At 71.6% G+C, this 57,671-nt stretch carries 40 protein-coding genes (2 of these 40 cut by a window edge); 20 read left to right on the top strand and 20 right to left on the bottom strand.

All coding sequences use genetic code 11. The features are described 5' to 3' along the window. Nucleotides 1-139, bottom strand: partial view of a protoporphyrinogen oxidase gene (gene hemG / locus IE326_RS02575; protein ID WP_150235842.1) — the 5' end (the start) only. Its footprint begins 1,337 nt before the window's first position; 139 of the gene's 1,476 nt are visible here — the first part of the coding sequence; its start codon is at nucleotides 137-139; the stop codon falls past the left edge of the window. Nucleotides 140-298: 159 nt separating this feature from the next. Here hemG and IE326_RS02580 point away from each other — a divergent pair, with 159 nt between their 5' ends. Then, complete coding sequence (locus IE326_RS02580) at nucleotides 299-1,378, top strand: DUF4349 domain-containing protein (RefSeq protein ID WP_229915177.1); 1,080 nt, start codon at nucleotides 299-301, stop codon at nucleotides 1,376-1,378. Nucleotides 1,379-1,387: 9 nt separating this feature from the next. Beyond that, nucleotides 1,388-2,761, top strand: a complete 1,374-nt coding sequence (locus IE326_RS02585; RefSeq protein ID WP_190040711.1) for an FAD-dependent oxidoreductase — start codon at nucleotides 1,388-1,390, stop codon at nucleotides 2,759-2,761. Nucleotides 2,762-2,792: 31 nt separating this feature from the next. Here IE326_RS02585 and hemE read toward each other — a convergent pair whose 3' ends face one another. Next, nucleotides 2,793-3,869 carry a uroporphyrinogen decarboxylase gene (gene hemE, locus IE326_RS02590; protein ID WP_150235847.1) on the bottom strand — a complete coding sequence of 359 codons (1,077 nt, stop codon included), beginning with the start codon at nucleotides 3,867-3,869 and terminating at the stop codon, nucleotides 2,793-2,795. 90 nt (nucleotides 3,870-3,959) lie between these two features. On the opposite strand from hemE, the gene IE326_RS02595 reads away from it, so the two are divergent. The 5 genes from IE326_RS02595 (at nucleotide 3,960) to IE326_RS02615 (ending at nucleotide 10,562) form a co-directional block, all read left to right on the top strand. Further along, nucleotides 3,960-4,685 (top strand): DUF3000 domain-containing protein, encoded by a 726-nt coding sequence (locus IE326_RS02595; RefSeq protein WP_150235849.1) that lies wholly within the window; start codon nucleotides 3,960-3,962, stop codon nucleotides 4,683-4,685. Between the two features lie 296 nt (nucleotides 4,686-4,981). Beyond that, complete coding sequence (locus IE326_RS02600; protein ID WP_015037008.1) at nucleotides 4,982-5,647, top strand: response regulator transcription factor; 666 nt, start codon at nucleotides 4,982-4,984, stop codon at nucleotides 5,645-5,647. Nucleotides 5,648-5,728: 81 nt separating this feature from the next. Beyond that, a complete protein-coding gene (locus IE326_RS02605) occupies nucleotides 5,729-7,012 on the top strand; it encodes a ribonuclease D (protein WP_150235851.1) in 1,284 nt (427 codons plus the stop codon). Nucleotides 7,013-7,212: 200 nt separating this feature from the next. After that, entirely contained in the window at nucleotides 7,213-8,427 is a 1,215-nt protein-coding gene (locus IE326_RS02610) for a thiolase family protein (RefSeq protein WP_190040712.1), read from the top strand. Continuing rightward, entirely contained in the window at nucleotides 8,424-10,562 is a 2,139-nt protein-coding gene (locus tag IE326_RS02615) for a 3-hydroxyacyl-CoA dehydrogenase NAD-binding domain-containing protein (protein ID WP_190040713.1), read from the top strand. The genes IE326_RS02610 and IE326_RS02615 overlap by 4 nt, the downstream gene beginning before the upstream one ends. 94 nt (nucleotides 10,563-10,656) lie before the next feature. On the opposite strand, the gene IE326_RS02620 is transcribed toward IE326_RS02615, so the two are convergent. From IE326_RS02620 to ngcE, 10 genes are all read right to left on the bottom strand, one after another. Beyond that, a complete protein-coding gene (locus IE326_RS02620; RefSeq protein WP_150235857.1) occupies nucleotides 10,657-11,742 on the bottom strand; it encodes a PLL family lectin in 1,086 nt (361 codons plus the stop codon). Between the two features lie 116 nt (nucleotides 11,743-11,858). Then, a complete protein-coding gene (locus IE326_RS02625; RefSeq protein WP_190042132.1) occupies nucleotides 11,859-13,337 on the bottom strand; it encodes an amino acid permease in 1,479 nt (492 codons plus the stop codon). A 247-nt stretch (nucleotides 13,338-13,584) separates the two neighbouring features. Further along, nucleotides 13,585-15,504, bottom strand: coding sequence for a 1-deoxy-D-xylulose-5-phosphate synthase (gene dxs / locus IE326_RS02630; RefSeq protein ID WP_150235859.1), 1,920 nt, complete (start codon nucleotides 15,502-15,504; stop codon nucleotides 13,585-13,587). 204 nt (nucleotides 15,505-15,708) lie between these two features. Further along, the gene (locus IE326_RS02635) at nucleotides 15,709-16,995 is read right to left on the bottom strand and encodes a sugar ABC transporter permease (protein ID WP_150235861.1); all 1,287 of its coding nucleotides are present in this window, start codon (nucleotides 16,993-16,995) and stop codon (nucleotides 15,709-15,711) included. Next, nucleotides 16,992-17,771: an ATP-binding cassette domain-containing protein gene (locus tag IE326_RS02640; protein WP_030758559.1), complete on the bottom strand. Its 780-nt coding sequence runs from the start codon at nucleotides 17,769-17,771 to the stop codon at nucleotides 16,992-16,994. Before IE326_RS02640 ends, IE326_RS02635 begins: the two co-directional genes overlap by 4 nt. A 232-nt stretch (nucleotides 17,772-18,003) precedes the next feature. After that, the gene (locus tag IE326_RS02645) at nucleotides 18,004-19,068 is read right to left on the bottom strand and encodes a sugar ABC transporter substrate-binding protein (RefSeq protein WP_190040714.1); all 1,065 of its coding nucleotides are present in this window, start codon (nucleotides 19,066-19,068) and stop codon (nucleotides 18,004-18,006) included. A 122-nt stretch (nucleotides 19,069-19,190) separates the two neighbouring features. Further along, nucleotides 19,191-20,402 carry an ROK family transcriptional regulator gene (locus IE326_RS02650; RefSeq protein ID WP_150235863.1) on the bottom strand — a complete coding sequence of 404 codons (1,212 nt, stop codon included), beginning with the start codon at nucleotides 20,400-20,402 and terminating at the stop codon, nucleotides 19,191-19,193. A gap of 141 nt (nucleotides 20,403-20,543) precedes the next feature. Next, nucleotides 20,544-21,482 (bottom strand): carbohydrate ABC transporter permease, encoded by a 939-nt coding sequence (locus IE326_RS02655; protein ID WP_150235865.1) that lies wholly within the window; start codon nucleotides 21,480-21,482, stop codon nucleotides 20,544-20,546. After that, nucleotides 21,482-22,411, bottom strand: coding sequence for a carbohydrate ABC transporter permease (locus IE326_RS02660; RefSeq protein WP_150235867.1), 930 nt, complete (start codon nucleotides 22,409-22,411; stop codon nucleotides 21,482-21,484). The genes IE326_RS02655 and IE326_RS02660 overlap by 1 nt, the downstream gene beginning before the upstream one ends. 100 nt (nucleotides 22,412-22,511) lie before the next feature. Continuing rightward, nucleotides 22,512-23,960 (bottom strand): N-acetylglucosamine/diacetylchitobiose ABC transporter substrate-binding protein, encoded by a 1,449-nt coding sequence (ngcE, locus tag IE326_RS02665; RefSeq protein ID WP_190040715.1) that lies wholly within the window; start codon nucleotides 23,958-23,960, stop codon nucleotides 22,512-22,514. A 514-nt stretch (nucleotides 23,961-24,474) separates the two neighbouring features. Between ngcE and IE326_RS02670 the strand changes: the two genes are divergently transcribed. Further along, entirely contained in the window at nucleotides 24,475-25,383 is a 909-nt protein-coding gene (locus IE326_RS02670; protein ID WP_190040716.1) for an FG-GAP repeat domain-containing protein, read from the top strand. A 73-nt stretch (nucleotides 25,384-25,456) separates the two neighbouring features. On the opposite strand, the gene acnA is transcribed toward IE326_RS02670, so the two are convergent. Further along, nucleotides 25,457-28,171 (bottom strand): aconitate hydratase AcnA, encoded by a 2,715-nt coding sequence (acnA, locus tag IE326_RS02675; protein WP_150235873.1) that lies wholly within the window; start codon nucleotides 28,169-28,171, stop codon nucleotides 25,457-25,459. A gap of 414 nt (nucleotides 28,172-28,585) precedes the next feature. Between acnA and IE326_RS02680 the strand changes: the two genes are divergently transcribed. From IE326_RS02680 to IE326_RS02690, 3 genes are all read left to right on the top strand, one after another. Next, a complete protein-coding gene (locus IE326_RS02680) occupies nucleotides 28,586-29,776 on the top strand; it encodes a hypothetical protein (protein WP_190040718.1) in 1,191 nt (396 codons plus the stop codon). A gap of 208 nt (nucleotides 29,777-29,984) precedes the next feature. Further along, a complete protein-coding gene (locus IE326_RS02685; RefSeq protein WP_150235876.1) occupies nucleotides 29,985-30,347 on the top strand; it encodes a VOC family protein in 363 nt (120 codons plus the stop codon). Between the two features lie 96 nt (nucleotides 30,348-30,443). Then, nucleotides 30,444-31,973, top strand: coding sequence for a helix-turn-helix domain-containing protein (locus tag IE326_RS02690; protein ID WP_150235878.1), 1,530 nt, complete (start codon nucleotides 30,444-30,446; stop codon nucleotides 31,971-31,973). A gap of 228 nt (nucleotides 31,974-32,201) precedes the next feature. Here the strand turns inward: IE326_RS02690 and IE326_RS02695 are convergent, their stop codons facing one another. Together IE326_RS02695 and IE326_RS02700 are read right to left on the bottom strand one after the other, a co-directional pair. Next, nucleotides 32,202-35,456 (bottom strand): GH32 C-terminal domain-containing protein, encoded by a 3,255-nt coding sequence (locus tag IE326_RS02695; protein ID WP_190040719.1) that lies wholly within the window; start codon nucleotides 35,454-35,456, stop codon nucleotides 32,202-32,204. A 194-nt stretch (nucleotides 35,457-35,650) separates the two neighbouring features. Continuing rightward, nucleotides 35,651-38,587, bottom strand: coding sequence for a GH32 C-terminal domain-containing protein (locus IE326_RS02700; protein WP_190040720.1), 2,937 nt, complete (start codon nucleotides 38,585-38,587; stop codon nucleotides 35,651-35,653). Nucleotides 38,588-38,856: 269 nt separating this feature from the next. On the opposite strand from IE326_RS02700, the gene IE326_RS02705 reads away from it, so the two are divergent. The 6 genes from IE326_RS02705 (at nucleotide 38,857) to IE326_RS02730 (ending at nucleotide 45,940) form a co-directional block, all read left to right on the top strand. Then, a complete protein-coding gene (locus tag IE326_RS02705) occupies nucleotides 38,857-39,891 on the top strand; it encodes a LacI family DNA-binding transcriptional regulator (RefSeq protein WP_190040721.1) in 1,035 nt (344 codons plus the stop codon). Between the two features lie 146 nt (nucleotides 39,892-40,037). Beyond that, nucleotides 40,038-41,339, top strand: coding sequence for an ABC transporter substrate-binding protein (locus IE326_RS02710; protein WP_229915178.1), 1,302 nt, complete (start codon nucleotides 40,038-40,040; stop codon nucleotides 41,337-41,339). A 76-nt stretch (nucleotides 41,340-41,415) separates the two neighbouring features. Next, nucleotides 41,416-42,351, top strand: a complete 936-nt coding sequence (locus IE326_RS02715) for a carbohydrate ABC transporter permease (RefSeq protein WP_187743063.1) — start codon at nucleotides 41,416-41,418, stop codon at nucleotides 42,349-42,351. 1 nt (nucleotide 42,352) lies between these two features. Further along, nucleotides 42,353-43,225 (top strand): carbohydrate ABC transporter permease, encoded by an 873-nt coding sequence (locus IE326_RS02720; protein ID WP_187743062.1) that lies wholly within the window; start codon nucleotides 42,353-42,355, stop codon nucleotides 43,223-43,225. Nucleotides 43,226-43,301: 76 nt separating this feature from the next. After that, the gene (locus IE326_RS02725; RefSeq protein ID WP_190040723.1) at nucleotides 43,302-44,768 is read left to right on the top strand and encodes a glycoside hydrolase family 32 protein; all 1,467 of its coding nucleotides are present in this window, start codon (nucleotides 43,302-43,304) and stop codon (nucleotides 44,766-44,768) included. A 176-nt stretch (nucleotides 44,769-44,944) separates the two neighbouring features. Beyond that, nucleotides 44,945-45,940 carry a carbohydrate kinase family protein gene (locus tag IE326_RS02730; RefSeq protein WP_190040724.1) on the top strand — a complete coding sequence of 332 codons (996 nt, stop codon included), beginning with the start codon at nucleotides 44,945-44,947 and terminating at the stop codon, nucleotides 45,938-45,940. Between the two features lie 231 nt (nucleotides 45,941-46,171). Here the strand turns inward: IE326_RS02730 and IE326_RS02735 are convergent, their stop codons facing one another. Continuing rightward, on the bottom strand, nucleotides 46,172-47,728 hold the full coding sequence (locus IE326_RS02735) for an MFS transporter (RefSeq protein WP_190040725.1): 1,557 nt from the start codon (nucleotides 47,726-47,728) through the stop codon (nucleotides 46,172-46,174). A 347-nt stretch (nucleotides 47,729-48,075) separates the two neighbouring features. On the opposite strand from IE326_RS02735, the gene IE326_RS02740 reads away from it, so the two are divergent. The 3 genes from IE326_RS02740 (at nucleotide 48,076) to IE326_RS02750 (ending at nucleotide 51,470) form a co-directional block, all read left to right on the top strand. Further along, a complete protein-coding gene (locus IE326_RS02740; RefSeq protein WP_190042133.1) occupies nucleotides 48,076-49,833 on the top strand; it encodes an AMP-binding protein in 1,758 nt (585 codons plus the stop codon). A 9-nt stretch (nucleotides 49,834-49,842) separates the two neighbouring features. After that, the gene (locus tag IE326_RS02745; RefSeq protein WP_150235882.1) at nucleotides 49,843-50,664 is read left to right on the top strand and encodes a PaaX family transcriptional regulator; all 822 of its coding nucleotides are present in this window, start codon (nucleotides 49,843-49,845) and stop codon (nucleotides 50,662-50,664) included. Between the two features lie 299 nt (nucleotides 50,665-50,963). After that, nucleotides 50,964-51,470, top strand: coding sequence for an ATP-binding protein (locus IE326_RS02750; RefSeq protein ID WP_150235884.1), 507 nt, complete (start codon nucleotides 50,964-50,966; stop codon nucleotides 51,468-51,470). On the opposite strand, the gene IE326_RS02755 is transcribed toward IE326_RS02750, so the two are convergent. The 4 genes from IE326_RS02755 to IE326_RS02770 all read right to left on the bottom strand — a co-directional run. Next, complete coding sequence (locus IE326_RS02755) at nucleotides 51,424-52,863, bottom strand: amino acid permease (protein ID WP_190040726.1); 1,440 nt, start codon at nucleotides 52,861-52,863, stop codon at nucleotides 51,424-51,426. The two genes, IE326_RS02750 and IE326_RS02755, sit on opposite strands and share 47 nt — an antisense overlap. Before the next feature lie 238 nt (nucleotides 52,864-53,101). Then, nucleotides 53,102-54,127, bottom strand: a complete 1,026-nt coding sequence (gene argF / locus IE326_RS02760; protein WP_190040727.1) for an ornithine carbamoyltransferase — start codon at nucleotides 54,125-54,127, stop codon at nucleotides 53,102-53,104. A 170-nt stretch (nucleotides 54,128-54,297) separates the two neighbouring features. Beyond that, nucleotides 54,298-55,530 (bottom strand): arginine deiminase, encoded by a 1,233-nt coding sequence (locus IE326_RS02765; RefSeq protein ID WP_190040728.1) that lies wholly within the window; start codon nucleotides 55,528-55,530, stop codon nucleotides 54,298-54,300. A gap of 183 nt (nucleotides 55,531-55,713) precedes the next feature. Then, nucleotides 55,714-57,671 carry the 3' portion of a polynucleotide kinase-phosphatase gene (locus tag IE326_RS02770; protein WP_150235892.1) on the bottom strand. It continues 655 nt past the right edge of the window, so the window shows 1,958 of its 2,613 coding nt (coding positions 656-2,613); its start codon lies off the right edge, out of view; the stop codon is at nucleotides 55,714-55,716.

Raw genomic sequence — 57,671 nt, forward strand, 5'->3', positions numbered from 1 at the left:
CGAGCCGGCCGCCGGCCTCCAGGAGGGTGACGCGCGCGCCGGCTGCGAGGAGCCGGAGGGCGGCGGCGAGGCCGGTGATGCCGCCGCCGACGACGACGGCGTGGGGGGCCGCCTGGGGTCCCGTGGTGTCCGCGTTCATGGGACCACTCTCTCAAATCGCCCGCGCCGTCCCGTTCCGAGGCCGGACCGTGACCGCATCGCCACCTCCGGACGCAAACCTCCGGCCGGGCCCGCACGTCATAAGGGCACCGGTTCCCGGATGGGGACATCGGTTTCCAGCGACCCCCGGGGGGCGGCAGTGCGGACGGCGGACGGTACGGGCGGACGGAAGAGGGCGGGGGCGGCGCTGCTGCTCGCCGCCGTGCTGGCGCTGACGGCGGGCTGCGGCGGGGGCGGCGCGGAGTCGTCGGCCGACGGCCCGGGCGGAGACAGGGCCGTGGCGGCGGGCACCGAGCGGAAGGACGCCGCGGAGGGCGGCCCGGCGAGCGCCGCGGAGGCCGCGGAGGACGCGAAGGACGGCGCCGCCGCGTCCGGAGCGGCGGGGGCGAAGGCCCCGGCCGGGCAGCACGTGATCCGGACGGCCTCGCTCTCGGTGGAGGTCGACCGGGTGGCGGAGACCGCCGCCGAGGTGCGGACCGTGGTGGCGGACGCGGGCGGCCGGGCCGAGTCGGAGACGACCGAACTCGTGGGCGAGGGGTACGCGCACTCCACGATGGTGCTGCGGGTGCCGCAGGACCGGTACGACGAGGTCCTCGTCCGTCTCGCCGGCACAGGCCGGCTGCTGGCCCGCACGGCGGAGGCGCAGGACGTCACCGACCAGGTGGTCGACGTGGAGAGCCGGATCGCCACCCAGCGGGCGAGCGTGGCGCGGGTGCGGGCGCTGATGGACCGGGCCGGGCGGCTGGCGGACGTGGTGACCCTGGAGGGGGAGCTGAGCCGGCGGCAGGCGGACCTGGAGGCGCTGCTGGCCAAGCAGGCGTCCCTGAAGGACCGGACCTCGCTGGCGACGGTCACCCTGGAGCTCAAGGAGAAGGAACGGGTCACCGTCGGGGACGAGGTGACCGACGACAGCCGCCCGGCCGTCGACGAGGCCCTGTCGGGCGGCTGGAACGCCCTGGTCGCCGTGGTGGCGTGGACCCTGGTCGTCCTCGCGGCGCTCGCGCCGTGGCTGGCGGTGGCGCTGGCGGCGTACGCGGTGTGGCGGTGGGTCGTCCGGCCGCGCCGCCGGGCCCGCGCGGCCGTCGCGGTGCCCCGCCCGACGCCCGCCCCCGACACCGCGCCGGAGCGGCCGGAGCAGTCGGAGCGGCCTGTGCGGACGAACGCGGCGGGGCTGCCGCTGCCGGGACCGGGGCCGGACGAGGAGGCCCCGGCCCCGTAGCGTGGGCGCATGAGCGAACGACTGGTGGTCATCGGGGGCGACGCGGCGGGCATGGCCGCCGCGTCGCAGGCGCGCAGGCTCAAGGGGCCCGGGGAGCTGGAGATCACGGCCTTCGAACGGGGCCGGTTCTCCTCGTACTCGGCCTGCGGCATCCCCTACTGGGTCGGCGGGGACGTGTCCGGGCGGGACGAGCTGATCGCCCGCTCCCCCGAGGAGCACCGGGCGCGCGGGATCGGCCTGCGCACCCGGACCGAGGTCACGGAGATCGACCTCGCCGGGCAGCGGGTCAGGTCCCGGGACCTCGCGGTGGGCACGGAGGAGTGGACCGGCTTCGACAAGCTGGTGATCGCGACCGGGGCCCGCCCGCGCCGGCCGGCGGTGCCGGGGATCGACGCGGCGGGGGTGCACGGGGTGCAGACCCTGGAGGACGGGCAGGCGCTGCTCGACTCGCTGGCCACGTCGGCGGGACGGCGGGCGGTGGTGGTCGGCGCCGGGTACATCGGCGTGGAGATGGCCGAGGCGCTGCTGAACCGGGGCTACGAGGTGACGGTCCTCAACCGGGGCGAGCAGCCGATGGCCACCCTCGACCCGGACATGGGGCGCCTGGTGCACGCGGCGATGGACGGCCTGGGGATCCGCACGGTCGGCTCGGCGGCGGTGACGAAGATCCTCACCGACGACGCGGGACGGGTCCGGGCGGTGGCCACGGACACCGGCGAGCACCCGGCGGACGTGGTGGTCCTCGGCACGGGCGTGGTGCCGGAGACCTCGCTGGCCGGGGCGGCGGGGCTGCCGCTCGGGACGCACGGCGGGCTGCTCACGGACCTGGCGATGCGGGTGCGGGGGCAGGAGAACGTGTGGGCGGGCGGGGACTGCGTGGAGGTCCTGGACCTGGTGTCGGGCCGGGAGCGGCACGTGCCGCTCGGCACCCACGCCAACAAGCAGGGCCAGGTCATCGGGTCGAACGTGGGCGGCGACTACGCGACCTTCCCCGGGGTGGTGGGGACGGCGGTGTCGAAGGTGTGCGACCTGGAGATCGCCAGGACCGGGCTGCGGGAGAAGGACGCGCGGGAGGCCGGGCTGCGGTACGTGACGGTGACCGTCGAGTCGACGAGCCGGGCGGGCTACTACCCGGGGGCGGCGCCGATGACGGTGAAGATGCTGGCCGAGCGGCGGACCGGGCGGCTGCTCGGCGTGCAGATCGTGGGCCGGGAGGGCGCGGCGAAGCGGGTGGACGTCGCGGCGGTGGCGCTGACGGCCGGGATGACGGTGGAGCGGATGACGGCGCTGGACCTGGGCTACGCGCCGCCGTTCTCCCCGGTGTGGGACCCGGTGCTGATCGCGGCCCGGAAGGCGGTGGCGGCGGTACGGGCGGCGGGCTGACCCCGCCGCCCGTACCGCCGCCGGGCGGGGGTCAGACCGCCGTGCGCTCGTGGACGTACGCGACCAGGCGGGTCAGGGCGTCGGGGTCCATGGACGGCATGACGCCGTGGCCCAGGTTGAAGACGTGCCCCTCCAGGTCCTTCGCGGCGGCCAGGACTTCGTCGGCCTTGGCCTCGACGACCTCGGTGGAGGCGAAGAGGACGGCGGGGTCCAGGTTGCCCTGGAGGGCCTTGCCGGGGCCGACGCGGCGGGCGGCCTCGTCGAGCGGGACGCGCCAGTCGACGCCGACGACGTCCGCGCCCGCCTCGCCCATGAGGCCGAGGAGCTCGCCGGTGCCGACGCCGAAGTGGATGCGCGGGACGCCGTAGCCGGCGACCGCGTCGAAGACCTTGGCGGAGGCCGGGAGGATCGAGCGGCGGTAGTCGGCGGGCGCGAGGGCGCCGACCCAGGAGTCGAAGAGCTGGACCGCGGAGGCGCCGGCCTCGATCTGCACCTTGAGGAAGGCGGAGGTGATCTCGGCGAGGCGGTCGAGCAGGTCGGCCCACAGCTGCGGGTCGCCGTACATGAGCGCCTTGGTGTGCTCGTGGTTGCGGGACGGGCCGCCCTCGACGAGGTAGCTCGCGAGGGTGAAGGGCGCGCCGGCGAAGCCGATCAGCGGGGTCTCGCCGAGCTCCTCGGTGAGCATGCCGATGGCCTCGGTGACGTAGTGCACGTCGTCCGGGGTGAGGTCGCGCAGCCGGTCGAGGTCGGCGCGGGTGCGGATCGGCTCGGCGACGACGGGGCCCACGCCGGGCTTGATGTCGAGGTCGACGCCGATGGCCTTGAGCGGGACGACGATGTCGCTGAAGTAGATCGCGGCGTCGACCCGGTGGCGGCGGACGGGCTGGAGGGTGATCTCCTTGACCAGCTCGGGCCGCATGCAGGACTCCAGCATGGGGATGCCCTCGCGGACCTTCAGGTACTCGGGGAGGGAGCGCCCGGCCTGGCGCATGAACCAGACGGGGGTGTGGGGCACGGGCTCGCGCCGGCACGCCTTGAGGAACGCGGAGTCGTACGTCCGCGACTGCTGCTTCGTCTGCTGGCCCGTCGGGCTGTTCATGGCGCTCACGCCCAAATCTTCGCATGTGGCCGGAAGCCGCTCGTCCCGGGCGGGTGTCCCTCCCCGCATGGCGGCCCCGTTCCGCCTACTCTTCCCCGCATGGCTGCGGCTCAGGGACATTTTTCCGATCATTCCGACGGCATTCGAGGGACGGGCGACGAGGCGGACAGTACGGCGGGGACCCCGGTGCCGCCGGCGTTCCGGCGGGCGGTGGACGCCCTGCGGACGGCACGGCTGCGCCCCGAGATGGAGGTCGAGCCGACCCGCCCGCCGCAGCGGCTCGCGCCGTACGCGTACGCGGTGGAGGCGGCGGTCGTCGACGACGGGGAGGACCTCGCGGACGGGCGGCTCGTGCTGCTGCACGACCCGGCGGGCCACGAGGCGTGGAAGGGCACCTTCCGGCTCGTGACGCTGGTGCGGGCGGAGCTGGAGCCCGAGATGGCGGCGGACCCGCTGCTGCCGGAGGTGTGCTGGTCCTGGCTGACCGGGGCGCTGGACGCGCGCGGGCTCGCGTACGGGGAGGCGGGCGGGACGGTGACGATGGCGGGCTCGCACTACTTCGGCGGGCTCGCGGAGCGCCGGCCGGCCACCCAGATCGAGATCCGGGCCTCGTGGACGCCCCGGGAGGGCCTCGGCGGGGTGCCGGACACGGCGGCGCACCTGGCGGCCTGGTCGGACCTGCTCTGCCAGATCGCGGGGCTGCCGCCGGCCCCGGCCGACCCGCCGGGCCCCACCGGACCCACGGGCCCCTCGGGGGCGACGGGGACGGTGTCGGGGGCGGGGGTCGTCTCGCTGCCCCAGCGGCGGGGGCCGCAGGGGGCCTGAGCGGCCCGGACGGGTGTGCGGCGGGACGGATGTCCAAGGGGCCCTTCGGGGCCCCTTCGGCGTTCTCAGGGGGGTTCCGCGCGGGTCCCCCGTGGGGGTGAGGAGGCGGGGGCCGCTCGTAGGATGATCGATCGCGCGTCCGAATTGCCCTAATTGTTACTCACTAAATCGTGATCTTTCCCTAAAGGCGGGCGGCCACTCTGCCGAAGGAGTCATTGACCCCTTCGGCAGCAGGGGTTCGCCCCGGCTTCTTCCCCGAGCCGACTCCGTCCCCCCTTTCACTCTCAGGAGGCCGAGTGTCCGTTCTGCTCGAGCAGCCCGCCAGCCTGGTCGCCTACCGCCCGAACAAGCCGACGGCCATGGTCGTCGTGGCCGACCCGCGCGTCCGCTCCACCGTCACCCGCCACCTGTGGGCGCTCGGCGTGCGGGACGTGATCGAGGCGTCGTCCATCGCGGAGGCCCGTCCCCGCGTCGGCAACCCGCGCGACATCTGCGTGGCCGACGTCCACCTTCCCGACGGCAGCGGTCTCACCCTGCTGTCCGAGACCCGCGCCGCGGGCTGGCCCAACGGCCTCGCCCTCTCGGCCGCCGACGACATCGGCGCGGTGCGCAACGCCCTCGCCGGCGGCGTGAAGGGCTACGTCGTCACCGGCACACGGACCAATATCGGCCACCCGACGCGCCCCGGCGCCGCGCCCATCGGCGCCGCGGCCGCCCGGCTCGGCCACCGCCGCCCCCCGGGCGCCCCGAGCCACCCGGGCGGCTACCGCGAGCTCTCCGGCCGTGAGGTCGAGGTGCTCCGGCTGGTCGCGGAGGGCCAGTCCAACAAGGCCATCGGCGTCTCCATGGGCCTCTCCGCCCTCACCGTGAAGAGCCACCTCGCCCGCATCGCCCGCAAGCTGGGCACCGGCGACCGGGCCGGCATGGTCGCCGTGGCGCTGCGGACCGGGATCATCCACTGAGACGGCCTTGACGAAAACGCGGCGCCTGTCGACGGAACGTTCCGTCGGCGGGCGCTTGCCGTCGGCGGATACCCTTGACAGGTGACCGACGCCCAAGAGACCGCAGCAGACACCGCACTGCGCACCACCGGGGGCGGCCCCCCGGACGAAAACGTCCCTGCGAATGGGCTTCCGACCCCGTTGCTGGAGCCCCGGGAGGGCATCCCGCCGGTCGTCGCGAGCGACGACGCCCTCGCCGACGTGATCGCCGCCTTCGCCGCCGGGCGCGGGCCCGTCGCCGTCGACGCCGAGCGCGCCTCCGGCTACCGCTACGGCCAGCGCGCCTACCTCGTCCAGCTCCGCCGCGAGGGCGCGGGCACCGCGCTCATCGACCCGGTCGGCTGCCCCGACCTCTCCGGCCTCGGCCAGGCCCTCGGCGGCACCGAGTGGATCCTGCACGCGGCCACCCAGGACCTGCCCTGCCTGCGCGACATAGGCATGCGCCCCTCCTCGCTCTTCGACACCGAGCTGGCCGGCCGGCTCGCCGGCTTCCCCCGGGTCGGCCTCGGCGCCATGGTCGAGTCCGTCCTCGGCTACGCCCTGGAGAAGGGGCACTCGGCGGTCGACTGGTCCACCCGCCCGCTCCCCGACCCCTGGCTGCGCTACGCGGCCCTGGACGTCGAACTGCTGGTCGACCTGCGCGACGCGCTGGAGAAGGAGCTGGACCGGCAGGGGAAGCTGGAGTGGGCCCACGAGGAGTTCGAGGCCATCGCTGCCGCCCCGCCCGCCCCGCCGCGCAAGGACCCCTGGCGCCGCACCTCCGGCATGCACAAGGTGCGCCGCCGCCGCCAGATGGCGGTCGTACGGGAGCTGTGGACGGCCCGCGACCGGGTCGCCCAGCGGCGCGACGTCTCCCCCGGCAAGGTGCTGAGCGACGCGGCGATCGTCGAGGCGGCGCTCGCCGTCCCGGTGAACGTCGGCGCCCTCACCGCCCTGCCCGGTTTCGGCCACCGCATGGGCCGCCGCCAGCTGGAGCAGTGGCAGGCGGCCGTCGACCGGGCCCGCGCCCTCCCCGAGAACGAGCTGCCGCAGCCCGGTGCCCAGGTCGCCGGCCCTCCCCCGCCGCGCGCCTGGGCGGACAAGGACCCGGCCGCCGCCGCCCGCCTCGCCGCGGCCCGCACCTCCGTCTCCGCCCTCGCCGAGCAGCTGCACCTCCCCCAGGAGAACCTGATCACCCCGGACACGGTCCGCCGGATCTGCTGGGAGCCCCCGTCCCCCCTGGACCCCGACACCGTCGCCGCCGCCCTCACCGCCCACGGCGCCCGCCGCTGGCAGGTCGCTCTGGTGACCCCGCTCCTCCTGAAGGCCCTGGCCACGGGCGCCTGAGCCCGTGTCCCGGCCCGTGCCGAAGCCCCCGCGCCCCTCCCGGTGCCGGGGGCTTCGGCGCGTCCGGCGCGTGTGACCTTCACCGCTTGGCCCCCAGGGGGTGGGCAGCTTGGTTACCCGCAAGTAGCATGGGGGGAGCAAGCGCACGCTTAGTGGTGTGCGCCGCAGCAGTGCCGTCCCGCACCTGGAGGAGAGCCATCGTGCCTCGTACCGTCAGGGACGTCGTCTTCGTCGACGGCGTCCGCACCCCGTTCGGCAAGGCGGGCCCGAAGGGCATCTACCACGAGACCCGCGCCGACGACCTCGTCGTGAAGGCCATCCGGGAGCTGCTGCGCCGCAACCCGGCCCTCGACCCGGCGAAGATCGACGAGGTCGCGATCGCCGCGACGACCCAGATCGGCGACCAGGGCCTCACCCTCGGCCGCACCGCCGGCATCCTGGCCGGGCTCCCGCAGTCCGTGCCGGGCTACTCGATCGACCGCATGTGCGCCGGTGCGCTCACGGCCGTGACGAGCGTCGCCGGTTCGATCGCCTTCGGCGCGTACGACGCCGTCATCGCCGGTGGCGTCGAGCACATGGGCCGCCACCCGATGGGCGAGGGCGTGGACCCGAACCCGCGGTTCGTCAGCGAGAAGCTGGTCGACGAGTCCGCCCTCTTCATGGGCATGACCGCCGAGAACCTGCACGACCGCTACCCGCAGATCACCAAGCTGCGCGCCGACGAGTACGCCGTGCGCTCGCAGGAGAAGGCCGCCAAGGCGTACGCCGACGGCAAGATCCAGCAGGACCTGGTGCCGATCTCGGTGCGCCGCACCGACCCGGCCGGCGGCGAGACGGGCTGGGGCCTGGTCACCGCCGACGAGCCGATGCGCCCGGGCACCACCCTGGAGTCGCTGGCCAACCTGAAGACGCCGTTCCGCGTCCACGGCAACGTCACCGCGGGCAACGCGGCCGGCCTGAACGACGGCGCCACCGCCTCGATCATCGCCTCCGAGGAGTTCGCCCGCGAGAACGGCCTCCCGGTCAAGATGCGCCTCGTCTCGTACGCCTTCGCCGGCGTCGAGCCGGAGGTCATGGGCTACGGCCCGATCCCGGCGACCGAGAAGGCCCTGGCCAAGGCCGGTCTGACGATCGACGACATCAACCTGTTCGAGATCAACGAGGCGTTCGCCGTCCAGGTCCTCGCCTTCCTCGACCACTACGGCATCGCCGACGACGACGCGCGCGTCAACCAGTACGGCGGCGCCATCGCCTACGGCCACCCGCTCGCCTCCTCCGGCGTCCGTCTGATGACGCAGCTGGCCCGCCAGTTCGAGGAGCAGCCCGAGGTCCGCTACGGCCTCACCACCATGTGCGTCGGCTTCGGCATGGGCGCGACGGTCATCTGGGAGAACCCCCACTGGGAGGGCAAGTGAGCACCACCGCCGAGCTTCTGAAGGGCGCCGCCGAGCTCTTCCCGGACGAGGTCGTCACCTCCGCCCACGTCCGTCACTTCGAACTCCCCGCGGGTGCGGGCCGGTTCGCGCTGATCACGCTGGACAACGGCTTCGACCACACCAAGCCGACCACCTTCGGCCCGCAGTCGCTGGCCAACCTGAACACGGCGATCGACCAGGTCGAGGCCGAGGCCGCGAACGGCGAGATCGTCGCCGCCGGCATCACCGGCAAGCCGTTCATCTTCGCCGTCGGCGCCGACCTCAAGGGCGTCGAGCTGCTGAAGAAGCACGACGAGGCGCTCGCCATCGGCAAGGGCGGCCACGACGTCTTCAAGCGGCTCTCCGCGCTCGCCGTGCCGACCTTCGCGTACTACAACGGCGCGGCCATGGGCGGCGGCGTCGAGGTCGGTCTGCACTGCACCTACCGCACCGTGTCGAAGGCCCTCCCGGCCTTCTCGCTCCCCGAGGTCTTCCTCGGCCTGGTGCCCGGCTGGGGCGGCTGCGCGATCCTCCCGAACCTGATCGGCGCCGAGAAGGCCGTCCAGGTCATCATCGAGAACTCGCTGAACCAGAACCGCCAGCTCAAGGGCAAGCAGGTCTTCGAGCTCGGCATCGCCGACGCGCTCTTCGAGGGCGCCGACTTCCTGGAGCAGTCGCTCATCTGGACGGCCGGCGTGCTGAACGGCTCCGTCGCCGTCGAGCGCCCGGAGATCGACCGGGGCGAGGGCTGGGACGCCGCCGTCGCCAGGGGCCGCGCGATCGCCGACTCCAAGGTGCACGGCGCCGCACCCGCCGCCTACCGCGCCCTCGACATCATCGAGGCCGCCAAGGACGGCGACCTCCAGAAGGGCTTCGACGCCGAGGACCAGGCCCTCGCGGACCTGATCATGGGCGGCGAGCTCCGCTCCGGCATCTACGCCTTCAACCTGGTGCAGAAGCGCGGCAAGCGCCCCGCCGGCGCCCCGGACAAGTCCCTCGCGCGCCCGGTCACCAAGGTCGGCGTCGTCGGCGCCGGTCTGATGGCCTCGCAGCTCGCCCTGCTCTTCCTGCGCCGCCTGGAGGTGCCGGTCGTCCTGACCGACATCGACCAGGAGCGCGTCGACAAGGGCGTGGGCTACGTCCACGGCGAGATCGACAAGCTGCTCGGCAAGGGCCGCATCAACCAGGACAAGGCCAACCGTCTCAAGGGCCTGGTCTCCGGCGTCCTCGACAAGGCCGAGGGCTTCGCGGACGCGGACTTCGTCATCGAGGCCGTGTTCGAGGAGATGTCCGTCAAGCAGAAGGTGTTCGCGGAGGTCGAGGCGGTCGCCCCGGCGCACGCGATCCTCGCCACCAACACCTCCTCGCTGTCGGTCTCCGAGATGGCGTCCAAGCTCCGGCACCCGGAGCGCGTGGTCGGCTTCCACTTCTTCAACCCGGTCGCCGTCCTGCCGCTCCTGGAGATCGTCAAGGGCGAGCAGACCGACGACGCCTCCCTCGCCACCGCCTTCGGCGTGGCGAAGAAGCTGAAGAAGACCGCGGTCCTCACCAAGGACGCCCCGGCGTTCGTCGTGAACCGCATCCTGACCCGCTTCATGGGCGAGATCCAGAACGTCATCGACGAGGGCACCTCGGTCGAGACGGCGGAGAAGGCGGTGGAGCCGCTCGGCCTGCCGATGTCCCCGCTGGTCCTCCTGGAGCTCGTGGGCCCGGCCATCGGCCTGCACGTCTCCGAGACCCTGAACCGCGCCTTCCCGGAGCGCTTCACCGTCTCCCCCAACCTGAAGGCCGTCGTCGAGGCCGGCAAGCGCGGCTTCTACGTCTACAAGCCGGAGAACGGCTTCAAGCCGGAGCTCGACCCCGAGGTCGCCGCGCTGCTCAAGCAGGGCGACACCGTCCTCACCGAGCAGCAGGTCCGCGACCGCGTCCTCGACGCGGTGGCGCAGGAGATCGGCCTCATGCTGGAGGAGGGTGTCGTCGCCGAGGCGCAGGACATCGACCTCTGCCTGATCACCGGTGCGGGCTGGCCCTTCCACCTGGGCGGCATCACGCCGTACCTGGACCGCGAGGGCGTCTCCGAGCGCGTCAACGGCAAGCGTTTCCTGGCGCAGGGCGTGGCGAGCGTCCCCGCGTGACACCCGGGAACCCGTGAGGAAGGGGCCGGTGGCGACTGCCACCGGCCCCTTCCCCGTTCTCTCGCTCTCGCGTTCCCCTGCCCGGGTCCTGTGCCTACAGGCGGGTCCAGGGCTCCAGGGCGAGGCCCGGCTCCTGCTTCTGGCGGGTGACGACGACCCCGCCGTCGGCGGCGAGGGCGGCGAGGGCCACCGCGCCCCCGGCGTCGGTCGTGAGGGTCGGCGGGCCGAGGAGCGGCGGGCCGGACGGGGTCCAGTTCAGGCCGGTGTCCTCCTGCTCCGTCAGATAGGCGGCGAGGGCGGCGGCGCCCCGCGCGTCGCACTGGGCGAGCAGGGTGCAGTCGTAGTCGTCGATCAGGCAGCGTCCGGCGGTCAGCGGGCCCTCGCCGACCGCGGCGGCGAACGGGGTGGGCTTGAGGCCCCGGCCCGGGGACCAGGCGCAGATCTGCCCGTCGCCGTCCGCGTAGAAGGCCGTGACGTGCCCGGAGACGCCGGTGACGGCGGTGAGGGTGCCCTGGACGACCGCGGCGGGCACCACCGGCTCGACGGCGAGGCGGCCGCCCGGCTCCTTCTGGACGTACCGGAGCAGCCCCTGGTCGTTGGCGGTGTACAGCTCGACGAGGCCGTCGCCGTTGACCGCGGCCACCGGGTCGCGGTCGGTGCGGCCGCCCTTCAGGTCCCACCAGGGGTGCCAGCCGCCGGCGTCCTTCTGGACCCGGGCGCTGACGCCGCCGCCGCGGTTGCGGACGAAGACGTGGGCGCGGCCCTTGGCGTCCACGGCGAGCGCCGGGTTGCCGTACCACTCGGCCTTGCCGTTGGAGTGGCCGATGGACTTCCACTCCACGTTGGGCCGGCCGGTCTGGAACTGCACGCTGTGCACCAGTTCGACGTGGCGCTCGCCGGTCTCCTCGCCCGTGCCGGTGGCCCGGAAGCCGACCAGGTGCACATAGCGGTCGGGGCCCTGCGCGGCCGCCAGGAACGGCAGCAGGCCGTCGCCGCCGAGGACGTCGGGGCCGGTGAACCGGCGACCGGGGCCCTCGGTCCAGCGGACCAGCTCGCCGTCCCTGGGGACGTACACGCTGAAGCGTCCCTCCGTGCCCCGGGTCAGCCATCCGCCGTGCATGCGGGGGGCGCGCGGGGAGGCGTGGGTGGGGTCGGCGGGGGCCTGGGGTCGGTTCACCATGGGGGGATCCAGCGCTCCGGGTCGTGTGGGGGTCGGTTCCCACGTCGCGTGGGGGTCGGTTCCCACCGACTGTATCCGCCCGGCCCGTGCGCCCTCCGCCCGCCCGCCGGTTCCGGTCAGGAACCGGCGGCGCCCGCGTCCCGTCCCAACCGGCTGTGTCCGCGTCCGTACAGGAGGTAGACGACGATGCCGATCGCCATCCAGACCGCGAAGCGGAACCAGGTCTCGCCCGGCAGGTTGAGCATCAGCCAGAACGAGGCGGCGATGGAGATGATCGGCAGCACCGGGACCCACGGGGTGCGGAAGGCCCGGGGCAGGTCGGGGCGGGTGCGGCGGAGCACGATGACGCCGGCGGCGACCACCACGAAGGCGAAGAGGGTGCCGATGTTCACCAGCGTCGCCAGTTCGTTGATGCTGGTGAAGCCCGCCACGACCGCGATGATCACGCCGAGCAGGATGGTCGGCCGGTACGGGGTCTTGAACTTCGGGTGCGTCTTGGAGAAGAAGCGGGGCAGCAGTCCGTCGCGGCTCATCGCGAAGAAGACGCGGGTCTGGCCGAGGAGCAGGATCAGACAGACCGTGGTGAGGCCGACGGCGGCGCCGAAGCTGATCACGCCCGCGTAGAAGGGGTGGCCGGCGGCCTTGAAGGCGTCGGCGAGCGGGGCGCTGACGGAGAGCTCGGTGTAGTGCTGCATGCCGGTGACGACGAGGGCGACCGCCACGTACAGCACGGTGCAGATGAGCAGGGAGCCCAGGATGCCGCGGGGCATGTCCTTCTGCGGCAGCTTGGTCTCCTCGGCGGCGGTGGCGACCACGTCGAAGCCGATGAAGGCGAAGAAGACGATGGAGGCGGCGGTGAAGATGCCCATGACGCCGAAGTTGGTGGGCTCGTAGCCGAAGAGGATCTGGACCAGCGGGGCCGTCCAGTTGTCGCCGCCGCCCTCGGGGGTGACGGCGGGCGGGATGAACGGCTTGTAGTTGTCGCCGACGATGAAGAACAGGCCCGCGACGATCACGATCATGACGACGGTGACCTTGACCGCCACCACGACGGCGGTGATCCGGGCGGAGAGCTTCATGCCGAGGACGAGGACCACGGTGAGCACCAGGACCAGCAGGAAGGCCAGGATGTCGAAGGTGCCGCCGGGCACGTCCGGGCCCTCCAGGGAGGCCGGCAGGTGCCAGCCGACGTTGTCCATCAGCGAGCGGACGTATCCGGACCAGCCGACCGCCACCACCGCCGTGCCCAGCGCGAACTCCAGCACGAGGTCCCAGCCGATGATCCAGGCGGGCAGCTCGCCGATGGAGGCGTAGGCGAAGGTGTACGCCGATCCCGCCACCGGCACCGTCGAGGCGAACTCGGCATAGCAGAGGGCGGCCAGGGCGCAGACGATGCCGGCCGCGACGAAGGCGAGGGCGGTGGCCGGGCCGGCGTTCTCCTTGGCGACCTTGCCGGTCAGGACGAAGATGCCGGTGCCGATGATGACGCCCACGCCGAAGACCGTGAGGTCCCACGCGGAGAGTGACTTGCGGAGCGCGTGCTCCGGCTCCTCGGTGTCCCTGATGGACTGCTCGACCGACTTCGTCCGGAACATTCCGGTGTTGGCCCGTGGGGGGCGCTGGTCCGTGCTCACCGTCGTACCTCCGCGTCGTCCTTGACGTCGGGTCTCGGAGCCCCCGCGGACGGGGGTCGAGGGGACGCTGCCCGCACTGAGCCCAGGATGCACGCGAAAGGGCCGGTCGGCACCCGGGAGGGTGAACCGACCGGCCCAATGGTGACGCGGAGTGACCGTCCCGCCGGAGCGGGCCCGGTCACGGGCGGCGCGGTACCGGCCGCGGGGGTCAGTCGCGGGCGGGCTCCACGGTCCGGCGGGCCGTCTCGAAGCGGCCGTCCAGGCGCGAGACCAGGCCGGTGACCTGGCGCGCGACGTCCGGGGCGGTCAGGCCGATCTCGGCCAGGACCTCGGCGCGCGAGGCGTGGTCGAGGAAGACCGGCGGGATGCCGAAGTCCCGCAGCGGCACGTCGACGCCGGCGTCGCGCAGCGCCTGGGCGACGGCCGAGCCGACGCCGCCGACGCGGCTGTTGTCCTCGACGGTGACGACGACCCGGTGGTCGGCCGCGAGCGGGGCGAGGGCCTCGTCGACCGGCTTGACCCAGCGGGGGTCGACGACGGTGGTGGAGATGCCCTGCTTGTCGAGGAGGTCGGCGATCTCCAGACACATCGGGGCGAGCGCGCCGACCGAGACCAGGAGGACGTCCGGCCGCTCGCTGCCGGCCTCGCGGAGCACGTCCATGCCGCCGACCCGGCCCACGGCGGGGACGGCGGGGCCGACCGCGCCCTTGGAGAAGCGGACCACGGTGGGGGCGTCGGTGACCTCGACGGCCTCGCGGAGCTGGGCGCGGACCTGGTCGGCGTCGCGCGGGGCGGCGAGCCGGAGGCCGGGCACCACCTGGAGGATCGACATGTCCCACATGCCGTTGTGGGAGGCGCCGTCGGTGCCGGTGACGCCGGCCCGGTCCAGGACGAAGGTGACGCCGCACCTGTGCAGGGCCACGTCCATGAGGACCTGGTCGAAGGCGCGGTTGAGGAAGGTGGCGTAGACCGCGAAGACCGGGTGGAGGCCACCGGTGGCGAGGCCGGCCGCGGAGACCGCGCCGTGCTGCTCGGCGATGCCGACGTCGAAGACGCGCTCCGGGAACTCCTTGGCGAACTTGTCCAGGCCGACCGGCTGGAGCATGGCGGCGGTGATCGCCACGATGTCCTCGCGCTCCTTGCCGAGCGCGACCATCTCCTCGCCGAAGACGCTGGTCCAGTCGGCGCCGGAGGTGGCGATCGGGAGGCCGGTGTCGGGGTGGATCTTGCCGACGGCGTGGAAGCGGTCCGCCTCGTCCTGGAGGGCGGGCTGGTAGCCGCGGCCCTTCTCGGTGAGGCAGTGGACGATGACGGGGCCGCCGAAGCGCTTGGCGCGGGTGAGTGCGGACTCCAGGGCCTCGATGTCGTGGCCGTCGATGGGGCCGACGTACTTCAGGCCGAGGTCCTCGAACATGCCCTGGGGGGCGATGAAGTCCTTGAGGCCCTTCTTGGCCCCGTGCAGGGTCTCGTAGAGCGGCTTCCCGACGACCGGGGTGCGCTCCAGGATGTCCTTGCCGCGGGCGAGGAAGCGCTCGTAGCCGTCGGTGGTGCGCAGGGTCGCCAGGTGGTTGGCGAGGCCGCCGATGGTGGGCGCGTAGGAGCGCTCGTTGTCGTTGACGACGATGACGAGCGGGCGGTCCTTGGCGGCGGCGATGTTGTTGAGCGCCTCCCAGGCCATGCCGCCGGTGAGGGCCCCGTCGCCGATGACGGCGACGACGTGGTCGTCCTTCTTCAGGATCTGGTTCGCCTTGGCGAGTCCGTCGGCCCAGCCGAGGACGGTCGAGGCGTGCGAGTTCTCGATGACGTCGTGCTCGGACTCGGCCTGCGAGGGGTAGCCGGACAGGCCGCCCTTCATCTTGAGCTTCGAGAAGTCCTGGCGGCCCGTGAGCAGCTTGTGGACGTAGCTCTGGTGGCCGGTGTCGAAGAGGACCTTGTCCTTCGGGGAGTCGAAGACGCGGTGCAGGGCGATGGTCAGTTCGACCACGCCCAGGTTGGGGCCGAGGTGGCCGCCGGTCTTGGAAACGGCGTCGACGAGGAAGGTCCGGACCTCCGCGGCCAGCTGGTCCAGCTGTTCCGGGGAGAGCCGGTCCAGGTCGCGCGGTGTCCTGATACGGGTCAGCAGGGCCACCCGTGCCTCCTTGCGTTCTGAGCTGGTCGAGCTTGCCGATTTTGCCGAGTCTAATGTTCCGTCTTGGATCGTGGGCATCGGGCCGCCCTGAGCGGCGTCACCCTCACGGGGTACACACTGCTCCGGACGCGACGGTGCCCGGCACCGGTTTCCCGGTGCCGGGCGAATGTGGCGCGTGCCTCACGCCCCCGTCGGGGACGGGGGTCAGGCGCGTCCCGCGGACTTCTGGGTCTTGCGGGAGACGGAGTCGATGATCACGGCGATGAGGAGCACCGCGCCGGTGATCATGTACTGGATGGCGTTGGACTCCAGGTTGAGCTGGTTGAGGCCCTGGACGATCGACTGGAGCACCAGGATGCCCAGGAGCGCCGACCAGACCTTGCCGCGGCCGCCGAAGAGGGACGTGCCGCCGATGACCGCGGCGGCGATGCACATCATCAGCTGGTTGCCGCCGCCGAGGGAGCGGTCGGCGCCGCCGGTGGCGGAGGCGAGGAAGAGGCCGCCGACGGCGCCCAGGGTGCCGGAGATCATGAAGACCGAGATCCGGATCCAGGCGACGTTGATGCCGGCCCGGCGGGCCGCCTCGATGCCGCCGCCGACCGCGAAGACCTGCCGGCCGTAGGTGGTGCGGCGCAGCACGAAGTCGGTGACCAGCAGGATCACCAGGAAGATCACCAGGGAGAGCGGCAGGCCCTTCTCCTGGTTGAAGCCGTACGCGGCGACGAGGACGAGGACCGCGAGGAGGCCGGTGCGCAGCAGGATCTCGCTCTGCGGGCGGTGCGGCAGCTCGGCGGCCCTGCGGCGGGAGGAGTCGCGCAGCTGGGCGAGGTAGAAGGCGGCGACGACCACGACGGCGAGGCCGTAGGCGGCGGCGACGTCGGAGAAGTAGTACTTGGTGAGGTCGCCGACGAAGCTGCCGATGGGCGTCGGGATGGTCGACTTCTCGCCCATCACCCAGGTCTGGAGGCCGGCCCAGCCGAGGAAGCCGGCGAGGGTGACGACGAAGGCGGGGACGCCGATCTTGGCGAAGACCAGGCCGTGGAAGGCGCCGAGGAGGGTGCCGGAGAGGATGCCGAGGAGGATCGCGAGGGAGTCCGGCATGTCGGTGGCGAGGACGCCCCAGACGGATCCGGCGAGGCCCGCGACGGAGCCGACGGCGAGGTCGATCTCGCCGAGCAGCAGCACGAAGACGATGCCGACGGCCATGATGCCGGGGCCGGCCGCGTACAGCGTGATCTGGTCGAGGTTGTACGAGGTGATGAAGTTGCCGGTCAGCGCCTGGAAGACGACGCCGATGACGATCAGGCCGACGACGACGGGCAGGGAGCCGATCTCGCCGGAGCGGATCTTGCGCTTGAACTCGTCGGCGTAGCCCTTGATTCCCCGCTCGCGGACGAGGAGGCGGGGGTCGACGGCGGGGACCGCGGCGGCTTCGGGGGTGCGGGGCTCGGGGACCTGGGCCTTCTCGTCGGCCTTCGGGGTCGTGCTCACTGGGCTGCCTCCGCGGTGCGGGCCTTGCGGCGGGTCACGGCGTTGTCCGTGGCGCCGGTGATCGCGGCGATGATCTCTTCGTGCGTGGTGGTGGCGACCGGGAAGGTGCCGTTGTTGCGGCCGAGGCGGAGCACGGCGACGGTGTCGGCGACGGCCTTCACGTCGGCCATGTTGTGGCTGATGAGGATGACGCCGAGGCCCTGCTCGCGGAGCCGCTCGACCAGGTCGAGGACCTGGGCGGTCTGCTCGACGCCGAGGGCGGCGGTGGGCTCGTCCAGGATCACGATCTTCGGGTCGCCGACCAGGGCGCGGGCGATGGCCACGACCTGCCGCTGGCCGCCGGAGAGGGCGGCGACGGGGATGCGGACGCTGGGGATGCGGATGGAGAGCGTGGACAGGAGGTCCTTGGCCCGCTTCTCCATGGCGACCTCGTCGAGGACGCCGCCCTTCTTGAGCTCGCGCCCGAGGAAGAGGTTGGCGACGACGTCGAGGTTGTCGCAGAGGGCGAGGTCCTGGTAGACGGTGGCCACGCCGAGGTGCTGGGAGTCCTGCGGGCGGGAGACCGAGACGGGGCGGCCCTCCCACTCGATGACGCCCTCGTCGATCGGGTGGACGCCGGCGATCGTCTTGACCAGGGTGGACTTTCCGGCGCCGTTGTCGCCGACCAGGGCGACGACTTCGCCCGCGTGGACTTCGAGGTCGACACCGGAGAGGACCTGGACCGCTCCGAATCGCTTGAAGATCCCGCGCAACGCCAGGACAGGCGTCTGGGACACGTGAACCAACTCCTTCGCCGCCCGCGGTGGAGGGCGGCGGCATGTCGCGCCGTGCGGCGCCGAGTTCGAGGGGGGCTGTGCGCGTCCGGCCCCGGCGACAGCGGGGTTGGGGTCGGCCGGGGCCGGACGGGTCTGGGGCGGGGCCGCGCCTCGGGGGCGGGCGCCGCGTCCTGCCGGGTCTGACGGCCCGGCAGGAGGGGTGCGGGGCCCGGGAGTCCGGGCCCCGGGGGGCTTACTTGATGCCCAGCTCGGCGCACTTGGCGGCGAGGTCCGCGGAGCAGATGTCGGCGGCGGCGTAGATGCCGTCCTTGACGACCGTGGACTGGATGTTGGTCTTGTCGACGACCACCGGGGCGAAGAGGGTGGACTTCACGCCGTCGGTCTCGCCCTGGGCGCCGAGGTCCTTGCCCTGGAGCAGGTTGACCGCGAACTTGGCGGCCTCGGGGGCCAGCTGGAGCGGCGACTTGTAGATGGTGAAGGTCTGGGTGCCGGCGACGATGCGCTGGATGCCCGCGACCTCGGCGTCCTGGCCGCCGACCGGGATGCCCTTGATGCCGGCGTTCTCCAGGGAGGTGATGATGCCGCCCGCCATGCCGTCGTTGGCGGAGTAGACGGCGCCGATCTTGTCCTTGCCGACGGAGGAGATGGCGGCGGCCATCTTCTCGCCCGCGACCTTCGGGTCCCACTCGCCGGACGCCTCGTAGGCGACCTTGCCGACCTTGCCGTCGAGGGCGGTGTGGGCGCCCTTCTTGAAGAGACCGGCGTTCGGGTCCTTCTCGTCACCGTTGATCATGACGATCTGGGCGGTGGCGGCCTTGTCGCCGAGGGCGGCGAGGAGGGCCTGGCCCTGGAGCTCGCCGACCTTGTTGTTGTCGTGGCTGACGTAGGCGTCGGCGCCCTCGATCGCGCGGTCGTACGCGACGACCTTGACGCCCTTGCCCTGCGCCTCCTTGACCCAGCCGGCGGCCTTGGCGGAGTCGACCGGGTCGAGGGCGACGACCTTCACGCCGTCGGCGATGAGCTGGTCGAACTGCTGCTTCTGCTTGACGACGTCGGCGACGGCGTTGTTGTACACGACCTCGCAGTCGCCGCAGGCGGCCTTGACGGCCTTCTCGAACTGCGGCTTGTCGAGCGACTCGTACCGCGCGGTCTTGTTCTCCGGGAGGAGCAGGCCGATCTTGGTCGAGCTTCCCTTCTCCTCGCTGTCGCCGCCGCCGGCCTGGCCGCAGGCGGAGAGCGCGAGGGCCATCGAGACCGCGGCCGAGCCTATGACGACGCGACGAGTCATTGCGTTCATGTGGGGTTGCCTCCCTGACGAGGCCGCGACGGTGCGGCCGAGGTGTCACGAAGTCAACTCGGCCGCAACACCGTCGTCAAGAAGTGAAAACTTAACGAGATGACAACGGTGGTTATTGTTTTCTAAGTGAAGGCGGGAGCGGAGGCCGGAGCGGCCACCGGGAGAGAACTCCCCAACAGGGTCGAATCGCCCATCTCGCTCAGCACCAGGGCCAGGGCGCCCAGCACCTCGGCCCGGCCGCCCAGGGCCCCCTGCACCAGGGAGAGCTGGCGGGCGGCGCTCGGGATGGCGTACCGGCCGACCGAGTCCCGGATCGGGGAGAGCACCAGCTCGCCGGCCTCGGCGAGGTCGCCGCCGAGGACGACCCGGCTCGGGTTCAAGAGATTGCAAAGGTTGGCGACGCCGCTGCCGATGTGGCGGCCCACGTCGGCGACGACCCGCCGGCAGCCCGGGTCTCCCTCGCGGGCCAGCTGCACCACCCGCTCCAGGGTGAGGTCGGGGCCGTGGCTCGGCCAGAGCAGCGGCAGCACGTACCGGGCGGCGGTGAAGGTCTCCAGGCAGCCGCGGTTCCCGCAGCGGCAGACCGGCCCCGACTCGTCGAGGGTGATGTGCCCGATCTCGCCGGCCGTGCCGCCGGGCCCGCGGTAGACCCGCCCGTCGATCACGAGGCCGGCCCCGACGCCGCTGGCGACCTTGATGTACGCGAGGTCCCGGACGCCCCGGCCACTCCCCCACACCAGCTCGCCGAGGGCGCCCAGGTTGGCGTCGTTGTCGACGTGGACGGGGACCCCGAGCCGGGCGGAGAGCTCCTCGGCGGGGTTGATGCCGCTCCAGCCCGGCAGGATCGAGGTGGAGCCGAGTGTCCCGGAGGAGACGTCGATGGGGCCGGGGACGCCGAGGCCGACGCCGATGACCTTGTCGCGGCCGATGCCGGTGGTCTCGATCAGCCGGCTGACGAGCCGCTCCGCCCGGTCGAAGCCCTCGGCGGCGGAGGCGTCCACGTCCAGCGGCTCGGCCTCCTCGGCGAGCACCTGGTGGGCGAGGTTGCCGACCGCGACCCGCAGGTGGGTGTGGCCGAAGTCGACGCCGATCACGATGCCGGCGTCGCCGGAGAGGGAGACGCTGCGGGCCCGCCGGCCGCCCGCGGAGGTCGGGGTGACGTCGACGGTTCCGCCGTCCTTCAGCTCCCGCACGATGTTGGACACCGTCGCGGCGGACAGCCCCGTCGACCGGGCGATCTCCGCCTGGGTCAGCGAACCGGCCATCCGGACCGCCCGGACGACCCGTTCGAGATTGGCCCTGTGCAGAGACGTCTGCGACCCCGGAGTCTCCATCGACCCTCTCACTCCCACCGTTTTCTCCAACATGTGAACTCTAAGGGGACGCTTTCGCCTTCGCTTCCGTCAAGACCCGGAACGTGCGGGGCCCCCGCACGCCCAGGCGTGCGGGGGCCCTCGGAAACGGTGGGAGCGCTCCTACTTGACGGCTCCGGCGGTGAGGCCGGCCACCACCTGCCGCTGGAAGACGACGTACGCGGCGAGCACCGGCAGCATCGCCATCACCAGGCCGGCGAAGAGCCCGGACCAGTCGCCCTTGTAGCCCTGGCTGACCGCGAGCTGGACGAGGCCCTGGGAGAGCACCTTGTTCTCCGGGTTCGTGTTCAGCACCGTCGGCAGCAGGTACTGGTTCCACTGCCCGAGGAAGTTGAAGATGCCGACGCTGATCAGGCCCGGCCGGGCCATCGGCAGCATCACCTGGAAGAAGGTCCGGGTGTGCGAGGCGCCGTCGATGCAGGCCGCCTCCGCCACCGAGCTCGGCAGCGTCCGGAAGAAGGCGGTCAGGAAGAAGACCGTGAAGGGCAGCGAGTACGCGATGTAGACCAGGATCAGGCCGTGCAGGGTGTTCAGCAGGGCCATGTTCTGCATCACGTAGAAGAGCGGCACCAGCGCCAGGATGATCGGGAAGCTCATCCCCCCGATGAAGAGGAAGTAGAGGAAGCGGTTCCCGGGGAACTCGAAGCGGGCCAGCACGTAGGCCGCCATCGAGCCGAGGAGCAGGGTGCCGACCAGCGAGCCGCCGACCACGATCAGCGTGTTCAGGAAGTACTCGCTCATGTGCGCCTCGGTCCAGGCGCGGGCCCAGTTCTCGAAGTGCAGCGCGTCCGGCAGCGACCACGGGGAGGTGAAGATCGCCTTGTCGGTCTTGAAGGAGGTCATGACCGCCCAGAGCAGCGGCATCACCACCATGACCGCCCAGATGATCAGGACGCCGTGCGAGAAGACGTTGAGGACAGCGCCCTCGGAGCGCTTCTCCTTGCCGGGCGCGCCGGCGGCCTTGCGGGCCTCGGGGCCCGCGCCGTCGCGGGGGGCGGGGATCGTCGCGCCGCCGGTGGGCGGGGTGTCGGTGGTCTTCATCAGAACTCCAGCCGCTCGCGCCGGCCCAGCTTCATCACGACCGCGGCGAAGGCCAGCGTGACGAGCAGGAGGGCGACGCCGATGGTCGTGGCGTAGGCGGCCTGACCGTCCCGGAACGCCTTCTGGTACACGTACAGCGGCATGACGATGGTCGAGTAGTCGGGCCCGCCGCCGTTGGGGCCGACCGTCATGATCTGCACGACCGCGAAGGACTCCGCGCCGAGCGCGAGGATGCCCATGTAGATCCAGCCGGACTGCACGGTGTCCCAGAGCAGCGGCAGGGTGATCTTGAAGAAGGTGGTGAAGCGGCTGGCGCCGTCCAGCAGCGCGGCCTCGTAGAAGTCCCGCGGAATGGACGCCATGCCGGCCGAGAAGAGCACGACGAAGAAACCGACGGTGGACCAGACGAGGACCACCATCACGCAGATCAGGGCGAGATCGGGATCGCCCAGCCAGTCCGGCTGGACGCTGCCCAGGCCGACCGCCTTGAGGACCGAATTGATGGCCCCGCTGTTCGGGTTGTAGGCGAACTGGAAGAGCAGTGCGACGATCGCGATCGACAGGACCTGCGGAAAGAAGTAGACGATCTTGTAGAAGGAGGAACCGCGCACGCCCGCGATCGCCGCTCCCTTACGGCTCCGGCCGCCGACATTCAGCATGAAGGCGAGGAACAGCGCGAATCCGACGGTCACCAGCGGAAGCACCACGGCGAAGGTCAGGCTGTGCTGGAGCGACTTCCAGAAGATCTCGTCCTGGAACAGCCGGGTGTAGTTGTCGATGCCGACGAACCCGAATTCCGGACTCAGTCCCGTCCAGTCCGTGAGCGAGTAGTAGATGGACTGGATGAACGGCCAGATGACGAAGAGCGCGTACAGCGCCAGGGGGGCCGCCAGGAACCCCACGATGAAACGGTACTTGCCGTGTTGCATTCCTACCGACCCCGATCTGCGGCGAAGGGCGCGCCGCCGGCACGGCGCGCCGAAGGGCCGGGGCCCGCTCCCGGTCGGCGGGAAGGGGCCCCGGTACAGCTCACTGGTGCTTGTAGTGCTTGATCGAGGAGTCCTGGGCCGCCTCGTCGGCGTACTTCTGGATCTTCTTGATCGTCTCGGCCGGGGTGGCGCGGCCCGCCATCATCTCGCCGATGCAGGCGACGCCGATCTTCTCCTTCTGGAGGGCCACGTACCAGTCCTGGAGGCGCGGGTTGACCACGTTCTGGCCGGCCTTCTCCAGCGCCGCCACACCGGACTTGAGGCCCGGGGAGAGCTCGATGCCGTCGGTGCCGCCGTTGAGGGCGCTCAGGGACTTCACGGAGGCCGTGAAGTTCTTGGAGGACGCCTCGCTGAGCATGATGCGCAGCTGCTCCATGGCGCCCTCGACGTTCTTCGCCTTCGCCGGGACGACGAAGGGCTCGCCGCCGGCCGCCCAGATGGTGCCGAAGGGCAGCTTGTCCGAGGCGTCGAGGCCGGAGGGGGCGGAGACCGCCAGGCCGAAGTCGGCCGGCATGGTCTTGGCGGCCTCGTTCTCGACCCAGGAACCGTTCGGGATGAACAGCGCCTTGCCCTCGGTCCAGGCGGTCTGCGACTGGATGTGGTCGAGGCCGGGGGTGCCCTGGAGGATGTAGCCCTTCTTGAAGAGCTCGTAGTACGCCTCGAAACACGCCTTGACGGCGGGGTGCTCCCAGGCCTTCGGCTCCAGGTTGTCGATGGCGTCGAGGACCTCGCGGCCGCCGACCTTGCCGATCATCGGGTAGAGCGAGAAGGGCAGGTAGTACGGGTGCTTGCCCGCGTACGTCCAGCCGGCGATGTTCTTCTTCTTGGCCTTCTCGCAGACGGCCAGCATCTGGTCCCAGGTCTCGGGGTACTCGGCGTCGAGCGAGTCGAGGAGCTTCTGCGAGTACCAGACGCCGTAGACGGTGTAGGCGTAGTTGAGGATCCAGCACGGCTCGCCGTCGAACTGGCCCATCTCGACGATGCCGGGCCGCAGGGTGTCGCGGACCTTCTTGCTCGGGTCGTCGATCGAGGGCGCGTCGAGGAGCGGGGTGAGGTCCGCGAGCTGCTTCTGGCCGACGAGGACGCCCATGTCCATCTGCTCGGCGCCGGAGTTGTCGATGAGGTCCGGCGGGTTGCCGCCGTTGAAGCGCGGCTGGAGCTCGGTGGTGATCTTCTGGGTGGGGGTGAACTTGACCTTCGCCTTGGGGTAGTTGGTCTCGTAGACCTTGATCGCGTCCTTGGCGTACTGCTGGCCGAAACCGCCGTCGAACAGGACGAAGTCGAGCGGAGCGGACTCGTTGACCCCGAGCGGGTTCTTGTCGGACTTGACGCCCTTCTCGACCTTGTCGTTGCTCTCGCCGCCGCCGCTCGCGCAGGCGGAGAGGAAACCCATGGCCGGAACGGAGACCAGACCGACAGCGGCGGAACGCTTGATCAGATCGCGACGGCCGAGGCCCCCGTTGTTCGACTGGGCGGAGGTGGATCCCATGCTCAAGTCCTCGCCTTCATTCAGGACTCAGGCGGTGTACCGGTCGCCCGTACTTCGTCTCGCCGACAAGCGAAGGGCCCCGCCACCGCGGTCATTTGAAGCTGGGTCGTGCAGGCGTCGGGCCGGCGCCGGAAGATCCGACGGGCTGGACGCCGACAGGTATAGTCCACTTCCCTCGGCAGGAGCAAGATCGAAAGCAGCATTCGTCAGGCATCTTTCCCGAGTTGAGACCTCGGGGATTACCGGGGAGTCCGCCCCGGAAGACTGCCCGCGCTGACCGGATCACACCCTTCCGGCACGCCTTCACAAGCTGAATGGTCCATGCGGAATCCGGCGAAAGGGACGGGCCGGAAAGAAGTTCGGACACGGCGGAACCGCGTGGGCACCGGTGCCGTCTTCCTGTCATGTACGGACTCGCCGCCGGGTGGGCGGAAACGGGGGAAATCCCGCCGGACCGGGCCGAGTTCGGTGGCGTTCCGTACCGTCCTGTCATCCATTCTGATCTGGAGATCACGTGGCCAAGATTTCTGGCCTGAACAACACGGGTGTGCTCGCCCGTGTCACGGTCGCGGCGGTGACCGCGGCCCTGGTCGGCACGACGACGGCGGCCGTCGCGGCCGACGCGCCGAAGCGCACCGTCGCCGGCGTCGAGCAGAACTCCGACGCGAGCGCCTTCTCGGCCGCCGCCGCCGCTCCGGTGAACTACCTGCACGGTGTCAACAGCGCGGGCGTCATCTGGCGCTACGAGCCGGTCGGCGGGGGGGCCATCCAGCGCCTCAACACCCAGTCCGGCTCGGGCTGGAACTACGACAAGCACTTCACGCAGGCCGACATGGACGGCAACGGCTCCGCGAACGGTATGTACACCGTCAACAGCGGCGACCTGACCTACACCCCGTTCGGCGGCTCGCCGCGCTTCATCGGCGGCGGCTGGGGCATCTACAACGAGGTCTTCTCCGCCGCCAGCACCGGCGGTGGCGTGGCCGACGACATCCTCGCCCGGGACAGCTACGGCGTCCTGTGGCACTACCTGGGCAACGGCAACGGCTCCCTGACCACGCGCTACCGCGTCGGCTCCGGCTGGAACCAGTACACCCAGATCGCCGGAAAGGGCGACGTCTCCGGCGACGGCCGCCCCGACGTCGTCGCCCGCGACCGCAACGGCGTCCTGTGGCTCTACAAGGGCACCGGCAACTACCGGGCCCCGTTCGCCACGCGCACCCGCATCGGCAGCGGCTGGAACACCTACAACGCCATCGTCTCCTCGGGCGACCTGACCTTCGACGGCAAGGCCGACCTCGTCGCCCGCGACCGCGACGGCGCCCTGTGGCTGTACAAGGGCCGTGGCAGCTCCACGACCCCGTACACCGGCCGCGTGAAGATCGGCACCGCCGGCTGGAACGGCTTCCGCGAGCTGTTCTGATCTCTCCGGAGACACGGAAGGGCCCCGCTCCTCGTCACGAGGAGCGGGGCCCTTCCCGCTTGCCGCCCGACCCTTAGCCGCGGATCAGGTTGCGCAGCACGTACTGCATGATGCCGCCGTTGCGGTAGTAGTCCGCCTCGCCGGGGGTGTCGATGCGGACGACCGCGTCGAACTCGACACCGGTGTCGGTGGTGACCTTCACCGTGCTGGGGGTGGTGCCCTCGTTCAGCTCGGTGATGCCGGCGATGGAGAAGGTCTCCTCACCGGTCAGGCCCAGCGAGTCGGCCGACTGGCCGGCCGGGAACTGGAGCGGGAGGACGCCCATGCCGATGAGGTTCGAGCGGTGGATGCGCTCGTACGACTCGGTGATGACGGCCTTGACGCCGAGGAGCGCGGTGCCCTTGGCGGCCCAGTCGCGGGACGAGCCGGAGCCGTACTCCTTGCCGCCCAGGATGACCAGCGGGGTGCCGGCGGCCTGGTAGTTCTGCGAGGCGTCGTAGATGAAGGAGACCGGGCCGCCCTCCTGCGTGAAGTCACGCGTGAAGCCGCCCTCGGTGCCCGGCGCGATCTGGTTGCGCAGGCGGATGTTGGCGAAGGTGCCGCGGATCATGACCTCGTGGTTGCCACGGCGCGAGCCGTAGGAGTTGAAGTCACGACGCTCCACACCGTGCTCGGTGAGGTACTTGCCGGCCGGGGTGTCGGCCTTGATGGCGCCGGCCGGGGAGATGTGGTCGGTGGTGACCGAGTCGCCGAGCTTCGCGAGCACGCGGGCGCCCGTGATGTCGGTGACCGGGGTGGTCTCCATCGTCATGCCCTCGAAGTACGGGGGCTTGCGGACGTAGGTCGACTCGGCGTCCCACTCGAAGGTGTTGCCGGTCGGGATCGACAGCGACTGCCACTGGGCGTCGCCGGCGAAGACGTCCTGGTAGGACTTGGCGAACATGTCCTCGCCGATCGCGTTGGCGACGACGTCGTTCACCTCGGCCTCGGAGGGCCAGATGTCCTTGAGGAAGACCGGGTTGCCCTCGGTGTCGGTGCCCAGCGCGTCCTTGGTGATGTCCACCTTCATGGAGCCCGCGATGGCGTACGCGACGACCAGCGGCGGGGAGGCCAGGTAGTTCATCTTGACGTCGGGGTTGATGCGGCCCTCGAAGTTGCGGTTGCCCGAGAGGACCGAGGTCACGGCCAGGTCGTGCTCGTTGACCGCCTTGGAGACCTCCTCCGGCAGCGGGCCGGAGTTGCCGATGCAGGTGGTGCAGCCGTAGCCGACGAGGTTGAAGCCGACCTTGTCGAGGTACGGGGTGAGGCCCGCCTTGTCGAAGTAGTCGGTGACGACCTTCGAGCCCGGGGCGAGGGTGGTCTTGACCCACGGCTTGCGGGTCAGGCCCTTCTCCACGGCCTTCTTCGCGACGAGCGCGGCGGCGACCATGACGTACGGGTTCGACGTGTTGGTGCAGGAGGTGATGGCCGCGACCGTCACCGCACCGTGGTCGAGGGTGTAGGTCGTGCCGTCGGGGGCGGTCACCTCGACCGGGTTCGACGGGACCGTGCTGGAGACGGCCGGGGCGTCGGAGGCCGGGAAGGACTCCTGGCCCGCCTCGTCGACCGAGTCGACGTAGTTGCGCACGTCCTGGGCGAACTGCTCGGCGGCGTTCGCGAGGATGATGCGGTCCTGCGGGCGCTTCGGGCCGGCGATCGACGGGACGACCGTGGAGAGGTCGAGCTCCAGCTTCTCGGAGAAGTCGGGCTCGGCCTTCGGGTCCAGCCAGAGGCCCTGCTCCTTGGCGTACGCCTCGACGAGCGCGACCTGCTGCTCGGAGCGGCCGGTGAGCTTGAGGTAGTTCAGGGTCTCGTCGTCGATCGGGAAGACCGCGGCGGTGGAGCCGAACTCCGGCGACATGTTGCCGATGGTGGCGCGGTTCGCGAGCGAGGTGGCGGCGACGCCCTCGCCGTAGAACTCGACGAACTTGCCGACGACGCCGTGCTTGCGCAGCATCTCGGTGATGGTGAGCACCAGGTCGGTGGCGGTGGTGCCGGTGGGCAGCTCGCCGGTCAGCTTGAAGCCGACGACGCGCGGGATCAGCATGGAGACCGGCTGGCCGAGCATGGCGGCCTCGGCCTCGATGCCGCCGACGCCCCAGCCGAGCACACCGAGGCCGTTGACCATGGTGGTGTGGGAGTCGGTGCCGACGAGGGTGTCGGGGTACGCCTGTCCGTTGCGGACCATGACCGTGCGGGCCAGGTGCTCGATGTTCACCTGGTGGACGATGCCGGTGCCCGGGGGGACGACCTTGAAGTCGTCGAAGGCGGTCTGGCCCCAGCGCAGGAACTGGTAGCGCTCCTTGTTGCGGCCGTACTCCAGCTCGACGTTCTGCGCGAAGGCGTCGTTGGTGCCGAACTTGTCCGCGATGACGGAGTGGTCGATGACCATCTCGGCCGGGGAGAGCGGGTTGATCTTCGCCGGGTCGCCGCCGAGCGCCGCGACGGCCTCGCGCATGGTGGCGAGGTCGACGACGCAGGGGACACCGGTGAAGTCCTGCATGATCACGCGCGCCGGCGTGAACTGGATCTCCTGGCTCGGCTGGGCCTGGGAGTCCCAGCCGCCGAGCGCCCGGATGTGGTCGGCGGTGATGTTCGCGCCGTCCTCGGTGCGGAGCAGGTTCTCCAGGAGGACCTTCAGGCTGTAAGGGAGGCGCGCGGAGCCCTCGACCTTGTCCAGCTTGAAGATCTCGTACGACTCGTCGCCCACGCGCAGCGTGCTGCGGGCGTCGAAGCTGTTCGCCGACACGACAGTCTCCTTCATCAATGTGCGCGTACTACCGTCATGCTGCCGCCACGGCATCTCGCCGATCCGCTAAGGTAAGGCTAAGTTAGGTAACCCTTACCGAGGGGGCGGCCGCAGTGCGCCGTCAGCAGTTATCTCGATGTCGAGATAACTCTAGTGCATCCTCGGCCGTCGGTCATGCCCGGGCGGGCCGCGATCTCGCGTGGCGGCCCCTCCGCGCCCGGTCCCGCGATCGCGGCCGGCAGCGGCCGACAGCGCCTGCCCGGGCCCGCCCGGTCCCGGACGGGCTTCCCGCGTCCGGGGCCGGCCGGTCGGCCACCTCCGGACCGGGGCGATCGGCCACCTCCCGGCCAGAACGGCGAGGTCTCCACGAACCGGCGGGCCCCGGGAGTGGCGGCCGCCCTTACGATCACCCGCATGACCGACGGCGTGGTGGGGGCGATCCGGGGCCTGTTCCGAGGGCGCGGACGTGCGGAGGAGACGGACCGGGCGGACCGGGCGGAGGCCGACCTCGCCCGGGTCGACGCGGAGATCACGGCGTTCGGGGAGGCGCTCGCAGCACACCCCTTCGTACCGGACCACGACGTGCACGAGCCCGCCCTGCTCGACGACTACCGGCGGGCGCTGGACGCGTACGAGCGGGCCAAGCGGGACTTCGTCGGCGACCGGGACCTGCGGGACGCCGCCGACGTGCTGCGCGCCCTCGACGCGGGCCGGCACGCCCTGGCCTGCCTGGACGCGGCCCTCGACGGCCGCCCCCGGCCGCACCGCCTCCCCCTCTGCTTCTTCGATCCCCGCCATGGACGCGCCGCCGAAGAGGTGCGGTGGGCGCCCGCCGGCGGCACGGTCCGGACCGTCGCCGTGTGCGCGGCCGACGCCGTACGGCTCATGGAGGGCCGGGCGCCGATCGAGAGCGGGCTGCGGGAGCCGGAACGCCCGGCCGCTCCGGCTCCCCGGAGCCGTACGAGCACCCCTCCCGTCCCCCGCACGCCGCCGGCCCCCGAGGCGTACGAGGCGTGGCCGGCGCACACCGGGGAGCGGCAGCGGCGGGAGGGCCGGGGCGGGGCGGAGATCCTGCTCCACCGCACCGGCGCGAACGAGCCGGCGGTGCTCGTCGTCCACCTGGAGCGGCCCGAGGGCTCCTGGGTGGAACTGGACGGCCCGCCCGGTGAGGGGCGGCCCCGGCAGCCCCTCACCCACGCCTCCGTGCTGACCAGGGCCGTCGTCCCGGTCCCGGCGGACGGACAGCCCGGGATCCGCCTCCGGATGCACACCGGGAAGAGGTGGCGGGCCTGGCTGCACCCGGTCGACGCGCTCCCCTCCCTGGACCCCCTGTTCCTGGACGACGGGCTCTCGTCGGCCGGTTCGTACGTCCTGCGGCATCCCGGCGGCCGGGAGCGGTTCCGGGTCACCCAGCATTCCGGTTCCGCCTTCGCGCTCCACCTCCTGCGTCCCGACTTCCGCCCCGGGGAGGCGCTGTGCGAGGGGGAGGGCGCCTTCACCCGCACGGTGGTCACGCCGAGGAAGCCGGGCCTGCTGTACGTGCGGTCGCGCGGCACGTGGACGCTGACGCCGGCCGGCGGGCCGGGGAAAAGGGCGGCGGGCTGAGAACCGGAGGAGCCGTCGGGCCGCCGCACGCCGCCGCCCACAACGGCTCCGGCTCCGCCACTCATACCCACACCGGCACCGGCTCCGCCACCGCCACCGGCTCCAGCCCCACCACCACCGTCGCCGCCGGCTCCCGCTCCGGCTCCGCGGGACTCCGTTCGGGCGCGCCCGCGTTGCCCGGGGCTCCGGACCGGCGGAGGCTCGGAGCATGTTCAGCGGCGCGCACATCACCCTCTACAGCCGGGACGCGGAGGCCGACCGGGCCTTCCTCAGGGACGTCGCCGGCTTCCCGTACGTGGACGCGGGGCGGGGGTGGCTGGTGTTCCGGCTGCCGCCCGCGGAGGTCGCGGTCCACCCGGCCCCCGAGGAGGGCTCCACGCGGCCGGAGGTCTACCTGACGTGCGAGGACCTCACCCGTACCCTCACCGCGCTGGAGGACAGGGGCGCGGAGATCTCACGGGCCATCACCGAGGAGCGCTGGGGGCTGCTGGCGGCGGTACGGCTGCCGAGCGGCACGGAAATCCCCCTCTACGAGCCGCGACACCCCACGGCCTTCGACCTCCCCCAGTAGACCGAATCGGTCATATATCCTCATAAGTAACGACACGTCACCCGAATGCCGCACCCCGGTGATCGACTCATCTCATATCTGAGATAACGTGACGCCATGGCAGACGACTACCTCGTACGCATCGGCAAGCTCATCCGTGACGCACGGCAGCACCGCGGCTGGACCCAGACGCAGCTCGCCGAAGCCCTGGCCACCAGCCAGAGCGCCGTCAACCGGATCGAGCGCGGCAACCAGAACATCAGCCTTGAGATGATCGCCCGCATCGGCGAGGCCCTCGACAGCGAGATCGTCTCCCTCGGCTATGCCGGCCCGATGCACCTCCGCGTCGTCGGCCGCCGCCGCCTCTCCGGCTCCATCGACGTCAAGACCAGCAAGAACGCCTGCGTCGCCCTCCTCTGCGGCTCCCTCCTCAACAAGGGCCGCACCGTGCTGCGCCGCGTCGCCCGCATCGAGGAGGTCTTCCGCCTCCTGGAGGTCCTCAACTCCATCGGCGTCCGCACCCGCTGGATCAACGACGGCGTGGACCTGGAGATCGTGCCGCCGGCCGAGCTGGACATGGAGGCCATCGACGCCGAGGCCGCCATCCGCACCCGCTCCATCATCATGTTCCTCGGTCCGCTGCTGCACCGCATGGACCGCTTCAAGCTGCCGTACGCCGGCGGCTGCGACCTCGGTACGCGCACGATCGAGCCGCACATGATCGCGCTGCGCCGCTTCGGCCTCGACATCACCGCGACCGACAACCTCTACCACGCCCAGGTCGAGCGCTCGGTCGCCCCGGACCGCCCGATCGTGCTGACCGAGCGCGGCGACACCGTGACCGAGAACGCGCTGCTCGCCGCCGCCCGCCACGACGGCGTCACCGTCATCCGCAACGCCTCCTCCAACTACATGGTCCAGGACCTGTGCTTCTTCCTGGAGGCCCTCGGCGTCCGGGTCGACGGCATCGGCTCCACCACCCTGACGGTGCACGGCGTCCCGGAGATCGACACCGACGTCGACTACTCCCCCTCCGAGGACCCGGTCGAGGCCATGAGCCTCCTCGCCGCCGCCGTCGTCACCGAGTCCGAGCTGACCATCCGCCGGGTGCCGATCGAGTTCCTGGAGATCGAGCTCGCCGTCCTGGAGGAGATGGGCCTCGACCACGACCGCTCCGCCGAGTACGCCGCCGACAACGGCCGCACCCGCCTGATCGACCTCACGGTCCGCCCCTCCAAGCTGGAGGCGCCGATCGACAAGATCCACCCGATGCCCTTCCCGGGCCTCAACATCGACAACGTCCCCTTCTTCGCGGCCATCGCGGCCACCGCCCAGGGCCAGACCCTCATCCACGACTGGGTCTACGACAACCGCGCCATCTACCTCACCGACCTCAACCGCCTCGGCGGCCGCCTCCAGCTCCTCGACCCCCACCGCGTCCTGGTCGAGGGCCCCACCCGCTGGCGCGCCGCCGAGATGATGTGCCCGCCCGCCCTCCGCCCCGCCGTCGTCGTCCTCCTCGCGATGATGGCCGCCGAAGGCACCTCCGTCCTCCGCAACGTCTACGTCATCAACCGCGGCTACGAGGACCTGGCCGAGCGCCTGAACTCGGTGGGCGCGCAGATCGAGATCTTCCGGGACATTTGAAAGATCGTCAGGTAATAGCCATCGAAGCCCCTCTGACCTGCGACAATGCACACCACAGGAGGTGTGGCGACGCTTCGTGGGACTTCTCTGGGACTTTGCGCCCACGCCGTACACGCCCGCGAACAGCGTAACCAGGCGATGCGCCGGCCCGGCCCGCGGCGAGACCGCGGACCGGGCCGGCAGGGGCGTGGGCGTTGCTGCCCGGGGCCGTCGAACAGCGTGGCTGGGTCAGTCGGTCATGTTGCCCATCTTCCAGACGGTCATGGACTTGACGGTGCTGCCGTCGCCGAAGAGGCGCAGGCCGAGGGAGTCCTGGCGGAAGGGGTAGGCGCGGGTGGTGATGGACTTGTGGTCGTTCGCGTACGCCTCGATCATCGAGCGGTCGACGAAGACGTCGAGGGTCAGAGTGTTGTTGGTGAGGGTCAGCGGACCCTTGTGGATGCCGAAGCCGGGTTCGGCGCTGGAGTTGTTCCCGGAGCGTGTCCGGTCGACGCCCAGCTGTCCTGCGGGGGCGTCGTAGAACAGGCGGGTCCGTTCCTCGTCGCCGGGGCTGCGGAGCACGTCGAGGCCGAACGTGCCGGCGCTGCCGCGTTCCATGGTCAGCTTGATGTGGAGCATGTCTCCCTTGATGCCGGCCAGGCGGTTGTTGGCGTCGGCGAGGGAGGTGGGGGTGGTGATGTCCAGGAGCGGTGCTCCGGTGTGGAGGCGGGAGACCTCCTCGACGGGGCGGAAGCCGAGGTCTCCGTCGGGGCGCATGGACAGCTCGATGGGCAGGCCGGCGTTGTGGGCCCAGCCGGCGTCGTAGTGGGCACGTTCGGTGCGTCGGTCCTGGGCGATGCTGAAGACGAGGGAGCGTCCCTTGTCGTCCACCGTTCCGCTGGGGCCGGTGAAGTGGTCGCCGTAGTCCATGAGCTTGGGCTCGGTGGTGTCGGGGGTCCAGCGGCGGTTCGCGGCGTCCCAGGTGCCGACCCAGTAGTAGACGTACTTGCTGCTGTACTCGCCGGGGCCGGCGGGGAAGGCCGGGTTGATGAGCAGGGCCCGGCGCTCGCGGCCCTGGGCGTCCTTGCCGATGGGCAGGAAGGTGGGCAGCTCCCAGACCTGTCCAGTCTTGGGGTGGGCTGCCACGTCACCGACCATGAGGGGGCCGGAGTAGGTCCAGTCGGTGAGGTTCTTGGAGGTGTAGAGGAGGGCGGTTCCGCCGATGTCCTTGCCGTCGGTGCTCTGGACGCCCGAGCCCATCAGCTGGAACCAGGTGTCTCCCTCCTGCCAGACGAAGGGGTCGCGGAAGTCACCGAAGCGGACCTTGCGGCCGGCGCCGACGTTCAGGTCGGCGGTCTGGCTGGTGACGAGGGTGGGGTCCATCTTCCACTCGACCAGGTCGGTGTCGGCCGGGTCGACGGGGCGGGCGAGACCGGTGGCCTGGTTGGGGCGCTGCGCGTCGTTGCCGGCCGTGAACAGCAGGACGGGCACACCGTTCTCGTCGTAGGCGGCATCGCCGGACCAGACCCCGTCGGGCGCCACGCTGTCCTCGGTGGGCGCGAGGGCGACGGGCAGGTCGCGCCAGTGGACCAGGTCCTCGCTCACGGTGTGTCCCCAGGCGATGTTGTGCCAGTAGGGGCCGTGGGAGTTGAACTGGTAGAAGAGGTGATACTTGCCCTTGTACTGGATGGGGGCGTGGGGTTCGTTCATCCAGTGGTTCGGGGCGGTGAAGTGGTAGCCGGGACGGTAGCGGTCCCCGTCGTACCGGGAGCGGTCCATCTCCATCTGAGCCTTGGGAGTGGTACCGCCCGCGAAGGACTGCACGTCCTTCTGGTGGCCGGCCGTGACCGAGGCCGGGGTGAGGGCGCTGTTGTGGACCTTCACCTCGTCGATGAGGCCGTTGAACATGTTCACGGCGAACGTGCCATTGATGATGGCCGGCTGGTTGTGACGGCCGATGATCAGGGGGACGTCGGCCTTGGCCAGCCGCGCGGTGGTGGGGACGGCGGTCTGGGCGACCTGCTCACCGTTGAGGAAGAGCCTGATCGCTCCCTCGTTCGGAGCGAAGACGGCGGACAGGTGCGCCCACTTGCCCGCGGCCAGGGCCGCCGGCTTGGGGACCGTCACCTCGTACCAGGCGTCGCCTGTTCCGATGCCGAACTGCCACCTGCCGTGTCGGCCGACACCGAGGGAGAAGCCCCGCTTGGCCGCCTTGTCCTGCTGGTTGACGACGACGGACGGCTTGCCGTCGTCTCCCCACTCGAACGCACGCGGCGCGACCCATGCCTCAAGGGTCAGGCCGTCCGTGGACAGCTGCGTCTGATCCGCGGCCCGGGTGACCCAGGTGGAGTAGCCGTCGAACAGCAGGGCGCCGGAGAGCACACCGTCAGCTTCGTTCTTCGGGCGCCAGAGCGGGTCGCTGTTCGGCTTGTACTGCGCGTTGGTGAAGACATAGCTGATGGGGTCGGCGGCCTGGCTGACCTTCTCCCGGGTGGTGGTGCCCTGGCCTTCGGTGAAGTCCCAGTGGGCGGCGAGTCCCTTCACGGTCGGGTTGGGTGCGGGGTCGGTGCCGACGCGGATGTCGTCGAGGTTGATGTGGCCCCAGCCGCCGGTGGCCTTGTCCACGAGGGTGACGCGCAGTTGCTTGCCGAGGTGCTCGCGTGCGTCCCAGGTAACGCGGCGGTACGACTCGTTGTCGGCGCCGGTGGCCTTGTGCAGGACGGTTCCGTCGAGGGTGGTCAGGGCGGCGTAGAGGTCGTTGTCGTTGCGTCCGCCGGAGACCAAGACGCTGACCATGCCGGTACCGGTGAGCGTGAACGGCTCCGACGTCACCGTCCCGGTGAGGGCGTCGCTGCCGGCGGCGAAGCCCCACAGGTGTCGGGTGCCAGCATGGTTGAAGCAGCAGCCCCAGCCCCAGCCGGTCTTGTCGGTGACGGCCGCGTTGAACGCGGTGCCGGTGGTGGTCCAGCCCTTGAGGTCGCCGGTCTCGAAGCCGGGGTTCGACAGGGTGGTCACAGCGGGTGCGGGGTCGGTGCCGACGCGGACGTCGTCGAGGTTGATGTGGCCCCAGCCGCCAGTGGCCTTGTCGACGAGGGTGATGCGCAGTTGCTTGCCGAGGTGCTCGCGTGCGTCCCAGGTGACGCGGCGGTACGACTCGTTGTCGGCGCCGGTGGCCTTGTGCAGGACAGTTCCGTCGAGGGTGGTCAGGGCGGCGTAGAGGTCGTTGTCGTTGCGTCCGCCGGAGACCAGGACGCTGACCATGCCAGTGCCGGTGAGCGTGAACGGCTCCGACGTCACCGTCCCGGTGGCGGCGTCACCGCCCGCGCCGAATCCCCACAGGTGGTAGGAGCCCTGCTGGTTGAAGCAGCAGCCCCAGCCCCAGCCCGGGTCGTCGGTGACCGCCCCGGTGAAGGCGGTGCCGGTGGTGGTCCAGCCGCTGAGGTCGCCGGTCTCGAAGCCGGGGTTCGACAGGCTGGTTTCGGTCGCGCTGGCGGACTGCGTCATCACAGGCGATGTCAGACCCAGACATATCGCGAGCGCGAGCAGCAGGCGCTGCAAACTGCGGCTGGTCGCCGTTCTCGATGGAGCACGGGTTCGCATACGAATCTCCGTCGGTGTGGGGTTGGGTTGATCGGGCGGGGTGAACGCCGGCCCTGGGCGCGGTACGGCCCCGGGCTGACGCGTGTAGGGGGTGGGGGTCAGGGGCGCCGGACGGGGACGTTGACGTCGGCGACGTTGATGTGGCCCCAGCCGCCGTCGGCCTGGTCGACGACCTCGATGTAGATCCGGTCGCCGACGTGGGCGGAGAGGTCGAAGACGACTCGGCGGTACTGCTCGGTGCTCCGGCCGGTGGTCTTGGCCAGCACCTTTCCGTCGCTGGCGCGGACGGCGGCCGCGTAGAGCCGGTCGGGGTCGTTGCCGCCGGACACGAGCAGGTCGATCACGCCGTCTCCGCCGAGGACCACGGTGGCGGAGCGCAGGACACCGGTGGCGCCGTCGCCGCCTCCGGCAGGGTTGAAGCCCCACAGGTGGTGGCCGGTCGGGTCGGCTTCGGTCTCGGCCTGGTAGAAGGGGCCGCCCCAGCCCCAGTCGGTGCGGGTGGTGACGTTGGCGTCGCTGAAGGTCGTGCCGGAGACGATGGTCCATCCGGTGAGGTCGCCGGTGGCGAAGTCGTGGTTGGGCAATGCGTCGACGTCTGCCGGGCGCGGCGGGTCGTACGCGGCGGGTGCGGCCGGGGTGTCGTAGGCGCCGTTCATGCGCCAGACGTCCAGGGACACGACGCGCGCCGACCCGCCGTCGGCGGCCAGCCGCAGGCCGGTGGCGTCCTCGCGGGTGGGATAGATACGGCTGGTGATGCTGTTGGTGCCGTTGACGTACGCCTCCAGCATCGAGCGGTCGAGCAGGACCCTCAGGGTGAGGCGTCCGCCGTCGAGTTCCACGCTGCCGCCGTGGACGCCCTTGCGGACGTCCGGGTCGAGGCTGGAGCGGCCGCGGTCGATCAGGAAGCGGCGCTCGTCCGTGTCGTAGGTCAGCAGGGTCTCTTCGGTGCCGTCGGCGCAGGCCCGGACCGCCAGGGTGATCGTCTGCGCGCCGCGCGGCTCGATGACGGCGTGGATGTCCAGCAGGTCGCCGGAGACAGCGGCGAGCCGCCGGTTCACTTCCGCCACCGAGGTGTGCCGGACGCGGGCCAGTCGCGTGCCCCGCAGACCGGCGGCCTCGGCGATCGGCTCGACGCCGAGGGTGCCGTCCTGGCGCAGGGAGACGGACACGGGCATGCCGGCGTTGTGCGCCCAGCCGGACTGGGCGTGCTGCTGCTCGGTACGGCGGTCCTGGGTGATGCTGAAGACCACGGACCGGCCGTCGGGGGTGACGAAGCCGGACGGGCCGGTGAAGTGCTCGCCGAAGTCGAACTCGCGGGGCTTTTCGTGGTCGGGGACGAAGCGGTGCTCGCGCTTGTCGAAGGTGCCGATCCAGTAGTACGTGTGCTTGACGGCGTTCGGGTTGAACCCCTCCCACCACGGACAGATCAGCAGGATGTGCTTGCCGGTGCGCCGGCCGCGGGGACCGGGGAGCGGAAGGAGCACCGGCAGCTCCCACACCTCACCGGGCTCGGGCACCTTGGCGAGGTCGTTCCAGTGCAGCGGGCCCCTGTAGGTCCACGGGCCCTCGGGCCGGCGTGCGGTGTAGAGGAGAGCGGTTCCGCCGTGCTTGCGGGTGACCTGGGCGCCGTCGTAGTCGACGATGCCGCTGCCGACGAGCTGGTACCAGAGGCCGTCCTCTTCCCAGACGAACGGGTCGCGGAAGTTCTCCGCCCACGCGGTTCCCGGACCGGCCGGCAGGTTCGCCGGGGCTTCGGTGACCGGCTCGGAGCGCATCGTCCAGGTGGGCAGGTCGGTGTCGCCGTCCGTCTGGTAGGTGGAGACGGCGATGCCGGTGCGCTGGCGGTAGGGCAGCCGGTCGTCGCCGCCGGTGAAGAAGAGGACCGGGCCGCGGTCGCCGTCGACGCAGGCGGATCCCGACCAGATGCCGTCAGGGCCGGCGGAGTCCGCGGCGGGGGCCAGGGCGATGGGGAGGTCGCGCCAGTGGACCATGTCGGTGCTGACGGCGTGGCCCCAGTGGATCTGTCCCCAGAACGGTCCGAGCGGGTCGTGCTGGTAGAAGATGTGGTACTTGCCCTTGAAGTAGACCGGGGCGTGCGGCTCGTTCATCCAGTGCCAGGGCGGCAGCATGTGGAACTGGGGGCGGTGCCGGTCGCCGTCGAAACGGGACCGGTGGTGGGTCAGGTCCGGGCGAGGCACGCGGTGACCGGGCAGCGCGGCGATCTTCTCGGCGTGCTCGCGCTGCGCCGTCGCGTCGTCCAGGGCGCCGGGGCGGATGGCGAGGCTGTCCATCAGGCCCATGTACATGTTGGCGTGGAACTCGCCGTTGAGCAGGGTCGGACGGTTGTGCTTCCCGATGAGCAAGGGCTCACCCGGCGCGGGCTCGGGGGCCTTGTCGGGGGTGACGGTGGTACCGATCAGGCGGCCGTCGAGGTAGAGGCGCAGCTGGTGGGCGGCAGGATCGTAGGTGGCCGCGACGTGGCTCCACCGGCCCTTGGCGGCCGGCCGGCCCGGATCCCCCTTGACCTCGACCAGATCGGTGCCGAAGCCCAGCTGGAAGACGATCTGCCCGAAACGCCGCAGGCCGAGCAGGAAGCCCGTCCTCGCACCCGGGTCGTGCTGGTTGACCAACGCCTGGGGCTTGCCGTCGATGCCGTGCTCGTAGGCGTAGGGGGCGATCCATACGTCGATGGTCATGCCTCCGGCGAGGTGGAGCTTGCCGGGTCCTTCGGCGGTCACGTAGGTCGAGTAGCCGTCGAAGTACAGGGCCCGGCCTTGCACGCCACGGCGGCGTACGGGGTCGCTGTCGGGCTTGTACCGGGCGTCGTTGAAGACGTAGTCCACCGGGGCGGCCGATCCGGAGACCGCCTCGCGGGCGACCGCGCCGGACCGTTCGTCGAAGTCCCAGCGGGCGGTGGGCTTTTGGGGACCTTCGGGCCGGCCGCCGGTGGCGGCGAAAGCGGGTGCGAACGAGAGCGGCACGACGGCACCGCCGACGGCGGCGGATACGACCCTGAGGGCGGTTCTTCTCCTCATGCTGCCTCCTGGGCTGCGTGACAGACGGCGACCTGACGGCCTGCCAATTCGATTTAGGTGATGGGTCGGCATGGTTCGGGCGCCGTCGCCGCTAATGCAAGAGCTAACGCATACGAATCTCAGCTTCGCGCTACCCAGAGATGTGCAAATCGGTACAGAAAGTCACCGTTACGCAGGCGAGATGTCCGGGGTGTTGACAGCGCATGACGAGTGAAGCAATCTCATCGCATCTTGCTAATCCGATTTAGCCGAGCGGAGCTGATCCACCGATGTCCGAACGCCGCGTGACCATGGCCGACGTCGCCCGCGAGGCGGGCGTATCGCCGACGACCGCGTCGTTCGCTCTGTCCGGCCGTACCGACATGCGCATCTCCGACGCCTCCCGGGAACGGGTCCTGGAAGCGGCCAGGCAGCTGGGCTACCGCCCGAACGTCACCGCGCGCAGCCTGCGGACGAAGTCCACACAGACCATCGGGTTCGTCTCGGACCGGATCACCACCACCCCGTTCGCCGGCGACGTCATCCGCGGCGCCATGGAGGCCGCCCGCGAGCGGGACAACCTGCTGTTCATCACCGAGGCGGGCGGCGACCGCGCCGCCGAGTCCTCGCTGGTCCACGCGCTGCTGGACCGCCAGGTGGACGCGGTGATCTACGCGACGATGTTCACCCGGTACGTCACTCCGCCCAAGGAGCTGTTCGGCCGCCGCGTGGTGCTGCTGAACTGTCTGGCCCCCGGCTTCGACGCCCCCTCCGTCATCCCGGACGAGCTGGAGGCCGGCCGGGACGCGGCACGCGCCCTGCTCGCGGCCGGCCACACCCAGGGCATCTGGGCGATCGGCGGCCACCAGGCCGTCCCGGCCACGCCCGAGGGGATCATCGCCGGCAACGAACGCATGCGCGGCCTGGAGGAAGTGCTGCGCGAGGGCGGCGCCCGCCTGGACGGCGTCATCGAATGCGACTGGGACACGCTGGACGGCTACCGGGAGGTGTCCGCCCTGCTGGCGGCCGGGACCCGCCCCCGGGCGCTGGTGTGCCTGGCCGACAGGGTGTCCTTCGGCGCCTACCAGGCGCTCGCCGAGGCGGGGCTGTCGGTGCCCGAAGACGTGTCGGTGATCTCGTTCGACGACCAGGACATCGCCTCCGTGCTGCGGCCCGCGCTCACCACGCTGAAGCTGCCGCACTACCAGCTCGGACGCCTGGCCGTGGAGCTCATCCTGCGCGGAGGGCCCCTCGACCCGATCGTCCACCGGGTCCCCATGCCGCTGCGGGAGCGTTCCTCCCTCGGCGCCCCAGCCGGGAACTAGGCCGGCGACAAAAGACAGCCGTCCCGCCACCCGCTCCGAGAGTCCGGAGTGGGCGCGGGACGGCCACCAAGAACAGCGACCGACGCAACCGGTCGCCAAGGGCGGGTCCTGCAAGACCCGCCTCCGTGAGATGGAGGAACCTCGTGGTGTTCAGAACAAGGCGCCTCGCTGCTGCGAGTGTAGCCGCCGCGGCGGCAACCGCGCTCGTCGCCGGATGCGCGTCCGGCAGTGGCGGGAGCTCGTCCGGGGCCAGCGGTGACACGCTGACCCTGTGGACGCACAACGCCGGCAACTCGGCCGAGCTCGACGTCGTCAAGAAGATCATCAAGGACTTCAACGGCTCCCAGAGCAAGTACAAGGTCGAGCTGCAGTCGTTCCCGCAGACCGACTACAACAACTCCGTCGTCGCCGCCGCCTCGGCCCGCAAGCTGCCCTGCCTGCTCGACGTCGACGGTCCCAACGTGGCGAACTGGGCCTGGGGCGGCTACCTGGCCCCCATCGACGTCACCGGCAGCCAGGTGCCGGTCGAGGACCAGCTCGACAGCACCGTCGGAACCTACAACGACAAGCTGTACTCCTTCGGGCACTACGACGTCTCCCTGGCCTTCTTCGCCCGCAAGTCCGTCCTCAACGAGCACGGCATCCGTATCCCCACCATGGACAAGCCCTGGACCAAGGACGAGTTCGACGCCGCCCTGGCCAAGCTGAAGAAGAGCGGCAAGTTCACCTACCCGCTGGAGATGGGCACCGGCGGCAGCGGCGAGTGGTGGCCCTACGCCTACTCCCCGCAGCTGCAGAGCTTCGGCGGTGACCTGATCGACCGCAACGGCTACAAGACCGCCACCGGCACCCTCGACGGCAAGGAGTCCGTGGAGTGGGGCGACTGGTTCCAGTCGCTGGTGACCAAGGGCTACATGGCCAAGAAGTCCGGCGCCGACCCCAACAAGGACTTCCTCGCCGGCAAGAGCGCCATCCAGTGGGACGGCAGCTGGAACGCCACCAAGAACGCCGAGAAGCTCGGTGACGACCTGGCGATCATCCCGCCGGTCGACTTCGGCAAGGGCCCGAAGATCGGCGGCGCCTCCTGGCAGTGGGCCATGAGCTCCACCTGCTCCAACAAGGAGGGCGCGCAGGAGTGGCTGAAGTTCTCCCGCCAGACCAAGTACTTCGTCGATTACGCCAAGGCGACCAGCACCATCCCCGCCACCAACGAGGCCGCCACACAGGTCGAGGACTACCAGCCCGGCGGCAGGTTCGCGGTGCTCGTCCAGTTCGCGCAGAAGTACGCGACGCTGCGACCGGTCACCCCGGCCTACCCCTACATCTCCACCGAGTTCCAGAAGGCGGCGCAGGACATCCTGGCCGGCGCCGACCCCAAGAACGCCCTCGGCCAGGCCGCGAAGAACATCGACAACAACCTGAAGACGAACAACAACTACTCAGGCTGACCCGCCCCGCCCCGCCCCGGTCCGGTTCGGGCCCCCGACCACCCAGCCCGAACCGGACCGGCTCCCTGGAGATACCGTGACCACCAAGACCGCAGCCCCCCAGCGGCTGCGTCCGGTCCGGCGAACCCGCACGAACAACGCCCGTCGCCGTGAGAGCCTCACCGCCCTCGGCATGGCCACCCCGGCCGTCGTGCTGCTGATCGTCTTCCTCGTCGTACCGGTCGCCCTCGCCTTCGCCCTGGCCTTCACCGACGCGAGACTCATCTCGCCCACCCCGGCCCGCTTCGTGGGCCTGAGGAACTTCACCCAGCTCTTCACCGACCCGGTCTTCTACAAGTCCCTGCGCAACACGATCTACTTCGCCGTGGTCGTCGTCCCGCTCCAGGCCGGCCTCGCCCTCGTCCTGGCACTGCTGGTCAACGCCAAGGTGCGGGGCATCAACTTCTTCCGGACCGTCTACTTCCTGCCCGTCGTCACCTCGATGGTCGTGGTGTCCCTCCTGTGGACCTTCCTCTACCGGCAGGACGGCCTGGTCAACAACATCATCTCGACCCTGACCCTCGGCCACTTCCAGGGCCCGGACTGGCTGGGCGACCCGGCCACCGCGATGCCCGCCATCATCCTGATGTCGGTGTGGCAGGGCGTCGGCTTCCACATGATCATCTGGCTGGCCGGTCTGCAGACCATCCCCGCCGAACTGTACGAGGCCGCCGAACTCGACGGAGCCACCACCTGGCAGCGTTTCCGCCACGTCACCTGGCCCGGGCTGCGCTCCACGCGCACCTTCGTGCTCGTCACCATCACGATCGCGGCGTTCAGCCTCTTCACCCAGATCAGGGTGATGACGCAGGGCGGCCCGCTCGACTCCACCACCACCGTCGTCTTCCAGGCGGTGCGCACCGGCTATGACCAGCAGCAGACCGCCTACGCGGCGGCCATCTCGCTGATCTTCTTCGTACTCGTCCTGACCGTGTCGCTCGTCCAGCGGTTCCTGACCCGGGAGAAGGACTGACATGACCTCCCTCCTCAAGCGACTCGGCGGTCATGCCGGACGCATCGTCCTGGCCCTGGTCTTCGCACTCCCGCTCGTCTTCATGCTGGTCTCGTCGTTCAAGACGGACGACCAGATCTTCGGCGACCTGGGCTCGGTGAGCGCCTTCCTCCCGGTCGGCGCCCTGTCGCTGGACAACTACACGGCCATGTTCGACCGGGTCCCCGCGGCACGGTTCCTGCTGAACTCCGTGCTGATCTCATCGATCACCGTGGTCCTCGGCATCATCGTCAACAGCCTGGCCGCCTTCGCGCTCGCCCGGATGCGGTGGTCAGGCCGCAAGGTCGTCCTGACCACGGTCATCGCCACCCTCATCGTGCCGTTCGAGACGTTCGCGCTGCCGCTGGTGTGGTGGGTCAACCAGCTGCCGCTCCTGCGCGTGAACGGCTTCCAGCTGGAGTGGACCACCGGCTGGATGGACACCTATCAGGTGCAGATCCTGCCGTTCGTCGCCAACGCCTTCTCGATCTTCTTCTTCCACCAGTTCTTCCAGAGCATCCCCAAGGAACTCGACGAAGCGGCGATCATGGACGGCGCCGGCTGGTTCACCATCTACCGCCGCATCGTGATGCCGCTGTCCGGCCCCGCCGTCGCCACCGTCGCCATCCTCACCTTCCTGCCGGCCTGGAACTCCTACCTGTGGCCGCTGATGGTCGTCCAGAGCGAGGAACTGCGCCCGGTGATGGTCGGCATCTCCTACTTCTTCCAGCTCAACGTGGGCTGGGGCCAGATCATGGCCTACTCCTCCATGATCACCGTGCCGATCCTCGCCCTGTTCGTGGCGTTCCAGCGGTCGTTCGTCAACAGCATCGCCTCCACCGGCGTCAAGGGCTGACCCCGCACCCGCGCTGTTGGATCCGCCCCGTCCTCATGACTTCCGTGTGCCTCGCACGCCCTGAGAAAGGCCCCGTGTGTCCACGTCGCCTGCCGACCCCCACCTGCCCGCCGTCCATCTGCGACCGCCCCGCAACTGGATCAACGACCCCAACGGCCTGGTCTTCCACGACGGCTACTACCACGTCTTCTTCCAGTACAACCCGCACGGCCCCCAGCACGCGAACATGCACTGGGGCCACTACCGCAGCCCCGACCTGATCACCTGGGAACCCCTCCCCGTCGCCCTCACCCCCACCCCCGGCGGATACGACGCCGACGGCTGCTATTCCGGCAATGCCATCTCCACCGGCGACCGCATGGTGGCCTTCTACTCCGCCCACCGCAACGACCGCTGGTGGCAGCCGGTCACCACCGCCGAGTCCCACGACAACGGCCACACCTGGACCAAACGCCCTGACCTGCTCATCCCCGAACCTCCCGCCGGCACCACCATGTACCGCGACCCCTACGTCTGGCGGCAGAACGAACGCTGGCGGATGCTGGTCGGCTCCGCCCTCGACGACGGCAGCGCCGCGGCGCTGTTGTACGAGTCCGAGGACCTGGAGCACTGGACGTACCGCGGCCCCTTCCACACCAGCGACACCGCTGCTGCTGCGGGCCCGATCGGCTGGGAGTGCCCCCAGTACGCCACCTTCGGCGACCGAAGCGCCCTGATCCTCAGTGACTGGACCCCCCAGGGCGGCCCCAGCCACACCACCGTCGTCACCGGCCGGGAGAAGGACGGCCGCTTCGAAGCGGCCTCGGTCCCCGTGCCGCTGGACCACGGTCCCGACTTCTACGCCCCCGCCCTGCTGAAGGCACCCGGAGAAGACCGCTGGCTGATGTGGGGCTGGGCCTGGGAGGCCCGGGACGACGCCTGGGCACACGAATCCGGCTGGGCAGGCGTCCTCACGCTCCCCCGAGAGGTCAGCCTCACCGCCGACGGCACGGTCGCCCAGCGCCCCGCCCGCGAGCTGCTGGCCCTGCGCGGCCCGCGCGTCCTGCACGGCACCGGCCACGTCACACGGACCGAGCCGGCCGAACTCGGCAGGATCGGCCACACTTTCGACCTCACGGCCGCCCTGACACCGGACACCACCGGTACCAGCGGGCTGCGCCTGATCACCTCCGCCGACGGCTCCGAGTACCTCGACATCACCCTCGACCCCACGGCAGGCCGCCTCATCGTCGACCGCACCCGCGCCTCGACGGATGCGCGGGCACGGGGAGGCGTATACACCGCGCCCTGCCCGGCCGCGGCACGCCCCAACACCCCCGTCGAGCTCCGCGTGATCGTGGACCGCTCGATAGCCGAGGTCTACCTGGCCGACGAACAGGTCCTCACCCTGCGGTTCTACCCGTCCACCGACGGACCGTGGCGGCTGCAGGCCCGTACGACAGGGGCAGGACGCGGCGAGTTCGCCGTCGCGGCATGGAACCTGATCGCAGCAGACCTCCCCCGAGAAGCCCAACTGGCGGGCCGGGGAACGCAGGGCGCTTGATTCCCCGGCCACACGAGCCCTGAAGGCCGGCCTGCCGCACGGAAAGGCCACGCACTTTCCGCACCGTGCGCGGCAGACATGTCCACCGCAGCCCCCACGCCCTTACGGCGCCCTCGGCTGCTTTCCGCGGCGCGGGGCGACAGCCCCGCGTCCTACCTGAGAGGCAGAAAGTCACCATGGCCCGACCCGGGTCCCCCGGCAGTGTCGACGTCCTCGGCGAGTGCGTCGCCGACATCTTCGAGGACCGCGACCGGTCCGATTCCGGCGGACTGGCCCTGCGGGCGCTTGCCGGAGGAGGCCCGGCCAACACCGCTGTCGCCCTCGCCCGGCTCGGCACCCCCACCCGATTCCTCGGACGCTTCTCCCGTGACGCCTTCGGCACCCTCTTCCGCGCTCGCCTCAGCGCCTCCGGTGTCGACCTGGCCGACAGCGTGATGACCTCCGAGCCCAGCACACTCGCCGTCGCCGACCTCGACGCGACCGGCCAGGCCGCGTACACCTTCTACGCCGAGGGCGCCGCCGACTGGCAGTGGACCAGCAGCGAACTCGCCACGAGGCGGAACGACGACGCGGCCTGCCTGCACACCGGCTCCCTCGCGCTGATCCGCCGGCCCGCCGGCAACCGCATCGAGGAACACCTCGCTCAGGTCCGCGAACACGCAACCGTGTCCATCGACCCCAACGTCCGCCCCCTGCTCGTACCGCCCTCCGCCTATCGCGAACGGCTGCCCCACTGGTGCGCCCTCGGCGACATCCTCCGCCTCAGCGAGGACGACTGCGCCGCCCTCGTCCCTGAGACCGGGCTGGACAAGGCGTGCGACACCTGGCACGCAGCCGGCGTCCGCCTCGTCGTCATCACCCTCGGCGGCAACGGCGCCCTCGCGTCACTCGACGGCACGCGCGTCACCGTCACGGCCCCTCCTGTCACCGTGGTCGACACCGTCGGAGCCGGGGACTCCTTCACCGCGGGCCTCCTCCACCGCCTCGCCGCCCTCGGACACCTCGGCGGCCGGCTCGATGCGCTGACCCTCGACGACGTCACCGACGCCTGCTCCTTCGCCGCCCATGTCGCCGCCCTGACGTGCTCCGTCGCCGGCGCGAACCCGCCCTGGGCGGATGAGACGGATGCCGGGTCCGGCGCCGGTCGATTCCTGACCCGGCGGACAGGCTGAAGGGCTCCAGCTGCCTCTGGGACTTTCCTGGGACTTTCAGCAGCATCAAGCGGCACGAAGGTGAAAGAAGGGAAAGGACGTTTTCCCAGGTCAGCCGACCCGCACAGTGAATCTGCGCAGCTCACAGGGCCGTCGAGTCTTTTCCGGGACATCTGAGGGACGTCCGGGGAACGACCCCGCGCACGGAAGGCCCCGCCGTCCCGGCGGGGCCTTCCCGCGTGTCCGGGGTGCTCACCCGCCCGGCATCATCGCCCCGCCGCCCTTGAGGCGCTCGATGTCGGAGGGGCGGACCTTGATGACGAAGAGGGCGACGAGGGCGCCGACGACGGCGAAGACGGCGGCGGTGACGAAGCCGGCGGAGACGCCGGAGGTGAGGACCTGGTCGGCCCAGGGGGGCGGGAGTTGGCCGGTCTCGGCGAAGCGGGCCTTCTCCAGGGGGCCGGCCTGGGAGAGGAAGGCGGGGACCTGGGTGTCGGCCTCGTTGCGGCTGGCGGTGCCGAAGACGGTGACGAGGATGGAGAGGCCGAGCGAACCGCCCACCTGCTGCATGGCGTTGAGCAGGCCGGAGGCCGCGCCGGAATCACGGGGCTCGACGCCCGAGAGGGCCATGATCGTGAGGGAGACGAACATCAGGCCCATGCCGAGGCCGAAGACGAGGATCGGGCCGAGGATGCTGCCGGCGTAGGTGGAGTGGACGTCGGTCAGGGTCAGCCACGAGAGGCCCACCGCCGTGAGGACCGAGCCGGTCACCATGAAGGGTTTGGGGCCGTAGCGCGGCAGGAGGTTGGAGGTCAGGCCGGCGCCGACCGCGATGATCGCGCTCACCGGCAGGAAGGCGAGGCCCGCCTCCAGCGGGCTGAAGCCCAGGACCTGCTGCACGAAGAGGGTGAGGAAGAAGAACATGCCGAAGATGGCCGCCGCCAGGCAGAGCATGATGACGTAGGTGCCGGAGCGGTTGCGGTCCGCGAACATGCGCAGCGGGGTGATGGGTTGCTGGGAGCGGCGCTCGACGAACACGAACAGGCCCAGGAGCACGACGGCCGCGCAGAACGAGGCGATCGTGTACGGGTCGCGCCAGCCCTCCTGGGCGGCGCGGATGAAGCCGTACACCAGCGCCACCATGCCGAGCGTCGAGGTCATCGCACCGGTCAGGTCGAAGTGGCCGGGGTGGCGCTGCGACTCCTTGACATGACGTGGCGTCAGGAAGGCGATGAGCAGGGCGATCGGGACGTTCACGAAGAAGATCCAGCGCCAGTCGAGCCATTCGACGAGCATGCCGCCGGCCACCAGGCCGATCGCGCCGCCGCCCGCCGAGACGCCCGCGAAGACGCCGAACGCCCTGTTGCGCTCAGGGCCTTCGTCGAAGGTCGTCGTGATCAGGGAGAGCGAGGTCGGCGAGGCGATGGCGCCGCCGACGCCCTGGAGGGCCCGGGCCGCGAGGAGTTGCCACTCGCTCTGCGCCAGACCGCAGAAGAGCGAGGCCAGTCCGAAGAGCAGCACGCCGAAGACGAACACCCGTCGCCTGCCGAGGATGTCGCCCGCGCGTCCGCCGAGGAGCAGCAGACCGCCGAAGGTCAGCGTGTAGGCGTTGACCACCCACGACAGGCTGGTGGTCGAGAAGTCGAGGGCGCTCTGGATGTGCGGGAGCGCGATGTTGACGATGGTGATGTCGAGGACGACCATCAGCTGACAGGACGCGATGACGAAGAGGGCGATGCCCTTGCCGTCGCCACCGGAGGCCGGTGCCTCCACTGTCGGGGTCGTCGGCTTCGGTGTACCGCTAGTCATGATCGTTCATGGCGCTTCGCGCCCTCACCGCAGGATCCGTGGGCCGGTCGGTCCACCTTTCGACCCTAAGCCCCGCCCCCTGCCGCGACCAGTCGATCAAGCACCGTCCCGGCCCGCCCCGTTCGGGGCCGCGCCCCGGCCGCCGGGACGCCCGCCGCCGTACCGGGTGAGAATGCGGGCATGTGGGTCCTTTCCCGCGCTCTCGGGCGCCCCCGCACCGCACCGGCGGCCTCCGGCCCGCCCCCGGTACGCCTCCGGGGGGTGGCCGCGTGGAGTTGACGCCCCCGGGGCACGCGGGACCGTCCCCCTCCGGCCGTACGGATCCGGCGCCGGTGCCCTCCGACCGCATGCCGCTGGCCCCCTCCGGGCACGTGGACGGTTTCGCGCGGGACCGGTTGCCGCCGGCCTCGCAGTGGCCCCGGCTGCTCCTCGGGCCGCCGGGGCCCGGCTACCCCGAACGGCTCAACTGCGCCGCCGAGCTGCTCGACCGGACGGCGGAGCGGTTCGGTCCCGGGCGGCCGGCCTTCCACGACGGGGAGGGCGGGAGCTGGAGCTACGGGGAGGCGCGCGAGCGGGTGGACCGGATCGCGCACGTGCTCACCGGGGAGCTGGGGCTGCGGCCCGGGAACCGGGTGCTGCTGCGCGGCCCGACCTCGCCCTGGCTGGCCGCCTGCTGGCTGGCGGTGGTGAAGGCCGGCGGGATCGCCGTCACGGTGCCCGCGCAGCAGCGGGCCGCCGAACTGGCCCTCGTCGCCGGGGTGGCGGGCTGCTCGCTGGCGCTGTGCGAGGCGGGGGCGCTGGGCGAGCTGCGGGCCGCCGGCGTGCCGGGTCTGGCCGTCGTCCCGTACGGCGGCGAGGGGTCCGGCGACCTCCTCGCCCGCGCGGGGCGCGGCCCCGCGCGGCCCTACCGGGCGGCCGACACGGCGGCGGACGACGTGGCGCTGATCGCCTTCACCTCCGGCACCACCGGCCGCCCCAAGGGCTGCGTCCACTTCCACCGGGACGTCCTCGCCGCCGCCGACACCTTCTCCGCGCACGTGCTGCGGCCCCGCCCGGACGACGTCTTCGCCGGTTCCCCGCCGCTCGCCTTCACCTTCGGCCTCGGCGGCCTGCTGGTCTTCCCGCTGCGGGCCGGCGCCTCGACCGTCCTCATGGGCCGGGCCGGGCCGCAGCAGCTGCTCGCGGCGACCGGCCGCCACCGGGTCTCGGTGCTCTTCACCGCGCCGACCGCCTACAAGGCGATGCTGGGCCTGCTCGCCGCCGGCTCCCCCGCCGACCTGTCCTCGCTGCGCCGCTGCGTGTCGGCCGGGGAGAACCTGCCCGAGGCCGTGTGGACCGGCTGGTACGCGCGGACCGGGCTGCGGCTCATCAACGGCCTCGGCTCCACGGAGCTGCTGCACGTCTTCGTCGCCGGCGCCGACGCCGACAGCCGCCCCGGCACCACCGGCCGCCCGGTGCCCGGCTGGCGGGCCGTCGTCCTCGGGCCGGACGGGCGGCCCGTGCCGGACGGCCGGGAGGGGCTGCTCGCCGTGCGCGGACCGGTGGGCTGCCGCTATCTGGCCGACCCGCGCCAGACGGAGTACGTGCGGGACGGCTGGAACGTCACCGGCGACCGGTACGTCCGCGAGCCGGACGGCCTGCTCCGGTACGTCTCCCGCGCCGACGACATGATCGTCTCGGCCGGGCACAGCATCGCCGGGCCCCAGGTGGAGGAGGTCCTCCTCGACCATCCGGACGTCGTGGAGACGGCGGTGGTGGGCCGCCCGGACCCGCTGCGCGGCCAGGTCGTGGTGGCCTGCGTGGTGGTGCGGGACGGGGTGCCGCGCGACGCGTCCACCGCCGCCGCGCTGCGCGCCTTCGTCCGCGCCCGGCTCGCCCCGTACAAGTCGCCCCGCGCGGTCGTCTTCCTCGACGCGCTCCCCCGCACCGCCACCGGCAAGCTCCAGCGCCACCGGCTGCGCGGCCCGGACGCACCGGATCCGCCCGGCCCGCCCCCTCCGTCCGCCCCGGCCCGCGAGGGCGCGGCCCCCACGGGCACGACCCGCAGAGGCCCGGCTTCCAGGGGCGCGGCCTCCGGGGGCACGGCTCCCGGGGATACGGCCTAAAGTGATCACGTGGCCGAGCAGCACACCCCCCGTTCCCTGATCGTCTCCCTCTACGGCGCCTACGGCCGCCCGTCCGAGGGGACGCCGATGCCCGTGGCCGCGCTGATCCGGCTGCTCGCGACGGTCGGGGTGGACGCCCCCTCGGTGCGGTCCTCGGTCTCCCGGCTGAAGCGGCGCGGGCTGCTGCTGGCCCGCCGGACGCCCGACGGCTCGGCGGGCTACGCGCTCTCGGACGACGCCCGGCGGCTCCTGGAGGACGGCGACCGGCGGATCTACGCCCGGACGGAGCCGTCGCTCTCGGACGGCTGGGTGCTCGCGGTCTTCTCGGTGCCGGAGCAGGAGCGGCACAAGCGGCATCTGCTCCGCTCCCGGCTCGGCCGGCTCGGCTTCGGCACGGCGGCCCCGGGCGTGTGGATCGCGCCGGCCCGGCACTACGAGGAGACCCGCAACGCCCTGGAGCGGCTCGGCCTCTCCTCGTACGTGGACTTCTTCCGCGGCGACCACCTGGGGTACGCGGCGACGGCGGAGGCGGTGGCCCGCTGGTGGGACCTGCCGGCCATCGCGCGGCTGCACGAGGAGTTCCTGGCCGGGTACGAGCCGGTCCTCGCGGCCCGGCGGAAGGACCCGGGCACGGCGGAGGACGCCTACCGGGACTACCTCCTGGCCCTCGACTCGTGGCGCCGGCTGCCGTACGCGGACCCGGTGCTGCCGGCCGGGCTGCTGCCCGAGGGCTGGCCGGGGCGGCGCTCGGCGGAGGTCTTCGCGGAGCTGCACGCGCTGCTGTGGGAGCGGGGCGCGGAGCACGTACGGACGGTGGAGAAGGACCTGTAGGGGCTCGCGGGGGCCTGGAGGCGGGATCGCGGGGGCCGTGGAGGGGCTCGCGGGGGCCGTGGACGGGGTCGGCGGGGGGCTGGTGGAGGGGCCCGCGGGTGGGCGCGGGGGCGGCCCGTCCCGGAGGGCCGCCGAAGGTCCCGGCGTGCGGGGCGTGGGTCCCCGGGGGGCCGGGAGGGGCGACTCTATGGCGGGAAATCGTCCCCCTATAGGGTGGAAACCAGGACGTCTCGGATGGTCCCGCTCCGTCACCGTACGTCGTCCGCCCGCCACCCCCGGCGAAGGGAGCCCGCCCCGCCATGCCCCACGACACCGACCCCGCGCCCGGCGGCTGTCGGGGCGTCCGGCTGCCCCGCACCACCGCCGCCGTCCCCCTCGCCCGGGCCCTGGTCCGCGCGGCCCTCGACGCGTCCGGTGGATCCGACGCGTCCGATCCCTCCGGTGGGGCCGCGGCCGAGGCGGCCGGCCGGCCGGACCGCGACACGGCGGAGCTGCTCACCGCCGAGCTGGTGGCCAACGCCGTCGAGCACACCCGGGGCGACGGTCCGATCGAGCTGTTCGTGGAGCTGCTCGCGGCGCCCGGCGGCTGTCAGATCGAGGTGCACGACCCCGATCCGGCCCACCCCGGGGAGCTGGTCTGCCCGGATCCGGACGCCGAGGTGGATCCCTGGCAGGAGCACGGACGCGGACTGCTGCTGATCCGGGCGCTCAGCAGTGCCTGCGGGCACCGGCCGACCGCCCGGGGCAAGGCGGTCTGGTTCACCCTCCCTCGGCTCCCCGCGCAGCGCCGTCCCGCCCGGGCGTGACCGCGTCCGCGAGGCGCGAGCGGCGGCGCCCGTACACCCCGTAGAGCACCGCCCCGACGACGAGGAAGCAGGCGAAGACCAGCCAGGTCCGCCAGCCGGTCCCCCAGATGAGGTAGAGGCAGAAGCCGATGCCGAGGAGCGGGCTGGCCGGGTAGAGCGGGACCTTGAAGGAGCGGCCGAGGCCGGGCTCGCGGCGGCGCAGCACCATCACCGCGAGGTTGACCACGGCCATGATCGCCAGGGTGCCGATGGTGGTGAGGTCGACGACGACGTCGAGCGGGGCGAAGGCGGCGGGGACGGCGAAGACGGCGGCGACGATCCAGGTGTTGGCGACGGGGGTGGCGGTCTTCGGGGAGACCCGTTCGAAGACCCGGGGCATGAGGCCGTCGCGGGACATCGCCATCAGGATGCGGGTCTGGCCGTACATCACGGCGAGGACGACGGAGGCGATGGCGACGACCGCGCCGAAGGCGATGACGCCGCCGCCGACCGAGGAGCCGGTCACCTGGTCGACGACGAGGGAGAGCGCGGCGGGCTTGTCGGCGACCTCGCCGGCGCCGAGCGCGCCGATCGCGGCGAGGGCTACGGCGCAGTAGAGCACGGTGACGAGGCCGATGCAGATGAGGATGGCGAGCGGGATGTTCCGGCGCGGGTTCTTCACCTCCTCGCCCGCGGTGGTGATGGCGTCGAAGCCGATGTACGAGAAGAAGGCGACCGAGGCGCCGGCGGTGATGCCGCCCATGCCCTCGGTGGCGAACGGCGAGAGGTGGCCGGCCTGGAAGGCGGAGAAGCCGATCGCGCAGAAGACGATCAGGATGCCGATCTTCAGGACCGCCATGGCGGCGGTGGCGCGGGCGCTCTCGCGGACGCCGCGGACCAGGAGGGTCGCGGTCATCAGGATGACGACCACCGCGGGCAGGTTGACCACGCCGCCCTCGGCGGGGCCGGCGGCGAGCGCGTCGGGCAGCCTGAGGCCGGTGAGGCTGTGGAGGAGTTCGTCGAGGTACTGGCTCCAGCCGACGGCGACCGCGGAGACCGAGACGCCGTACTCCAGGAGCAGGCACCAGCCGACGAGGAAGGCGGCCCGCTCGCCGAGGCTCGCGTAGGCGAAGGAGTAGGAGGATCCGGAGACCGGGATCGCGCCGCCCAGCTCCGCGAAGGAGAAGGCGGTGAAGACGCAGGTGATCGCGGCGAGGACGAAGGAGACGACGACCGCAGGCCCCGCCTCGGCGACGCTGTCGGCGAGGCCGACGAAGATGCCGGTGCCGACGATCGCCCCGACGCCGAAGCACACGAGCTGGAAGAGGCCCATGGCGCGCTTGAGGCTGTGGCCTTCGAGGTCGGCGCCGGATTCGGCGATCAGCTGTTGGGGGGACTTGATCCGCGAGAACATGCGGGGCGGTCTCTCATCTCTGGTTCTGCACGTGGGGGCGTGGGGCGCGTGGGGGTGCGGGTGGGGGCGCGCACGCGTCAGGGGGGTCCGGGCATACATGCCCGGACCCCCCTGAACGATGCGATCGTAGACCGCTGACCGCATATTCACCCAATCGGGCGTAAAGCTATGCCCGATGGCAGTGCCCCCCCGATGACCGTGCCCCGATGGCAGCGCCCCGGCGGCCGCGCCCCGGCGGCTACGCCCCGGCGGACGGCTCCGCCGGGCCCGCCAGGGTGGCGACGAGGACCGCCTTGATGGTGTGGAGCCTGTTCTCGGCCTCGTCGAAGACGACGGAGTGCTCCGACTCGAAGACCTCGTCGGAGACCTCCAGCTCGGTCAGCCCGTGCCGGGCGTGCACCTCGCGGGCGACCTTCGTGCCCAGGTCGTGGTAGGCGGGCAGGCAGTGCATGAACTTGACGCCGGGGTTCCCGGTGGCGCGCAGCACGTCCATGGTGACGGCGTACGGGGCGAGGGCGGTGATCCGCTCGTCCCACACCTCCTTGGGCTCGCCCATCGACACCCACACGTCGGTGACCACGAAGTCGGCGCCGCGGACGCCGTCGGCGACGGACTCGGTGAGGGTGATCGTGGCGCCGCTCTTCTCGGCGAGCCCGCGGGCGGCGGCGACGACCTCGCGGGACGGCCAGTACGCCTCGGGGGCGACGATCCGGACGTCCATGCCGAGCAGGGCGCCGGTGACGAGGTAGGAGTTGCCCATGTTGAAGCGGGCGTCGCCGAGGTAGGCGAAGGAGATCCCCTCCAGCGGCTTGTCGCTGTGCTCGGTCATGGTGAGCACGTCGGCGAGCATCTGGGTGGGGTGCCAGTCGTCCGTCAGGCCGTTGAGGACGGGGACGCCGGCGTGGGCGGCCAGTTCCTCCACGGTGTCCTGCCCGTCGCCCCGGTACTCGATGGCGTCGAACATCCGGCCGAGGACGCGGGCGGTGTCCTTCACCGACTCCTTGTGGCCCATCTGGGAGCCGGAGGGGTCGAGGTAGGTGGTGGAGGCGCCCTGGTCGGCGGCGGCGACCTCGAAGGCGCAGCGGGTGCGGGTGGAGGTCTTCTCGAAGATCAGGGCGATGTTCCGGCCGGTCAGCCGCCGCACCTCGGTCCCGGCCTTCTTGGCGGCCTTCAGCTCGGCGGCGAGGGCGACCAGACCGCGGAACTCCTCGGCGGTGAAGTCCAGCTCCTTGAGGAAGTGGCGGCCGGAGAGGTCGAGGGCCATGGGGCGCTCCTGGGGGTGCGGGCGGACGGTCGGGGCGGGTGACGGGACGGGGCGCGGGCGCGCGCGCCCGGCGGCGTCCCGCACCACGACGCTGGAAGTGTATACGTAATTCAGCATTCTTATACAGTCAGTGTCCCCCTGCGACCCCGAGCGACCCCCGCCGCGGCACCTCACACCGCGTCCCGCACCACCGGGCAGCTCATGCAGCGCGGGCCGCCCCTCCCCCGCCCCAGCTCGCTCCCCGGGATCTCGATCACCTCGATGCCCCGCTTCCGCAGGTGCGTGTTGGTCGTCACGTTCCGCTCGTACGCCACCACCACCCCCGGCTCCACCGCCAGCACGTTGCACCCGTCGTCCCACTGCTCCCGCTCCGCCGCGTGCACGTCCTGCGTCGCCGTCAGCACCCGCACGTCCTGGAGGCCCAGCGCGGCGGCGATCGCGCTGTGCATCTGCTCCGGCGGATGGTCCGTCACCCGCAGCGCCTGCCCCTCGTCGCCCGGCTCGATCGTGTACGAGCGCAGCATCCCGAGGCCCGCGTACTGCGTGAACGTGTCCCCGTCCACCATCGTCATCACCGTGTCCAGGTGCATGAACGCCCGCCGCTTCGGCATGTCCAGCGCCACGATCGTCCGCGCCGACCCCGCCGCGAACAGCCCCCGCGCCAGCATCTCCACCGCCTGCGGGGTGGTCCGCTCGCTCATCCCGATCAGCACCGCGCCGTTCCCGATGACGAGCACGTCGCCGCCCTCGATCGTCGACGGATAGTCCGCCTGCCCCTCGGACCAGTGGTGGAACGCGCCCGCCTCCGGGCCCGTGAAGAGCGGATGGTGCTTGTAGATCGCCTCGAAGTGCACCGTCTCCCGCTGCCGGGCCGGCCACTTCATCGCGTTGATCGACACCCCGTCGTAGATCCACGCCGAGGTGTCCCGGGTGAAGAGGTGGTTCGGCAGCGGACCGAGCACGAAGTCGTCCAGCTCCAGCGCGTGGAAGCGGACCGACGTCGGCTCCCGGTGCGCCGCCAGGAACTCCCGCTTCGTCATCCCTCCCACCAGCGCCTCCACCAGCTCCCCCGGGCCGAGCGAGTCGAAGGCGGCCCGCAGGTGGTCGGCGGCGAGCGGCCCGTACTCCTTCTCGTCGAAGACCCGGTCGAGGACCAGCGCCCGCGCCGCCGGCACGTCCAGCGCCTCTCGCAGCAGGTCCCCGAAGAGGTGCACCTCGACGCCCCGGTCCCGCAGCACGTCGGCGAAGCCGTCGTGCTCCTGGCGGGCCCGCCGCACCCACAGCACGTCGTCGAAGAGGAGGGCGTCCTTGTTGGACGGGGTCAGCCGCTTCAGCTCCAGATCGGGGCGGTGCAGGATCACGCGGCGGAGCCGGCCGGTCTCTGAGTCGACATGGAATCCCATGCGCCCATCCTGACGGAGCGGACGGCCGTGCGCGTGGGACGCGCACGGCCGAATTCGGCGCCGGGGCCCCTTCGTACGGGGAGCCGATGGATCGCGACCCCTTCGTACGGGGAGCCGGCGGACCGCGACCCCGGCGCCGAGGCCGGCTCCGGCGCCCCGGGCTGCGGCCCGGGATCCGCCGGGCTACAGCCTCGGGTCCACCGGCTCCGATTCCAGGGCGAGCACCGCGAAGACCGCCTCGTGGACGCGCCACAGCGGCTCCCCGGCCGCGAGCCGTTCCAGCGCCTCCAGGCCGAGCGCGTACTCGCGCAGGGCGAGCGACCGCTTGTGCCCGAGGTGGCGCTGCCGCAGCCGCTCCAGGTTCTCCGGCCGGGTGTACTCGGGGCCGTACACGATCCGCAGGTACTCCCGGCCGCGCACCTTCACGCCCGGCTGCACCGGGCGGCCCGAGCCGTCCCGCACCAGCGCGGCCAGCGGCTTCACGACCATGCCCTCGCCGCCGGCGCCGGTCAGCTCCAGCCACCAGTCGGTGCCCGCGCGGACGGACGCCTCGTCGCCGGTGTCGACGACGATCCGCCGCGTCACCTGGAGCAGGCCCGTCGGATCGTGCTCCACGAGCCGGTCGAGCCAACCCAGTTGGGTGTCGTGCGGCACGTCCGCGAGCGACCTGCCCCGGCCCGCGAGCAGCTGGAACGGCGCGAACCGCACCCCGTCCAGACCGTCCGTGGGCCAGCAGTAGCGCCGGTACGCCTCGGTGAACGCGCCCGCGTCCGCCGCCCGTTCCCGCTGCGCGGCGAGCAGCCCGCCGACGCCCTCGACGCCGCGCGCGGCCGTCGCCTCCAGCGCCCGGACGACCTCCGGCAGGACCGCGCCGGAGGCGGCGCCGACCGCCGCGTACTGGTGGCGCAGCAGCCCGCCCGACTTCAGCGACCACGGCATCAGTTCGCCGTCGAGCAGCAGCCAGTCCGTGTCGAGCTCCTCCCACAGCCCGGCCGCGCCGATCGCCGTCCGCAGCCGGCCGAGGACCTCCTCGGTGGCGGCGTCGTCGTCGAAGAACGGCCGGCCGGTGCGGGTGTGCAGGGCGCCCGTCGGCCCGTCCACGCCGAACCGCTCGCGGGCCGCGTCCGCGTCCCGGCAGACCAGCGCGACCGCCCGCGAGCCCATGTGCTTCTCCTCGCACACGACCCGCTCGACGCCGTCCGCCCGGTACTGCGCGAACGCCTCCGCCGGGTGCTCCAGGAAGCCGTCCGCCCTCGCGGTCGGCGTCGGCGCCATCGTCGGCGGCAGATAGGCGAGCAGCCTCGGGTCGACCGCGAAGCGGCTCATGACCTCCAGCGCCGCCGCCGCGTTCTCCTCCCGCACCGCCACGCGGCCCAGGTGCCGGGTCTCGACCGTCCGCCGGCCGTGCACGTCGGCCAGGTCGAGCGGCCGGCCCTCGTGCCCGCCGGGCGCCTCCGACGCCAGCGGCCGGGCAGGCTCGTACCAGACCTTCTCGGCCGGAACGTCGACGAGTTCGCGCTCCGGCCAGCGCAGCGCGGTCATCCGCCCGCCGAACACCGCGCCGGTGTCCAGGCAGATCGTGTTGTTGATCCAGGACGTCGTCGGCACCGGCGTGTGCCCGTACACGACGGTCGCCCGGCCCCGGTAGTCCTCCGCCCACGGATAGCGCACCGGAAGACCGAACTCGTCGGTCTCGCCGGTGGTGTCGCCGTACAGCGCGTGCGAACGGACCCGGCCCGAGGTGCGGCCGTGGTACTTCTCCGGCAGACCGGCGTGGCACACCACCAGCCGCCCCTCGTCCAGGACGTAGTGGGAGACGAGTCCGTCGATGAACTCCCGCACCTGCGCGCGGAACTCCTCCGGCTCGCGCTCCAACTGCTCGATGGTCTCGGCGAGTCCGTGGGTCTGCTGGACCTTCCGCCCCTTCAGCCAGCGCCCCAGCTTGTTCTCGTGGTTGCCCGGCACGCAGAGCGCGTTCCCGGCCGCCACCATGCCCATCACCCGGCGCAGCACGCCCGGCGAGTCCGGGCCCCGGTCGACGAGGTCGCCGACGAAGACCGCCGTACGGCCCTCCGGGTGCGCGCCGTCCACGTAACCCAGCCGGCCGAGCAGCGTCTCCAGCTCGCTCCGGCAGCCGTGGA

This window comes from Streptomyces filamentosus, assembly GCF_014654895.1.
GTDB lineage: Bacteria > Actinomycetota > Actinomycetes > Streptomycetales > Streptomycetaceae > Streptomyces > Streptomyces filamentosus.

What these genes read in the sequence shown, in the direction of transcription:
- IE326_RS02585 (WP_190040711.1), top strand. Translation starts at nt 1,388, where the DNA reads ATGAGCGAACGACTGGTGGTCATCGGGGGCGACGCGGCGGGCATGGCC.
- IE326_RS02595 (WP_150235849.1), top strand. Translation starts at nt 3,960, where the DNA reads ATGGCTGCGGCTCAGGGACATTTTTCCGATCATTCCGACGGCATTCGA.
- IE326_RS02620 (WP_150235857.1), bottom strand. Translation starts at nt 11,742, where the DNA reads ATGGTGAACCGACCCCAGGCCCCCGCCGACCCCACCCACGCCTCCCCG.
- IE326_RS02625 (WP_190042132.1), bottom strand. Translation starts at nt 13,337, where the DNA reads ATGTTCCGGACGAAGTCGGTCGAGCAGTCCATCAGGGACACCGAGGAG.
- IE326_RS02645 (WP_190040714.1), bottom strand. Translation starts at nt 19,068, where the DNA reads ATGAACGCAATGACTCGTCGCGTCGTCATAGGCTCGGCCGCGGTCTCG.
- IE326_RS02650 (WP_150235863.1), bottom strand. Translation starts at nt 20,402, where the DNA reads ATGGAGACTCCGGGGTCGCAGACGTCTCTGCACAGGGCCAATCTCGAA.
- IE326_RS02655 (WP_150235865.1), bottom strand. Translation starts at nt 21,482, where the DNA reads ATGAAGACCACCGACACCCCGCCCACCGGCGGCGCGACGATCCCCGCC.
- IE326_RS02660 (WP_150235867.1), bottom strand. Translation starts at nt 22,411, where the DNA reads ATGCAACACGGCAAGTACCGTTTCATCGTGGGGTTCCTGGCGGCCCCC.
- ngcE (WP_190040715.1), bottom strand. Translation starts at nt 23,960, where the DNA reads ATGGGATCCACCTCCGCCCAGTCGAACAACGGGGGCCTCGGCCGTCGC.
- IE326_RS02680 (WP_190040718.1), top strand. Translation starts at nt 28,586, where the DNA reads ATGACCGACGGCGTGGTGGGGGCGATCCGGGGCCTGTTCCGAGGGCGC.
- IE326_RS02685 (WP_150235876.1), top strand. Translation starts at nt 29,985, where the DNA reads ATGTTCAGCGGCGCGCACATCACCCTCTACAGCCGGGACGCGGAGGCC.
- IE326_RS02690 (WP_150235878.1), top strand. Translation starts at nt 30,444, where the DNA reads ATGGCAGACGACTACCTCGTACGCATCGGCAAGCTCATCCGTGACGCA.
- IE326_RS02695 (WP_190040719.1), bottom strand. Translation starts at nt 35,456, where the DNA reads ATGACGCAGTCCGCCAGCGCGACCGAAACCAGCCTGTCGAACCCCGGC.
- IE326_RS02700 (WP_190040720.1), bottom strand. Translation starts at nt 38,587, where the DNA reads ATGAGGAGAAGAACCGCCCTCAGGGTCGTATCCGCCGCCGTCGGCGGT.
- IE326_RS02705 (WP_190040721.1), top strand. Translation starts at nt 38,857, where the DNA reads ATGTCCGAACGCCGCGTGACCATGGCCGACGTCGCCCGCGAGGCGGGC.
- IE326_RS02720 (WP_187743062.1), top strand. Translation starts at nt 42,353, where the DNA reads ATGACCTCCCTCCTCAAGCGACTCGGCGGTCATGCCGGACGCATCGTC.
- IE326_RS02730 (WP_190040724.1), top strand. Translation starts at nt 44,945, where the DNA reads ATGGCCCGACCCGGGTCCCCCGGCAGTGTCGACGTCCTCGGCGAGTGC.
- IE326_RS02735 (WP_190040725.1), bottom strand. Translation starts at nt 47,728, where the DNA reads ATGACTAGCGGTACACCGAAGCCGACGACCCCGACAGTGGAGGCACCG.
- IE326_RS02740 (WP_190042133.1), top strand. Translation starts at nt 48,076, where the DNA reads ATGCCGCTGGCCCCCTCCGGGCACGTGGACGGTTTCGCGCGGGACCGG.
- IE326_RS02750 (WP_150235884.1), top strand. Translation starts at nt 50,964, where the DNA reads ATGCCCCACGACACCGACCCCGCGCCCGGCGGCTGTCGGGGCGTCCGG.
- IE326_RS02755 (WP_190040726.1), bottom strand. Translation starts at nt 52,863, where the DNA reads ATGTTCTCGCGGATCAAGTCCCCCCAACAGCTGATCGCCGAATCCGGC.
- argF (WP_190040727.1), bottom strand. Translation starts at nt 54,127, where the DNA reads ATGGCCCTCGACCTCTCCGGCCGCCACTTCCTCAAGGAGCTGGACTTC.
- IE326_RS02765 (WP_190040728.1), bottom strand. Translation starts at nt 55,530, where the DNA reads ATGGGATTCCATGTCGACTCAGAGACCGGCCGGCTCCGCCGCGTGATC.